The following is a 57,671-nucleotide window of genomic DNA, read 5'->3' as shown; positions in this document are numbered from 1 at the left end:
TTCCGAGCGAACCCATCGAGGTGCGCACAGCGAATGACGGTATCGTCCTGTCCGGTACGATTTCCAGCTCGGCCAAACTGGCGCGCGCCTTGGAACTGGCTGAACGTTACGCGCCCGAGCGTGTATCGAACCTGATGTCGGTCGGTGGGGTTCAGCAGGTCATGCTGAAAGTCCGCTTTGCCGAAATGAATCGGTCGGTCGCTAAAAGCCTGACCGCATCGCTCGGCTTCGGTGGCAGCGATGTGACGGGTGGTATCAACACCTTGAACAACGCCGGTGCGTTGGCCAACGCGCTGAACAACAACATCCCGTTCCAACAGACAAATACGGGTGCTATCCTATTTGGCTTTGGCGCCGGTTCAACACAGGTACGCTTGCTGTTGGAAGCGCTTGAAACTAAAGGGCTTGCCCGTACGCTTGCAGAGCCCAACCTGTCGGCCTTGTCGGGGCAGGAAGCTGAATTCCTGGCGGGCGGCCAAGTTCCGATCCCGGTTCCCGGCGATGACGGCCAGATTGCAATCGAGTATCGGGATTTCGGTGTTCAGGTCCTCTTTACGCCCCGCGTCGTAGACGGTGATCTGATCAACCTGGAACTGGGAACATCGGTGTCCAGCATCGATCCGAACTCTGAATTCACAATCGCCGGCAACAACGTGCCAACGTTCATCACGCGTTCGACAAAAACGACGATTGAGATGCGCGATGGCGAGAGCTTTGCCATTGCCGGGTTGATCCGAGACGATTTCACTGACCAGAACAGCCAATTGCCATGGATTGGTGATGTCCCCGTACTGGGCGCACTGTTCCGCAGCGCAGAATACCAGCGCCAGCAGTCGGAACTGGTGGTTATCGTTACGGCACATCTGGTCTCGCCAACACGTGGTGAAGCCCTGGCTCTGCCGACCGATCGGGTTCAGCCCCCCAGCGAATTCGATCTGTTCATCAACGGCAGAACCGCCCGTACAACGCGTCCGGGTTCCGGCGCGGCCTCAGAAGTGGCCAAGCAGGACTTTGGAAGCTCCTACGGCTACGTTCTGGATTGATAGGAGGATAGGACCAATGCAGAAGTGGATACTCACACTGGGTCTTTCGGTCGCTGTCGCCGCATGTACGCGTGAGGCCGGGTATGAAGTGGACCAGGGTGCTTTTGGCAATGCGACGCTTAACAACACCCAGGTTATGAATGGCGAGCTATCATTCGCTCAGATCCTTGGGCAGCGATTCGCAGCAGAAGTACCAACCCAGATCAACTTTGCCTTCGACAGTGCACAGCTGGACGAAACGGCGCGTCGGATTCTGCTGCGGCAGGCCGACTGGATCAAACAATTCCCAGAGGCGCGGTTCCGTGTATACGGCCACACCGATGCGGTTGGATCGACGTCGTACAACCAGCGGCTCGGTCAACGACGCGCAAATGCAGCCGTTGCGTTCCTGACGCAGCAGGGAATTTCGCGGTCTCGACTGGAGGCGGTGGTTTCTTTCGGTAAAACACGCCCGCTGATCGATACAAATGAACGGGACCGCAGAAACCGCCGTACAGTGACCGAAGTCTCTGGTCTTGCTGGCGGCAAAGGTCAGCTGCTGGACGGCAAGTACGCCGAAGTCATATACCGCGAATATGTCGAAAGCGCTGAGCGTGTGAGCTACATCCAGCGCGATCAAGTCAACGCCGGCGGTGATGAATAATCCCTAAGAATTGGGCGGCATCGTCGCCCAATTCCCTACAATTGGTTCTTTTGCGCCTAAATCTTGCCTAAGTTCCAAGCCACCTTTTCAACAATTGGGTGAAGTGCGGCCTGCATTGGTCGCGAACGGGCAACAGAAAACTGAGTCGAGCCAAATGAGTTCGGACAGTCAATGGGCCCTGACGACGAGGATTGTGTTAATGACAAGCGCCACGACGCAAGATGATGGGACCGCTATTCTGGCTTGCACGATCAGTCGCGACGTCCAGAATTTTGATCTGTTGATCGAAGACATGGAAGCCATTCTGGGCGAACGCTGGGGGGACCTTGGGTTTGCAGAAGCACTGGCATTCTTCGGCCAACCCGAAGCTGAAACCCTTGAATTCGTTGCGCTTGCCATCGACGGAGACGATGAAGACAACCTGTCTTTGATGGGTGAGATCATCACGCAGGCCAAGGAAAAAAAGATCAAGGTCGTGCTGATCGCCGAGGACGTCACCCCGGCGTCTTTGCACCAGTTGCTGCGCAAGGGCGCGGACGAATTTGTCCCCTACCCGCTTCCTGAAGGTGAGCTGAAGGAAGCCATCGACCGTATGAACAAACCTGAACCGGTTGCTGCGACTCAGGTCGCCTCTGTTCCGGCGGTTCAGGGCGAATCAAAAGAAGCTGCGTTGTTTGTTGTCCACGGTCTGGCTGGTGGCGTCGGATCAACGACCCTGGCTGTAAACTTGGCTTGGGAACTTGCAACCGCGTCCGACAAGGATGCGCCAACGGTCTGTGTCATCGATCTGGATCTGCAATACGGCAGCGTTTCGACCTATTTGGACCTGCCCCGCCGAGAAACCGTATTCGAGATGCTGTCGGATACGGCATCGATGGACGACGACGTATTCTCGCAAGCCCTTCAGACTTATGAGGAAAAGCTGAGCGTCCTGACCGCACCCTCCGATATGGTGCCATTGGACCTGATCACTCCGGAAGATATTGAAAAGGTTATCAATACTGCCCGCCGACAGTTCGACTATGTGATCATCGACATGCCCAAGACCCTGGTCTTGTGGTCAGAAACGGTGCTGCAGGCCGCGCATGTGTACTTTGCAATGATCGAACTGGATATGCGCTCGGCACAAAATGCGCTGCGGTTGAAACGTGCGCTGCAGGCAGAAGAGCTGCCGTTCAACAAACTTCGCTTTGCGCTGAACCGGGCTCCGAAATTCACTGACCTGAACGGCAAAAGCCGGGTCAAGCGCATGGGCGAAAGCCTGGGTATTTCGATCGACCTTCAACTGCCAGAGGGCGGCAAACAGGTCATGCAAAGCGGCGATCATGGTTTGCCACTGGCGAAATCCGCAGCCAAGAATCCGCTGCGCCGCGAAATCGCGAAACTCGCAAAATCGCTTCATAGTTTGGGCAGCAGCGGTGCTGAGGCCGCGTAACAATTATTCAGAGGGGTAGTCGCCGTGTTTTCCAGATACAAAAAGCAGCCTGCTGCGCAACCGGTTGAAACCGCAGCTGCGCCACAGGCAGCAGCGCCAGCGCCTACTAAAGAAAAAACCTCTGCAGCCAACGCAGTCGCGCGCCGCCCTGTTCAAAAGAAAGCCGCCGAGGTCGCGGTCTCGGACAAGGATCGCAAACGCAAAGAGCGACTGGGCGAAATCAAAGTCGAACTACACCGCGAGCTGCTCGAGAACCTGAACCTCGCAGCGCTGGAAAACGCCGGTGAATCCGAATTGCGAACGGAAATCAGCTCGATCGCGAGTGAAATCCTTGAGAGTCGCAACATCGTTCTGAACCGCGAGGACCGGACGCAGCTTAACAAAGAATTGTACGACGAAGTCACTGGTCTGGGTCCGCTTGAGACATTGCTGCAAGACGACAGCGTCAACGATATTCTGGTGAACGGACCCCAGCAGATCTTTATCGAGCGCCACGGCAAGCTCGAACTCAGCGAGATCACGTTCAAGGATGAAAAGCACCTGATGCGGATCATCGACAAGATCGTGTCCGCTGTGGGTCGTCGCGTTGATGAATCCAACCCTTACGTTGACGCCCGTCTGGCCGACGGTTCGCGTTTCAACGCGATGGTGCCCCCGATTGCCGTCGACGGCTCGCTGGTTTCCATTCGTAAGTTCAAGAAAGACAAGCTTGGCATTGATGATCTGGTCAATTTCGGTGCGTTCACTGAAGAAATGGCCGCGTATTTGCAAGCGGCGGTTTCCACGCGCCTGAACATCATCGTTTCGGGTGGTACAGGTTCTGGTAAAACAACCACGCTGAACGCCCTGTCCAGCTTTATCGACGATGCCGAGCGTATCCTGACAATTGAGGATACGGCGGAACTTCAGCTGCAACAGACCCATGTAGGCCGGATGGAAAGCCGCCCGCCAAACGTTGAGGGCAAAGGTGAGGTCAGCCCCCGGGATTGTTTGAAAAACGCCCTGCGTATGCGTCCCGACCGCATCATCGTCGGCGAAACGCGTGGCGCTGAGGTTATCGACATGCTGCAGGCCATGAACACCGGCCACGACGGTTCGATGACAACGATCCACGCCAACTCGGCCCGTGACGGGATCTCGCGTCTGGAAAACATGATCGCGATGGCTGGTATCGAAATGCCGATCAAAGCTGTCCGCAGCCAGATCTCAAGCGCTGTGAACCTGATCGTTCAGGCCAGCCGTCTGCAAGACGGTTCGCGCCGCATGACATCCATCACCGAGATCACCGGGATGGAGGGCGACGTGATTTCGATGCAGGAAATCTTTAAATTTCAGCGCGTTGGCCTGACACCTGATAACAAGATCATCGGTCACTTCACTGCGACGGGCGTTCGCAGCCACTATTCCGAACGCTTCCGCCTGTGGGGCTTTGACTTGCCTCCGTCCATCTACGAACCAACCACCGTTTAAGGAGGTCCGGCCATGCAATTGCCCATAGAGGCCCTTATCTATGTCGTGATCTTTGTCGCGGTGCTTCTTCTAGTCGAAGGCATCTATCTTGTCGCCTTTGGCAAATCCATCAGTTTGAACAGCCGTGTAAACCGACGTCTGGACATGCTGGACAAGGGCGTCGGACGCGAGCAGGTTCTGGAACAGCTGCGCAAGGAAATGCAGCAGCATATGAAGTCGCAAAGCATCCCGCTCTACTCGCTTTTGGCCGACAAGGCGCAAAAAGCGGCGATTGCCTTTTCACCTAAGCAACTGATCATGATCATGGTGCTGGTGTCCGGGTTTGCTTATGTCGGGCTCAGCATTGGCACGGCAACAGAAACAATACTTCGAATCGCGCTGTCGGTGGCGATTGGCGTGGGCGGTGTTTATGCCTGGGTGAACCACAAAGCCAAAAAACGCATGAACATGATGGAAGAGCAATTGCCCGACGCCGTTGAATTGATGGTACGTTCGCTTCGCGTCGGTAACCCGTTTGTTTCCACCATCCAGATTGTGGCCAACGAAGTTCAAGACCCTCTGGGAACCGAGTTCGGGGTCATCGCCGACGAATGTGCCTATGGCCGCGACGTCGGCGAATCCCTCAAAGACCTTGCCGAACGTCTGGATATGCAGGATCTGCGGTTTCTTTCGGTCGCCGTCGGCATTCAGCAGCAATCCGGTGGTAACCTCGCCGAAATTTTGGCCGGCTTGGCACAGGTTATCCGCGCACGTTTCCGTCTGTTCCGCCGTGTGAATGCCATCACCGCCGAAGCGAAGTGGTCCGGCAAATTTCTGTCTGGCTTCCCCATCTTCTGCCTTTTGTTCATCCTGGTGAACGACCCCGGCTACTATGACGAAGTTCTTGACCACCCGTGGTTCATTCCGGCCTGTTTCTTCGTGGGCATCATGCTGACGCTGAACCTAATCGTCATGCGCATTCTAACGAACATCAAGGTTTGAGGGTTTGATTATGGAATTTCTGGACCAAATCAACACGTTCCTGACCGAAAACCTGGGCCCCTTCGGACCGCTTATTGTTGTGGGTGTACTTGGACTGTTCATGGTCTTGGTGGCTTTGCCACTTATGCTGAACCAGCCGGAAGACCCACTCAAAAAGCTCCAGCGCTCGAACGCGGCGCCCAAAGCAAGCAAGAAAGACAAGAAGGATGCGTTGCGCCAGGCAAGCCGCAATGAACAACTTCAAAAGTTTGCGACCTTTCTGGAACCCCAAAACGAAGACGAGCTATCTGCGATGGAGCTCAAACTTCGTCAGGCGGGTTACCATTCAAAGGACTCGGTGCGGTTCTTTCACTTTGCTCAGTTCGCACTGGGAATTGTCGGCATTTTGATTGGTGTTTCGCTGGTGACCATCTTCGCCGGAGATCAGGAATTCACGCCAGCACAAATGATCATTCGCGTTCTTGTCCCTGCCTGCGGATTGTATTTTCTGCCACGCTATTGGATCACGCGACGTGTTACAGAACGGCAAGAAGCCATTATTGCCGGGTTCCCGGATACATTGGATTTGATGCTGGTTTGCGTCGAAGCGGGTCAGTCGCTTGACCAGGCGATCGTGCGCGTGGCGGCCGAAATGAAAGTCTCGTACCCGGACATCGCGCAAGAGTTCGAGGTTGTCGCCTATGAGCTCAAGGCCGGCAAGGACCGGGACTCGGTTCTGCGCGACTTTGGTACGCGCTGCGGCGTTCAGGACGTCAGCTCATTTGTTACCGTGATGATCCAGTCCGCCACTTTTGGTACATCAATCGCCGAAGCTCTGCGGGTTTACGCAGGCGAAATGCGAGATAAACGTGTGATGCGCGCCGAAGAGGCCGCGAACAAGTTGCCAACCAAAATGACACTTGCCACAATGATGCTGACGGTGCCTCCGTTGCTGGTCATTCTGGTCGGTCCCTCGGCAAAAGGCATTGCAGATTTTGCAGGTGGCGGGGGATAAATTCCCGATGAAATCAAAATTCGGGTGCATCCATTCTGGGATACGCCGTGCGTTGCAGGCCACCATGGTTATCGCCGTGGTGGCCTCTTGCACGGAAACCGGCGCGTCAAACGATCTCGAGCCTCCAGGCGTCGATCCCAGGGGGCAAAGTGTGGATCCGCTTACTGTAGGGAACCGATTGATGGTCTCAGGCGAGTATGAACTTGCACTGACGGCCTTTACCCGCGCCGCGCTGGATCAGGGAATGACCACCCAGATCCTTACGTCGATGGGAACCGCCAATCTCGGCCTCAGACGCCTGGGTCAGGCCGAAGAGCTTTTGCGCCGGGCGGTAGCGGACGACCCCGATTGGCCTGTTGCTTGGAACAACCTTGGCGTTTTGCTGATGGAAAAAGGCGAATACCCCGAGGCGTCGCAAATGTTTCGACGGGCCTTTGCGCTGGATAATGGCGAAAGTGACGCAATCCTGGACAATCTGCGCTTAGCTCTCGCAAAAATGGAAAATCCTGTTAATACTACCCCAGAAAAACAAGAATATACACTGGAGCAGCAAGGCGACGGGCAATTTAAGCTGCGCAAGCTCCCGTAACATTGGCAAGAGCAGTAAGGGACGCAAAAAATGCGCCAACAATTCTTGATTCCGACGATGGTCATCTGCGGGCTGGTATTGTCCGCTTGTGAAAAAGAAACCGAAGAGGAAAAAGTCGAACGCACCTATCAAGAGGTGAACGTGATCGACGAAACAAACCTGAACGAGGTTCTGCTGACCGCCGCAGACCCGAATGAAGCCGTTACCTATTTCCAGGGCGCTGCCGCCAAAAACCCCGGCCGGATTGACCTGCAGCGCGGTCTTGCGATTTCCTTGGGTCGCGCGAAACGCACAACCGAGGCGGCGTCGGCTTGGAAAAAAGTGACGACCATGAAGGGCGCCACAAACGTGGACAAGGTCGAGTACGCGGGCGCTTTGGTCAAATCCGGCGACTGGGCCAAGGCCAAAGCCACGTTGGATTCCGTGCCGCCCACATTTGAGACTTTTCAACGGTACCGCCTCGAGGCGGTGGTCGCGGATTCCAGACAAGACTGGAAACGCGCGGACCACTTCTATGAAACAGCGGTTGGCCTGACGACGCGCCCCGGCAGCGTGATGAACAACTGGGGCTATTCCAAACTGGCACGCGGTGATTTCACCGCTGCGGAACGTCTGTTCTCTGATGCGATCCGCCAGGACAGTTCCCTTTTCACTGCGAAGAATAACCTTGTTCTGGCAAGAACGGCTCAGGGCAACTATAGCATGCCGGTTATTCCCCTGACGCAGGTCGAACGGGCGATGCTGCTGAATACTATGGGCATATCTGCGGTCAAACAGGGTGATGTCGCCACTGCGAAGAACCTGTTCCGCGAAGCCATCGCCACCCACCCGCAGCACTATGGGGAAGCTGTTCGTTCGCTTCGCGCGCTCGAGGAAGCCTGATCCATGGATATCCCAGCGACGGCAGCCGCGTGGTTTTTGCCATTTGTGCTGCCGATCTGCTTTTACGTGGCCTTTACCGATCTGCGCAGCATGCTGATCAAGAACCACGCGGTCTTGGCTTTGACTGCGGTTTTTGTCGTCGTCGGCTTTTTTGTGCTGCCGCCATGGGCGACCGAATGGACATCCTTTGGTATCGGTCCGATTGTGCTGACACTGCCACCCTATCTTTGGCAATTGCTGCACATCGTTGTTGTGCTGTTTCTGGGCATTCTCTTCAACGCGGCTGGCGCTATGGGCGCAGGCGATGCAAAGTTTTTGGCCGCGGCCTCAGCCTTTGTCTGGGTCGGGGATATTATCCTAGTGTCCGTCATAATGGCTTGCGCGATACTTGGCGCTTACATAACCCACAGGCTGGCAAGGTACACGCGGCTGAGAACCATTGCCCCGGATTGGGAAAGCTGGGACCGGGGCAAAAAGTTCCCGATGGGGTTCCCATTCGGGGCCAGCTTGGCGATCTATCTGATATTGGGTACTGTTTCCGGTTCCTAAACTATCATCAGTCCGCCTTTTCCGTGCCTTGGTACTGACACAAATCAGGTTAAGACTTTCTCCAAGCAGCCCTGGATTGGGGCTATTGGCGTGATTACTGGATAGACGGGCAACGCTCATGAATATGCAGACGACCTCGGTTATGGCCCCTCCTGCCCCCAAGGGCTTGGGCGAAATGAAACTGCCCATCGTTATGATGCGGGACATTCTACTTAAGACAATGTTCCGCAAAAACGTGGACACGGTCAGTCAGGTCGCTGACGCGGTTTGTCTGCCGGGGTCGGTTACGCAGGAACTGATCGACATCGCGCGCGAACAGAAACTGCTTGAGGCGACCGGTACGCTGAATGCCAACAGCGGGAACGAAATGGGCTATCAGCTTACAGATGCCGGGAAGGCCCGTGCGCTGGACGCTTTGAGCCAGTCCGAATACTTCGGCGCGATGCCGGTTCCGCTGGATGTTTATCGCGAACAGGTCAAGCGCCAGTCGATCCGGAACATTCAGGTCACTCGGGACCAGTTGACCGGAGCCATGGGCCATCTGGTACTGCCCGACAGCCTGCTGGACCACCTTGGCCCCGCGGTCAGCGCGGGCCGGTCCATCCTGATGTATGGCCCACCGGGCAATGGTAAATCCTCGATCTCGAACGGTATTCGCGATGCGCTTGGCGACAACGTCTACGTCCCGCGGGCAATTGAGTATGCTGGTCAGGTGATCACCGTTTACGACCCGATCGTGCACACCGCGATCGAACAAGAAGCCGACGATCCCAACAGCCTGCGCCGTCGCAAGCGGTTCGATACGCGTTACGTCCAATGTGAGCGCCCGACCGTTGTGACGGGCGGTGAACTGTCGCTCAGCATGCTGGATCTGGTCTACAACCCGACTGCGCGCACCTATCAGGCCCCGCTGCAGTTGAAATCGACCGGCGGCATCTTCATCGTGGACGACCTTGGCCGTCAGCAGGAACCGCCGCAGGCGCTGATCAACCGTTGGATTGTTCCGCTGGAAGAAAACAAGGATATTCTGGGCCTGCAGTCCGGTGAAAAATTCGAAGTTCCGTTCGATACGCTGGTCATCTTCTCGACCAACTTCCACCCGAACGAGATCTTCGACCAGGCGGCCCTGCGCCGGATCTTCTTTAAGATCAAAATTGGTGGCCCGAACCAAGAGGACTTCCTTAAAATCTTCGCCATGGTCGCCCGCAAGCGCGGCATGCCACTGGACGAGGCTGCTCTGGTGCATCTGCTGAAGGTCAAGTACCCGACCATCAACAACGTTTACGCCAACTACCAGCCGATCTTCCTGATCGACCAGATGATCTCGATCTGCGAGTTCGAGGGCATCCCTTACCAGATGAGCCCCGACCTGATTGACCGGGCCTGGGCAAACATGTTCGTCAAAGACGAAACCATCGTCAAATAACGCCGTGCCATTTCCGGAAAAGGCCGGGTAGTCTGCGTCCATGACGCAGATTCCCGCCCGGATCACGGATTGGTTTGCCGCTAAAGGCTGGTCTATCCATCCGCACCAACAGGATATGTTCGACCGGGCGGCTGACCCGGCGACTTTGCTGATCGCTCCGACCGGGGGTGGTAAGACGATGGCAGGCTTTCTGCCGACACTGGCCGAACTGGCCGCCGATTCTCGACCTGGCCTGCATACGATCTATGTCTCGCCGCTCAAGGCGTTGGCCGCTGATATACGACGCAACCTGCGCGGCCCTGCAGATGAGATCGGGCTGCCCATTCGCATCGAGGATCGCACGGGCGACACTTCGGCCACGCAGAAAAAACGACAGCGGGTGGACCCTCCGCATATCCTTCTGACGACGCCGGAAAGCCTGGCGCTGTTGACGTCGTATGAGGATGCCGGGCGCATGTTTGCGGATGTGCAACGCGTCATCGTTGATGAGATTCACGCCTTGGCGGAAAGCAAGCGGGGCGACCAGTTGATGCTGGCGCTGGCGCGCCTTCAAAGCCTTTGCCCCACTCTGCGCCGCGTCGGCTTGTCTGCCACGGTCGAAGACCCTCAGGCCGTTGCGCGATTCCTGGCTCGTAACCCCGACCCCTGCCATATCATTCAAGCCGACCCCGGCCCGGATCCCGACATTCGCATGCTGGAAACGCAGGAGATGCCGCCTTGGTCCGGTGGCGGCGCGGCCTATTCCATCGCTGCAGTGCTGGAACAAATCAAACAGCACAAAACCACGCTGATCTTTCACAACACCCGTGCCCAGGCCGAGATATTCTTTCACAACCTGTGGCTTGCCAATGACGAAGCGCTGCCCATCGGCATCCACCACGGCAGTCTGGACCGGCAACAGCGAGAGCGGGTCGAAGCCGCGATGGTTCGCGGGGATCTGCGCGCGATTGTCTGTACCGGTTCTCTGGATCTGGGCATCGACTGGGGGGATGTGGATCTGGTGATTCAGATCGGCGCGCCTAAGAATGTCAAACGATTGGTGCAAAGGATCGGCCGCGCAAACCACCGCTATAACGCACCGTCCAAAGCCTTGTTGGTTCCGGCCAATCGTTTCGAGGTTGTGGAATGCGTCGCCGCGCTTGAGGCCGCCAAGGCCCATGATCTGGATGGAGAGCCCCGAGGTGCCGGCCCTCGGGACGTGTTGTGTCAGCACATCCTAATCGCCGCAGCCGCGGGTCCGTTCGACGCAGACGCTTTGTTTGCCGAGATGACAACAGCAGGACCCTTCGCAGATCTCAGCCGCGCCGAGTTCGATGCATGTTTGGATTTTTGCGCGACCGGTGGCTACGCCCTACGCGCTTATGACCGTTGGCAGCGACTGCAACAGCGGCCGGACGGCAGATGGCAACTCCGCGACCCTCGGGCAGCTACGCGCATTCGGATGAACCTGGGCACGATACAGGACACCGACACGCTCAAGGTCCGCCTGAAGCGTAATCGCGGGGGCAAACCTCTTGGCGAGGTCGAAGAAGCCTTTGCCGCCTCTCTCACGCCCGGAGACACCTTCCTGATCGGCGGTCAGATCGTCCGGTATGAGGGCCTGCGCGAAATGGTGGTCGAGGTCAGCCGTCGCGCTGACAAAAAGCCCAAGATCGCCACCTTCATGGGCACCAAATTCGCCACGTCCACGCAGTTGAGCGATCGCATCCTGCGTGTGTTCGCTCAATCTGACTGGCCACAACTGCCCACACATACGGCTGATTGGCTGGCGCTTCAGCGGGACATGTCCCGCCTGCCACAACGCGACCGGCTATTGATCGAGAGCTTTCCAGACAACGGGCGCGAACACCTGTGTGTTTACGGGTTTGCCGGGCGCAACGCACAACAGACGCTGGGCTTGTTGCTGACCAAACGAATGGAGGAAACCGGGCTGGCCCCGCTTGGCTTCGTCGCGACCGACTATGCCACGCTGATCTGGGGCCTGGACGCTGTGACCGACCCGCGCCCCCTGTTCCAGCGCGATGCTTTGCGCAGCGGGCTTGAGACATGGCTGGCGGGCAATGCGGTGATGAAACGAACCTTTCGCGCCTCGGCCACCATTGCCGGTCTGATCGAACGCAACACAGGTGATCAGCGCAAAAGTGGGCGGCAAGCGACGTTTTCCTCGGACATCTTGTACGACACGCTGCTGAAATACGACCCGGATCACCTGTTGATGCAGATCACGCGCGAAGAAGCCATGCGCGGCCTGGTGGATTTCGGACGTCTTGAGGCGATGATTGACCGGATCGATGACCGGATTGACCTGGTGCGACTTAACCGGGTTTCGCCCTTGGCCGCACCTTTATTTCTTGAGGTCGGAAAGGTTCCGGTCAAAGGCGCAGCCGAAGAACGTTTGTTGGCAGAAGAGAGCGCGCGGCTGTTGCAGACGGCGGGCTTGGACAACGGGTAATTCCGCTTGCGCGACGGTGAAAAAAAGGCAAAGAACGGAACATGAACGAACTGCCGTTTACCTTCGCAGGGCAAGATTTGCGTGCGCTCGGCTCCGGTGCCTTATGGTGGCCCGACCGGGCATTGCTCTGTGTCAGCGATCTGCATCTTGGCAAATCGGAACGCATGGCACGGCGCGGCGGCCCCGCCCTGCCGCCCTACGACAGCCGGGATACCCTCACCCGGCTGTCCGCCGACATCGACAGAACCGGCGCACAAACCATCATCTGCCTGGGCGACAGCTTTGATGATCTGGACGCTTTGGCGGCCCTCGGCACATCGGAAAAGCAGACGCTGACCACTCTGCAAGCCGGGCGTAGATGGGTTTGGATCGAAGGCAACCACGATCCGGGGCCAATCGATCTTGGCGGCACGCACCTGTCCGAATATACGGCAGGGCCGATGGTGTTCAGGCACATCGCCTTACCCGGTGCAGCAGGCGAGGTTTCGGGGCATTACCATCCCAAAACCCGCCTGAAAGCCCGCGGACGGGTGATCACCCGCCCCGCATTCCTTCTGGACGACGCAAGGTTGATTCTACCGGCTTATGGCACCTATACCGGCGGTTTGCTGACCTCGGATAATACTCTGACCCAACTCATGAATGACGGGGCGATGGCCATCCTGACCGGCCCGCATCCGCATATCATCCCAATGCCACGCTAGGATCAAATCACCCCGTCTTTTTCAAGCTGCGGCTTGTACTTCCGGCTAATGGGAACAAGGTCCCCATTGACGAGTTTTAGGTATGATCTGTCTGCCACCTTTTCAGTCCCTGTAACGGCGTCTTTAGCAACCCAATGGGATCGATGCGCACAATGCCCGACCAGAGGTTCCATCTCGGCGATAGCATCGGTCAGGCGGGATCGGATCGTGAACGTGCCTTCGGACGTGACCACGTCCACATAATGGTTGCGCGATGTCAGGCGGTAAATCTGTCCCTGAAATGAAGCTGGCAACCGGCGCGCAAGGCGCGGGACCGGTCGTGCAGGCGGTTCTTGGCTTTTTCGCGGCTCAACACGGCAGGTCAATATCAGACCAGCGGTGAACAGTGCACTGTAGCCCAAAACACGAGCGACATCCGGCCCGGAATGCCCGCCAACAAAGAACAGGACATGCGCCAAGACCCAAAGCGATGGTACGAACAGCAGCAGAACGAACAAAGCGTACAGCAGATCTCGGATCGGTAGGTTAACGAAGGCCGTGCTGCCATGGATGAGTTTGCGAGCCAACCACGTCGCACTTAACGCGATACACATCACCCCCACCCAGAAAACGAAGGACAGTACGAACGGTAAATCCGCCATAAGAAAGGGCGGGAAGGCGTAGGCCAACATTGGAAGGAAAACGAAACCGGCCACCACACGCTGGGGCATCAGTGGAATGCAAATCTGTCTTAGCTTTGACGGCATACTGAACTGAACGACACACTCAGGGGCCCAGCCAAACACCCAATTCAACCTACGGATACGCACTGTAACCGGCTGGGAAACAAGCGCTATCACGCAGCATGCAGACATTCAAACGTTAACAGAGGGGAAAATTCCGGTGCGTGCGTCAAGCTCGCGCGCACATGTGCCCCGGGGGCACGAAAGTGGTTGGGGCACATTTTCGCGCCCCAACCCATTAACTCAGGCAGTCAGCCCTTCGGGTTCGGGCAGACCGTTTGCCCGGCAACATGCGGTCAGCGTATTCGCCAGCAGGCAAGCGATGGTCATCGGACCCACACCGCCCGGAACTGGCGTAATCGCGCCCGCGCGTTCCGCCGCTCTGGCGTAATCCACGTCGCCGACCAGCTTATTCTTGCCATCGCGTTCGATGCGGTTGATGCCTACGTCGATCACGGTGGCACCTTCCTTGATCCAGTCGCCCGGTACCATCTCGGGGCGACCAACAGCGGCCACGACGATGTCTGCGCGGCGGACCACGTCGGGCAGGTCTTTGGTGCGGCTGTGGGCGATGGTCACGGTGCAGCTGTCCCCCAGCAGCAGTTGCGCCATCGGCTTGCCCACAATGTTCGAACGGCCGATCACGACAGCATCCATTCCCGACAACGAGCCGTGATAGTCGCGCAGCATCATCAGACAACCCAGCGGAGTACAGGGCACCATCGATTTCTGACCAGTGCCCAACAGGCCCACATTCGAAATATGGAAACCGTCCACATCCTTGGCCGGATCAATCGAGTTGATCACCAGATCTTCGTTCAGGTGCTTGGGCAGCGGCAGCTGGACCAGAATGCCATGCACAGCCGGGTCTTTGTTCAGCTTGTCGATCAGCGCCAGCAGGTCCTCTTCGGACGTGTCAACATCCAGCTTATGCTCGTACGAGTTCATGCCGACCTCGACGGTCTGCTTCCCCTTCGAGCGCACATAGACCTGGCTGGCAGGGTCTTCGCCGACCAGAACCACCGCCAGACCGGGAGTGATGCCGTTTTCCTCTTTCAGCTTTGCAACCTGATCGGCCACTTGTGCACGGACTTTTGCCGCGAAAGCCTTGCCGTCGATAACCTGGGCTACCATCCTTTGATCCCTTCTTTCAAAAAACGGATCGGGCGCTTGCGCACCCGGTCGTTTAGTCTGGGCCAAGCACACGCTCTTCGCGGGCGATCGACCAGTCTATCAAGATGCGCCAGAGTTTCTCGGCAAGATCAGGGTCCATGCCCAACTCGTCAGAACTCTTGCGCACGCGCTGCACCACGTCTTCGACACGATCCGGGATGCGGGCGGGCAGCCCCTCGCCGGGTTTCAGCTGCGACGCGCGGTCAATGTAGCTTGCGCGCGTTACCAACAGTTCGATCAGTTGGCGGTCCAGCTTGTCGATCTGAGGCCGCAATTCCTGCATTGATTGGCAGTCTTGCGGCGGTATCAGAGTGGGCATTTTCTTCTCCTCACGGCCCGGGGATATCCCCGGACCACGAGATGTATCATTCGGGCGCTTAGAACAAGCCCTCGATCTCACCTGCGTCATTGAGGCAGATGGTTTCAGCCGCCGGTTTGCGTGGCAGACCGGGCATGGTCATGATCTCACCGCAGACAACCACGATGAAACCGGCACCGGCGGACAGGCGAACTTCACGCACCGGCACCGAGTGGCCGGTCGGCGCACCGCGCAGGGACGGATCGGTCGAGAACGAGTACTGCGTTTTCGCCATGCACACAGGCAGGTTGCCGTATCCAGCCTCTTCCCACTCACGCAGTTGGTTGCGGATCTTGTTGTCGGCCAGCACCTCGTCTGCGCGATAGATACGCTTGGCGATAGTTTCGATCTTCTCGAACAGCGGCATGTCGTCAGGGTAGATGGGCGAGAAGTTAGCCGCACCGTTTTCGACGATTTCCACAACTTTCTCGGCCAGAGGCGCAGAGCCGTCCGAACCCAGTTCCCAGTGACGCGACAGGATCGCCTCAACGCCGTGCTCGGCACAGTAGTCTTTGACCGCCTGAACTTCGTCATCGGTGTCGGTGACAAAGTGGTTGATGGCAACGACAACGGGAACACCGAAGGATTTCACGTTCTCGATGTGACGGCCCAGGTTGGCACAGCCCGACTGAACTGCATCAACGTTTTCCGCGCCCAGATCGGCCTTGGCAACGCCGCCATTCATCTTCATCGCGCGCACGGTGGCAACCAGAACTACTGCCGACGGAGCGATACCCGCTTTGCGGCACTTGATGTTCATGAACTTCTCAGCACCCAAATCGGCACCAAAGCCCGCTTCGGTCACGACATAGTCGGCCACTTTCAGAGCAGTCTTGGTCGCGATGACCGAGTTACAGCCGTGTGCGATGTTCGCGAACGGGCCGCCGTGGACAAATGCCGGGTTGTTTTCCAGCGTCTGCACCAGGTTCGGCTGCATGGCGTCCTTCAGCAGAACGGTCATCGCGCCTTCGGCCTTGATGTCGCGGCAGTAGACCGGGGTCTTGTCGCGGCGGTAGGCCACGATGATGTCACCCAGACGCTTTTCCAGGTCTTTCAGGTCGTTGGCCAGACACAGGATCGCCATAACTTCCGAGGCCACGGTGATGTCAAAACCTGCCTCACGCGGGAAGCCGTTGGACACGCCACCCAGCGAAGCTGTGATCTGACGCAGGGCGCGGTCGTTCATGTCGACCACACGACGCCATGCGACGCGGCGCGTGTCGATTTCCTGCTCGTTGCCCCAGTAGATGTGGTTGTCGATCATAGCTGACAACAGCGAGTGGGCTGAGGTGATGGCGTGGAAGTCGCCGGTGAAGTGCAGGTTCATTTCCTCCATCGGAACAACCTGCGCGTAACCGCCACCTGCAGCGCCACCCTTCATGCCGAAGTTCGGGCCAAGCGAAGCTTCGCGGATACAGATCATCGCGTTCTTGCCGATGCGGTTCAGACCGTCACCCAGACCAACGGTGGTCGTGGTTTTTCCTTCACCCGCCGGGGTTGGGTTGATCGCGGTGACGAGGATCAGTTTGCCGTCTTCGCGGTCCTGAACCGAGTTGATGAAGTCCTGGCTGACCTTCGCCTTATCGTGGCCGTAGGGCAGCAGATCATCGCTGGAGATACCAAGCTTGGCGCCGATCTCCTGAATCGGCTTCTTGTTCGCTTCACGCGCGATTTCGATGTCGGATTTATAGCTCATTGGGCAAGATCCCTGGTTGAATTCCTTGCAAATCGGCACAGCTAGGCCGGTGCTGGTCAATCCATACCGTTGTGCACAATCGCGATGGATAGAGATTCCGACATAATCATGCCGTGAAACGGCGTAGCGTCATTTCACCAGTTTCAAATCGGAAACACTTGACATTTATGGGGCCCATGCTCGTTGATCCGGCACGAACAGAGTCATCCGGTCGCCCAATCGCAATTGTCCGGGGCGTTCCACCCACGCCGTTACACCCCTGCGTCCTTGCGCGGCGGGCTTGAACGCGGCTCCATACCCCGGTTGGTCTGCCTCGATCTCGCGGCCGGGAAGGACGCAAGGCCGGTTCTCCATATCCACTGTGATCGTGACGCCGTCACGAACCTGAAGGCGCGAGGACGGAGGAAGATGCGTGAAATCCGGGATGCCGCGCAGCAGGATGCTGACCCCCAGAAACGACGGGTCCAAGTGTTCCAGACCCATGTCTTTGGCTGTGGCGTCCATCTCTTCGACGGATAGGACCGACAATTGGCGCACGTTGCGGATTTCGGTGCCTTCCGGGTACAGGTTTCGGACCCTGACACAAGAGGCCCGGTTGAGCCCCTCGTGCCGCTCGCCCTTGTCCCCTGAAAAATCCAGATCCAGAGTATCGACCGCCCGGGCCCGGATCGTGTCGCCCGCGGGCACATGGCCCAGCCAAACAACTTCGCCCGTGAATTCCGTTTCTTGCAATACCGGCATTTGAAATCCCTTTCGACCGCGGCCCGTCAAAACCGTACTAAAAGTCAGACCCGCCAAAATGAAAAGCACAAAAGAAAAGACCCGGGACTGAGCCCGGGTCTGATTTGACTATGCCGAGGGTTCCGGCTCCATCCCGCCTTCCGGCGGGGTTTTCTTGACCTTGGTCTTGGGAATGGCCGTGACGCTGGGCGCGCTGCCCTCGTCGGGCTTGTCGCCTTCATCGTCGCCTTCGCTGGGCGATTCACCATTCATGACGCGCTTGATCTCATCTCCGGTCAGAGTTTCATATTCCAACAGGCCTTGGGCCAAACGCTCCCATTCCTCGTTCTTGTCGGTCAGGATTTTGTGTGCGCGCTCATAGCCTTGCTGGATTAGGCGCTTCACCTCTTCCTCGATCAGCTCTTTGGTGTGAGCTGAAACCGAGAAACCGGCGGTGTTGCCCTGATAGCCCTCATGAGCTTCGGCGTAGTCGATGTTACCGACCTTGTCCGACATGCCCCAGCGCATCACCATGGCGCGCGCCAGTTGGCTGGCTTGCATGATATCCCCTGCAGGGCCGTTCGAGACGTGGTCTTCACCGTATTTGATGACCTCAGCCGCTTTACCGGCCATGGTCATGGCCAGCTTCTGCTCGCACTCATCACGGTGATAGTTCAGGCGGTCCATTTCCGGCAGTGACACAACCATCCCCAGCGCACCGCCACGCGGAATGATCGTCGCCTTGTAGACCGGATCGCATAGCGGCAGTTCCAAACCGACTACAGCGTGGCCAGCTTCGTGATAGGCGGTCTTTTCCTTCTGATCCTGAGTCAGCACCATAGAGCGGCGCTCGGCCCCCATCATCACCTTGTCTTTGGCGTTCTCGAAATCTTCCATCGTGACAAAGCGACGACCCACACGGGCAGCCATCAACGCGGCCTCGTTCACAAGGTTCGCCAGGTCGGCACCCGAGAAGCCCGGCGTACCGCGCGCAATGATGCGCAGATCGACATCGGGGCCCAGAGGCGTCTTGCGCGCGTGTACGCCCAGAATCTTCTCACGCCCTTTGATGTCGGGGTTGCCGACGGTCACGTTCCGGTCAAAGCGACCCGGACGCAGCAGCGCGGGGTCCAGAACATCCTTACGGTTGGTAGCCGCCAGAATGATGACACCTTCGTTCGCCTCGAACCCGTCCATCTCGACCAGCAACTGGTTGAGCGTCTGTTCGCGTTCGTCGTTACCGCCGCCATAACCAGCGCCACGATGGCGACCCACGGCGTCGATCTCGTCGATGAACACAATACAAGGCGCGTTCTTCTTGGCCTGTTCGAACATGTCGCGCACACGGGATGCACCGACACCCACGAACATCTCAACGAAGTCGGAACCCGAGATGGTGAAGAATGGCACGCCCGCCTCACCCGCAATCGCGCGGGCCAGCAGTGTTTTACCAGTACCCGGAGGGCCAACCAGCAGAGCGCCTTTTGGGATTTTGCCGCCGAGGCGCGAGAATTTCTGCGGGTTGCGCAGGAATTCCACGATCTCTTCCAGCTCTTCCTTGGCTTCGTCGATTCCCGCCACGTCATCAAAGGTCACGCGGCCATGCTTTTCGGTCAGCATCTTGGCCTTGGACTTGCCGAAGCCCATCGCGCCGCCTTTGCCGCCGCCCTGCATCCGGTTCATGAAGTAGACCCAAACGCCGATCAGCAGCAGGAAGGGCAGAAGCGTGATCAGGAACGACTGAAAACCCGACTGCTGCTGTTTCTCGGCGCGAACAGGAATATTCTCGTCAATCAGCAGTTTGGTGACTTCTGCGTCGCCGGGTTTGATGGTGACATAGCTGGCACCACTTTGCGTGGTATAGCGAATTTGTTCGCCATCCAGCGTCACATTCTTGACTTCGCCGCCTTCAACAGCGGTGACAAAATCGGAATAGGTTCTTTCATTGCTCTGAAGCGTTCCGCCTGGTCCGCTGAACAAATTGAACAGTGCAAGGATCAGCAGAAACAGAACGACCCAGAAGGCGATGTTACGAGCGTTGCCCAAGGAAATTCTCCCAAAAGATTTCGGCAGATGGGGGTCTGCCGGGTTGCTCTTTAAAATAGAGAGGATTCAAGCAGGTTCAATGCGATAAAAAAGAAGAGTGGAACTGAGGCCAGTCTGGGGCCAATTCTGCCCGCCATCCGTTGGAAAAACCGGCATTTGGGGCCGCAATCAGCGTTTCACCAACCCAAACAGCAGGTGAGGCCAGCAAAACCTGACGTGGTTGACCCAGATTTCGCCAGTCTGGCACCTGCGGCAAACCCTCTTCGCCAAGTGGTCGGACTTGTGCATCAGCGACCAACGGCCCGGTCACGATCCAACGTTCGTCCCACAACTGACCCGCGCGCGCGATTTTGCCTTGGACGGCGTTTAGCTCTCTGCAAATCCACATCTTATTGCCGTGAGGCACCAGCAGACAGCCACCGATTGAGGTTGCCGTCCCCTCATCCACAGACCGCAAGGCGCGCTCGATCGCGCTCTGACGGGGCGGATACCCCTGCCCTGCGATCCACGCGATGCTGCCGACCAACAGCCTGCGCTTGATTTCCTGAGGCAGTATTTGAAAGGCGGCACGATCCAAGCAGACGTTTCCAGCAACAGTTTTTGCCATCTTGCGGGCGGATTCCTGCGCAAAGACCTCCAAAGCTTCGCGCGCTTGGGTCAGGTTTTCTGCTACACGTGCCAATGAACTTGCCGTGATCCCAAGGTCCTGAAGGCCCGAAAGCGCCTCACGTGCCTTGATCCGGTCGAACCGAATATCGTGATTCGAGGGGTCTTCGATCCACTCTACCCCCCGTTCCGTCAAATACGCGCGCAAGTCTTGTCGGGTCAGGCCAAGCATGGGTCTAAGAAGTACCACCCCGCCCTTTAATCGTTTCGTCGGCATACCGGATAGCCCCGTAACGCCAGCGGCGCGGCCCAGCCGCATCAGAAACGTTTCGGCCTGATCATCGGCAGTGTGGCCAAGCGCAACCGCAGTGATCCCATGGCCGTGGGCCCAATCCGTCAACAAACGATACCGCGCCTGCCGCGCCTGGTCCTGAAGGTTGCCCCCGCCATCCCAACCCGTCCAAACCAGCGTGTCGTGCGGAATGCCCATACGCTGGGCAAATGTACGAACGTGTTCCGCTTCGTCTGCTGCTTCGGGACGCAGACCATGATCGACCGTTGCGGCGAACAGGGTAACCTGTTCGTTGGCGGTGATCTCGTTCAGCAGCAATAGCAACGCGACTGAGTCACCGCCGCCTGAGATGGCGACGCCCAATCGCGCCGGTAGGGTTTTGGGTAAGCACGCCCGAATCTTGGCGCGCAGTCTTTCCGCCTGTTCGGTCAAGAACAGCCCAGGCTTGCCATTTCCTGCGTGGCATTTGTCGCCGAAGCCGAACCCGGGAACCGCACACCAACCTCGCTTAGAGTGATACAGGCCTGATCGGTTTGTCCCAGACGGCCGAGGGCCGAGCCCAATTCGAACAGTGCCTCGGGCGCAAATGTGCCTTCAGAATCGCCGGTAAAGCTGGCGAGGAACGCCCGCGCAGCCTCACGCGTATCACCCAGCCCCACCAGCGCCTGCCCGCGTTTGAGGTTGGCTTCCGGGGCCAGCGGGCTGCCGGGATAAGAAGTTTCGAACGTTGCGAACTGTTCGGCCGCGGCCTGAAAATTGCCATCCGCCAAGGCCTGCGACGCGGTGTCAAAATCGGCTCTTTCACCGACGGCCAGTTCACCTTGTTCGATCTGCGCAGGTTCTGCCGGTGCAATCGTCGCTGGCGCAGCCGCCGCGATGTCGCTGTCGCCGCCAAGGGTCGAAGTTTCGCCCAAAGTGCTGAGATCGCCACCCTCCAACTCGACCAGCCGGAACTCAAGGTCGCCGATGCGATTGGTCCCGTCGGTGACGATGTTCTGCACCCGTTGGTTCAACTGTTCGGTCTGACGGGTCAGGCGCTGCAGCTCGGCTTCGATGGCGTCGACACGCTCCAGGACGGAACTGCCCGCCAGATTGGGGGCTGGCGAACCGGTGGTCGAAAACTCACGCTTGAGACGTTGAATCTCAACGTGCAGAACCGTCAGTTCCTGACGAATATCCGCCAGCGTTTGCTGATCCTGTGCATTTGCTACGCCAGCGGTCGCCACGACCGCTGCCAGAATCCATCCTGCAACGCGCATCATATTACCCCAAAGTTGAACCGGTCAGCACCGTCACCGCGCGACGGTTTTTGGAATAGCATTCCTCGGTGCTGCAAATCTCGATCGGGCGTTCCTTACCATAGCTGACGGTGGTCAGTCGGTTGCCCGCAACACCACGCGAAATCAGAAACTCCCGCGCTGCATTCGCCCGCTTGGCCCCAAGGCCGAGGTTGTATTCGCGGGTGCCCTGCTCGTCGGCGTGGCCTTCGATGGTTGCCACGAAATCCGGGTTGGCCAGCAGCCAATCCGCCTGTCCCTGCAGAACCGTCTGAGCTTGCGGGCTGAGGGTCGACTGATCCACCGCAAACAACACGCGGTCACCGACGGTTTGCTGGAAATACGCGGGCGATCGCGGATCGCTGGGCGAACCCGGCACGATCGAGCCGTTTCCGCCCGCGCCGCCGCCCAGCGCCGACGGATCATTGTTGGTGCAGGCGGCCATTACGCCCAGCGCGCCCAATGCTATGACTTTGCCCAATACATTCATTTCAGGTGCCTCGTGGTTTTATCGCTTTATTGCCGTCTTCGTTATCACAGTGCAGGAAAATTGTGAACTTTTCCAACCCCCTGCCCCGATCAATTCTGCAGCGGCCCCCAGGATGGGTCACTGCCGCCGTCCGGCGTCCGCACCGGGCGTAGGTTACGACCCGAGATATCAACCGAATACAGTGTTGCCCGACCGCTTGCCCCCTGCGTTTCGCGGGTGAACATGATAACGCGCCCGTTGGGTGACCAGGTCGGCCCTTCATCCAGGAAGGACGAGGTCAGCAGGCGTTCCTCGCTGCCATCGGTGCGCATAACGCCGATATGGAACCGGCCTTTGTTCTGCTTGGTGAACGCGATCAGATCGCCGCGCGGGGACCAGACCGGTGTGCCATAGCGGCCTGCGCCAAAGCTGATCCGCGTCGCCTCACCCCCGTTCGCGGGCATGATATACAGCTGCGGCGTGCCCGAGCGGTCACTTTCGAACACGATCTGCGAACCGTCCGGCGAATAGCTGGGGGCGGTTTCGATCGCGGGTGTGTTTGTAAGGCGTACGCTTTGACCTGAGGCCAGATCCATCTTCCACAGGTCTGTATTGCCGCCTTCAATCAACGAATAGACGATTGATCGACCATCCGGCGAAAAGCGCGGCGAAAAGCTCATGGTGCCGCCCTGCGTATTCAATTCGGTCCGCCGCACGCGGTCGACGTCCAGAACATAGATCCGCGGCTGGCCGGTCTCGTAACTGGTATAAAGCAAGCGATCACCGGTCGGCGAAAAACGCGGAGCCAGAACAATGGCCGAGCTGTCGGTCAGGTACTGAACATTCGCGCCGTCATAATCCATGATCGCCAGACGTTTCTGACGCTGATCCTTGGGACCGCTTTCCGAAACGAATGCAACGCGGCTGTCGAAATACCCGCCTTCGCCCGTCACCCGGCTATAGACCTGATCGGCCACTTTATGCGCCATGCGCCGCCAACCTTCGGTCGTGCCGGAAAACTGCAGACCATTGCCCAGCTCCTGCCCTGAGAATACGTCCCAGACCCGAAACTGAACAGTCAGCCGCTTGCCAGAAACGCTCACGGCCCCGGTCACCAGAGCCTCGGCATTGATGGCTTTCCAGTCTGCAAACTGCACAGGAGCGTCAAAGCTGCTGACCCGGCTGATAAATGCATCCGACGAGATTTCGCGGAACAATCCGGTGCCGGTCAGATCCGCTGCGATTACGCGTGAGATGTCATTGGCGTATTGCGTTGCTGCCTGACCGTTGGGCACGAAGTTCGGCACCGCAAACGGCAAGGGCTCGATGATCCCCTGATCCAGTTCCAGACGCAACGGTCCGTTTTGGGCGTGCACCGGCGCTGCCAGTAGGGTCAGGCCAAGCAACAGGCTGGTCAGAAGTCTCATCATTTGATCCGCATCCTCTCGGGATTGAATGTAATCTCAATATCCCGCCATTGATCGTATTTGTCAGTAGGCAGGGTGTATCCTTTGGCCCCACAGCGCAAAATCGCTCGCCGTGCGGCCTCATAGGCCTGGTTGGCCGACGTTGCAGTCCCACCGGAACTGTCGAGCATACGCAGGCTGCCGCCAATTACTTTGCCGTCGGGGGTCAGCGAGAAGCCAACCACCACAACCGTTTGCAAGGCGTCAGTGGACAATGATCCGACGTTCCAGCACTTGGACACGGCCAGCCGCATGGCGTCCTTTTCGCCTGCGGTCAGAGGTGGGCCGGACGGCTCATTGCCCTGCGCCAGAGCTTCGGTCAGCGCATCTTCAATAGCAGCCTCATTGTTGGATTCGGGCTGCGTCGGCGTCGGCTCTTCCACCTCGGCCACTTCGGGCTCTGCTGGTGGTGTCGGTCGGCTCGGGCGCACTGGCGGGCGAGGAGAACTGCGCGGTGCGTATTCCTTGGTCTCTTCCGCCTCGGTCACGATTTCATCGGTGGCCTCTTCCGGCGCGGTCTGGTCCTGCTGCTCTTGTTGGGTCTCGGCCCCCTCATCCAGCGATACGGCCGGAGTTTCGATGTCGTCCGGTGCAGCCTCTGGCGGTGGCGGCGCGACAGGTTCAGGCGCGACCTTATCTGCAGGGCGCGGCTGCGCCTCGGGACCTGGCGGCACGGGCAGGAGGGTGGCTTCGGGTTCAGGCGCCTCTAATTCAGGGGGCTGTTCGATCTCAATCGGTTCAGGCGGCGGGGCCAACGGCTCAGGCTGAAGCTCTGGCTCTGGCTCGGTTGGTTCAGAAATCTCGGGGGTCGGTTGCTCGTCCTCGACCGGATCGGGCGCAGGGACGTCTTCGGCAGGCGCTTCAGGTTGCTGCAGGGCTGCAGGCGTCGGCACTTCGGGGGCTTCACGCCGTGCGGTCATTGCCGCAAACTGCTCGGCCGAAATGACCGAGACATCCTGAACAGGCATAGGCAAGGGTTCGGACCGGAAGGTTCCGCCAAACAGAGCCCAGGAAATCAAACTGACATGGGCTATTGCTGAGATCTTGGTGCCGGTATCCACCGCGCGGCCTCACTCTCCACCTTCGTCCAGCGCGGGGCCGCCGGTATCGGTCACAAGCCCCACATTGGAAAACCCACCCGCATTCAGCGCGCCCATAACCTGCATCACCTGCGCGTAGGGGATCGCACCATCGGCCCGCAGGAACACGCGGTCACTACTCCGCTCTGACGCAATGGCACGCAATTTACCAATCAACTCTTCGCGCGCCACGTCCGTCGTCTGGATTTGAACCCGTCCATCCGCGGTCATTGTCACTGTCAGTGGCTCTTCGTTATCGCCTGGCAACGCACTTGCAGCGGTCTTGGGCAGATCCACCGGCACACCAACAGTCAGCAACGGCGCAGCCACCATAAAGATGATCAGCAACACCAGCATAACATCCACAAACGGCGTCACGTTGATTTCGGCCATGGGCTGCGCCCGACCGCGGCGACGCCCGCGCCTGCGTCCGTTTCCGCCTCCATTCTGCTGAACCGCCGCGCCCATTTTAGCCGTCCAACTGGCGTGACAGGATGGTGGCGAATTCGTCGGCAAAAGCCTCATAGCCGCCAACGATCCGGTCACTGTCCGCGCTGAGCTTATTGTAGAAAATCACCGCCGGGATCGCGGCCAACAGGCCCAGACCCGTGGCCAGCAGAGCTTCGGCAATACCGGGTGCCACAACAGCCAGGTTGGTGTTCTGCTGCTCGGCAATCTCTATAAAGGCGTTCATGATACCCCAGACGGTACCGAACAACCCGATAAACGGCGCGGTCGAGCCGACAGTGGCCAGAATAGACAGACCTTTTTGCAGCCCCTCAGCCTCTTTCGCGATTGCCACATCCATCGAGCGGTCAATCCGCGCTGTCGCCCCAGCGATCAGCCCACCATCTGTGCGATGAGAGCGGCGCCACTCGATCATACCGGCCGCAAAGATCTTTTCCGAACTGCCATCAGGTTGAGCGCCCATTTGTTCGAACAGCTCATCCAGCGGGTTGCCGGACCAGAAAGACTCATCAAACACCTGTGCCTCGCGGCGGGCGGCGCGGTAATTGATCAGCTTCTGAATGATAATCGCCCAGGACCAGATGGATGCGCCAATCAGCATCAACATCACCAGTTTGACGATAAAGGTCGCGCGGGCATACAGCCCCCACATGGAGAAATCGATCTCCTGCGCCAGCGCCAGCGTTTCAGCTTCCATGAACCTGCTCTTTGTTTTTTGCCTGAGGGCCGTTTATTTGGCCTTGTTTTGCCAAACGCTAACGCAGTTGGTCACGAAAAGCCAACATAACCACCCCAGACCCACAAATTGTTACATCAATGCGCGAATCTCTGCCGGAAGGCGCACCGGTCTGCCCTCTTGGTTCATGCAGACGGCGGTCACCGAAGCACGGAAAACCTCGGTCTCTCCACGTTTGACCAGCTGCCCCATTGTCAGCCGCACGCCCGAAATGGACGACACCCAGGATTCAACGATCAGCTCGTCATCGAATTTTGCTGGCGTCAGATACTCGGCCTCAATCCTTCGGATGACCCAAACGATCCCACCATCGCGCATGGCATTCTGATCATTGCCCAGACCGCGCACATAGTCGGACCGCGCGCGTTCGATGTATTTCAGGTAGTTCGCGTGATAGACCACCCCACCCATATCCGTGTCTTCGTAATAGACCCGGATCGGAAAGATGTGCTTGTGGGGCGCGTCCGCGGTGCTGGCCATTGTCTCGGGTCCGGTCTTTCATTTGAGCGCCTTCAGATCCGGCGCTTGGCAAGTCCTTCTGACAAACAGATGCCTTGTTGGCGTCGGTCCTGCAATCCCTTCGCGGGGGCATTTTGCATGACCCCGGCTGTTAAGTGTCGAATTTCAACGATTTGCCGTCTAGTCTTTCCGACAACCCGCGTGAATCCGACAGGAGTTTCAATGGCTAAGCCACAAAAGGAAGAAAGGAAGCGCCCGTTTCCGCTCCTTCAAGGCGTTCTGCCATTCAACCGAGCGGTTTTTCCCGCCGAGGTTCTGGCGGGTCTTACCTTTGCCTGCCTCGCGATCCCCGAAGTCATGGGATACACGAAGATCGCAGGTACGCCGGTTGTGACGGGCCTGTACACGATCCTGATCCCCATGGCCCTGTTCGCCCTGTTCGGATCGTCCCGGCATCTGGTGGTGGGTGCGGATTCCGCCACAGCGGCGATCACCGCTTCGGCCCTCGCTGGGATGGCGGTGTCGGGATCGTCCGAGTATCTGGCGCTGGCATCCCTGTTGGCGCTGATGGCAGCGGTCCTGCTGCTTGCTGCGCGGGTCATCGGGCTTGGGTTTCTGGCAGATTTCCTGTCGCGGACCGTACTAGTGGGGTTTCTGACAGGTGTCGGAATTCAGGTCGCGACCGGAGAAATCCCCGGCCTGCTCGGCATCCAAAGCGATGGGCACGGAACAATTGCCAAGCTGCAGGCAACACTTCAAAACATCGGCCAGACCAGTTGGCCTACGCTGGGCGTGTCACTGGCGGTCCTTTTGGTGGTGGTCGGGTGCAGAAGGCTATCACCAAAACTCCCAGGCCCCCTGTTTGCCATACTGGGTGTTATCCTGTGCAGCTGGGCCTTTGCGTTCAGCGCGTCCGGCATCGCGGTTCTGGGCCCAGTTCCCAGCGGCTTGCCCGCCCTGTCGATCCCCGATGTTGATTGGAGTTGGAATTTATTCAAACAATTGCTGCCAACAGCGTTATCGATCTTTGTCGTGATCCTGGCCCAAAGCGCTGCAACCTCGCGCGCATACGCAGCCCGATATGATGAGAAGTTCAGCGAGAATACCGACCTCGTTGGGTTGGGTCTGGCCAATCTTGGCGCTGCATTCTCTGGCACCTTTGTTGTCAATGGCAGCCCGACAAAAACCGAGATGGTGGCCAGCGCAGGCGGGCGCAGCCAGATCGCCCAGCTGACAACCGTCGCGATTGTACTGGTGGTCATTCTGTTCCTGACAGGTCCCTTAGCCTATCTGCCAAACGCGGCCTTGTCGGCGGTCGTCTTCCTGATCGGTCTGAAGCTGATCGACCTGAAGGGCCTGACCGCCATCTACAAACAGGCGCGGTCCGAATTCTGGATCGCTGTGGCCACGGCAGCTGTTGTCGTTTTTGTCGGCGTCGAACAAGGCATCATCTTTGCCATGGTCCTGTCCCTGATCGACCACACGCGCCGTGGATACCGCCCAAAAAACGCAGTGATCGTCAAAACTGCAGATGGCGGTTGGCGCTCCAAGCCAGTTCCAAGCCCGAACCAGTTCGAACCCGGCCTTGTGATCTATCGCTTTTCACACAGCCTGTACTACGCCAACACGCAGCGACTTTCGGATGAGATCGCAGAACTTACGAAAGACCAAGAGACCCCGGTTCAGTGGTTCTGCATCGAGGCAACGGCCATTGATGATGTCGATTTCACCGCCGGTTATACGCTGCGCAACGTTCTGAAAATGCTGCAGGACAAGAACATCAAGCTGGTCTTCCTAATGGTCGAGCCGCATGTGCGGTCAGAGCTGGACAGGTACGGGGTGACTGGCTTGGTCGGCCCAGACGCCTTCTTCCACACCGGCGAAGACTTGCTGGACGCATACAAACGCAGCACCTCGTCCAGATCGTGAACGTACCTGGATCACTGCGTCTGCTGCAGGCGGGCAAACAAGCGCAGCGCATGCGCCGGATCCTGCGCAGAGCCCGGCAATACCGGATCATAGGCGGCACGGATCAGCCCGGCAATGTCCGGACGCAGTATGGTCGAGTCTCCCGCAACCGCCAACGGCGACTGCGTACGAAACGCCGTGTCTGACCACAACAGAATGGTCTGCACGACCTGACTAAGCGCCAGCGTCTCGGCCGGGACCTTCGACAGCTCTTTGTCCATCCGCAGGAACACAAAGGCCGCCCGGATCGCGCCATCCTCTTCGAACCGGAATACGCGGTACTGATTGGCATCCGCAGCGATTAGCCGATCAACCAGCGGACCAAGATCGGGGATGAGCCGGTCCAGATCGGGGACCTCAAGCAGTTCTTTCCAATCCCTGAAGAAAAACACCATGCAGTTCGCACCCAGTTCCGGGTCCGTTTCCGCCATCTTGTGATCTGCCAAGCTTACAACAGCCTCGAATGCACCTTTGACGGTCGCAAGCGTCTCATCTTTGACGCCAAAGACGATCGGCACGATTGGCCGCCCCCAACGGGCAAACAGGAACTCACCGCTGTCGCGGGTGAACAGGGCCTGAATCTCGTCCGGTGTCACGCGCAGTCCTTCATCTTTTTCCAAATACTCTCGCCGAAGGCGTAAAATCTTCGGCGCGCGTCTTCAACCAAACAGATCGCTTTGCCCCTTTGGCGCGGCGATACCCAAATGCGTCCACGCCTTTTGCGCCAGCATCCGACCGCGCGGAGTACGCTGAATCAGACCTTGCTGCAGCAAATAGGGCTCGATCACTTCTTCCAGCGAGTCGCGGCTTTCCGACAAGGCCGCCGACAACGTTTCGATCCCGACCGGACCACCGGCATAGTTTTCGGCAATCAGCTTCAAATACCGACGGTCGGCACCATCAAGGCCCAGATTGTCGACACCCAGCCGGGTCAACGCCCCATCCGCCAATTCGCGCGTGATCCGCCCGTCGCCTTCGACGATTGCAAAATCCACTACCCGGCGCAGCAACCGGCCCGCGATCCGCGGCGTCCCTCGGGACCGACGCGCGATTTCGCGCGCGCCTTCGTCATCCGCGGGCGCGCCCAATTTGCGGGCGTTGCGGGTGACGATCTCATGCAGCTCGTCCACCGTATAGAACTGCAGCCGGGTCGGAATGCCGAACCGGTCGCGCAACGGCGTCGTCAGCAGGCCCATCCGGGTCGTGGCCCCGACCAGCGTAAACGGCTGCAGTTCAATCCGCACCGTCCGCGCCGCCGGACCTTCGCCAATCACGAGGTCCAGCTCAAAATCCTCCATCGCCGGATACAGCACTTCTTCCACGGCAGGATTCAACCGATGAATTTCGTCGATGAACAACACGTCGCGCGATTCCAGATTGGTCAGGATCGCGGCCAGATCGCCAGCCTTGGCCAATACCGGTCCCGAGGTCATACGGAAGTTGACACCCAGCTCGCGCGCCATGATCTGTGCCAGCGTCGTCTTCCCCAACCCCGGAGGGCCGTGGAACAGCGTATGGTCCATCGCCTCGCCGCGCTGGCGCGCGGACTGGATAAAGATGCGCAGATTGGCCCGCGCTTCGGCCTGACCAATGAACTCGTCCAGACCCTGCGGGCGCAAAGCGCGATCATTGTCCTCGGGCATGGGTTCGGGGCGCAGGGTGGGATCAGCGTCGACCATTCATCTACCCTTTCGGAGCCAGCAGCTTGAGCGCGGCTCGGATCAGTTCCGCCTCACCCGCATCCGGCAGGCTGGCGGCCGCTTCAGCCACGGCCGAGGCCGCCTCGGACGGGCCATATCCCAAATTGCCCAAGGCCGACAATGCCCCAGCCGAGGCCGCAGCAGAGCCAGAGGCAGGTTTGACCACGCGTTTGGGTGCAGGCGCAGGTTCAGTCAACTCTACAACTTCCAGCTCAGGGCCGTCTGTCGCTTCGGTCACGGTGCCACCCATGGCCATGACCCCCGGCGCTTTGTCCTTGAGGTCCAGCACGATCCGCTGTGCGGTCTTTGGACCGACGCCTTTGGCAGCTTTGACCGCGCCCCAGTCCCCCAAAGCAATCGCGCGGCTGACCCCATCCGGTCCCAGCGCCGACAAAATGGCCAGAGAAACCTTGGCCCCTACCCCTTGAACCGAACACAGCAAACGGTGCCATTCCTTCTCGACCAGCGAAAGAAACCCGTAGAGCTGCATCAGATCTTCGCGCACGACCATGTCGGTGTAGATCGAGACCCCCTCACCCACGCCCGGCAATGCAGCCATGGTCCGGTCCGAGCAGTAAACGATGTAGCCAACCCCGCGCACGTCGATCAGTACGTGATCCGCCGCGCGATAATCCAACCGTCCGGTAAGTTTCCCAATCATGCCCGCACCTCTTTCATGCGAGCTTGTGGTGCCGCACCGTAATAAGAATGGCAGATGGCAATTGCCAATGCATCTGCCGCATCTGCTCCCTTGGGCTGGCAGCCCGGCAGTTGCAGTTTGACCATATGAAGAACCTGCTCTTTCTCGGCATGCCCAACACCCACCACCGTCTTTTTGACGCGGTTGGGTGCGTACTCTCCCACCGGCAGCCCTGCCTGCGCCAATGTCAGCAACGCCACGCCGCGCGCCTGGCCCAACTTCAACGTTCCTGCGCCGTCCTTGTTCACAAAGGTCTGTTCGATGGCGGCCTGATCGGGCTGATGTTCGGCAATGACCTCGACAATCTGGTTATGAAGCGACAGCAAACGTTCGCCCAAATCATCACCATCAGACTTGCATAACCCGTTGGCAACGTGGCTCAGGCGGCTGCCATGCGATTCGATGACGCCCCACCCCAGGGTCCTAAGCCCCGGATCAATGCCCAAAATCCGCATAATTTGCCTCGGCCTGCTCGGGTTTTTGTGATCTTTATTTCGGATTAGCACGAAGCGTGAACATTTTCCAAGCGAATTGCGGCACAGCCCAAAAACGACAGACCTGTTTCAGGGGCGACAGATCGGCCTGTTTGCGACAGCGAAAAGTCTGAAATCGACACCTTTCATGGAGCGAAAATGGTCAATAAATTAAGGGACTTTCATGATTTTCGAGCTCTGCAAAAATTGCATAGGACAGTTGCAATTTCCGCTCTTGCATAGCCGATTTGGCAGCACTAGATGCCGCTCAGATCAGACGATCAAACGTAACTTAAACCAGAAGGAAACAGGATATGGCTGCACTGGACACTACCCGCACCACCACTGGCTCATTCGGCCTCGTTGGCCGTATCGGCGCAACATTCGCATCGGCCGTCAACGCCGCAATCGAGTGGAATGACGCCCGCGTCACGCGCAACGCGCTGAGCGGTCTGACAGACCGCGAACTGGAAGACATCGGAATGTGCCGTGGCGATATTGACGTCGTGGCCGAAGGTCGTCGCTAAGGTTTAGCACACCCCACCACTCATATGCCCCTTATCTCCCTCGGGGGGCGAAACAGAACGCCGCGCAAGTTTCATGCGCGGCGTTTCTGATTCATTAGGCTAGTTGTCAGGGAAGAAGCTTGCTCAGTTGCTCGGAAAGCAGCTGCGACACCGGGTCAATCTGCATGACCCAGGCACCAGCCTTTTCAACCGATGTGCCTTCGGCCAGAGCGTCAACCCGGTACTGATAGCCGGATGGGCCCAGGCTGGTCAGCAGGAACGTCTTGAACGCAAACAAGCCAAGCAGGCACATCACCAGCACTTTGGCGGGCAAGGCAGATTTCACCCGCTGCGGTTTCATCACCACCAAACCGTCCCTGCGCATGGTCGCGCGGTATCCACGGCTTAGCTTGGCGTGCTTTTTGTTCAGACGATGAACGCGCTGATCAAATTCTAATTGTTTTCCCGTCATGGCAGCCTCCACAAACCGCCCCCGATTCCACGTTAAGACGGTAAAAACAGAATGCGACAAAAACGAGGCAAAATGCCAGAAAGCTCCTGCAAATGGCCCAGATTTAGCCCTGTTTGCTTAATATTAGCGTCGTCCATTCACCAATTTGGTTGGTTTCATCAAGATTGAACCCGTTTTGCAAATAAACGGAAACCACGTCATCGGCCTGTTCGTTAAGGATTCCCGACAGAATGGCGTACCCACCGACTCGCAGATTCGCGGCGATTTCCGGGGACAAAGCAACCAGCGGACCTTTGAGGATGTTGGCAAAAATCAGGTCATAGGGCGCAGCGGCCGCAAGTTCGGGATGGTCAAATCCTGCCGCCTCAACACATCGGACCTGGCCGGCCATTCCGTTGGCCTTCAGGTTGGCTTCGGCCACATCAACTGCCACTTGGTCGATATCGCTGGCGATGATTTCGCCGTCCCAGACCCGCGCGGCTGCCATGGCCAGAACAGCCGTCCCACAGCCGATATCGGCCACTTTGCTGGCTGTGAATCCCTGGTTCAGCAGATGATCCAACGCCTTCAGGCAACCCAATGTGGTGCCATGGTGGCCGGTACCAAAGGCCATCGCAGCCTCGATCAGCAGCGGAATGCGCCCTTCAGGCAGCTTGTCGGCATCGTGGCTGCCGTAGACAAAGAACCGTCCGGCCTCGACGGGGGCCAATTCGCGGCGCACATGGGCAACCCAATCAGTTTCGGGCAGCTCCGAGACCACAAACGGTTTCGCCTCGAACGCGGCGGCCAAAACGGCCAGCGCGGTCTCGTCCGGGGTTTCCGTGAAATAGCCGCCGACCTCCCACAGGCCCGAGCCATCTTCGACTTCAAACACACCAACCCCTGTGGGTTCCGGCTCAAGACGCTCCATCGCTTCGCCCAGCCCTTCGGCGGCTTTCTTACCGGTCAGAGTGGTCAGCGCGGTGAATGTGGGCATGGGGGCCTCCTGTATCAGTTGACACAGCGCCTATGGCGATGGCCCGCCAAGGTCAAGTATCGGCGCTTATTCGGCGGGCGCAGGCGCGTACTTGGTCAGGATGGTCTCATTCCCGGGCTCGGGATGCCGCGGGATCAACAGCGACAGCAGCAACGAAACCATCGCCATTGCAGCGGCCAAGGCAAAGACCGCACCGGGCGAGACGACCCAAAGCAGGCCAAGAAGAGCGGGCAAGAACACAGCGGCAATGTGGTTGATGGTGAAAGCGACCGCCGCAGTTGGTGCAATGTCAGCCGGGTCCGCGATTTTTTGGAAGTATGTCTTCAGCGCCAACGCCAAAGCGAACAGAACATGGTCGATCACATACAGGATCGCAGCCAGGACCACGCCCCAACCAAACCAATAAATCCCGCCATAGGCTGCAAAGACAATCGCCAGACCGGCATATTCGAAGATCAGGGTCCGACGCTCTCCGAACACGGCCACCGCTTTGCCCAACATTGGGGCCGCGGCCATGTTTATCACGAGGTTGATCAAATAGAGACTTGTCAGCTCATGTACTTCAAAGCCGAATTTCTCGACCATCATGAAGCCCGCGAAAACGACGAAGATCTGCCTGCGTGCCCCAGCCATGAACTGCAGCGCGTAATACAGCCAGTAGCGTTTGCGCAGCACCAGCTTTTTGGTTTGCGGCGTTGGTGCGTCAAATTGCGGGTAAGCCAGCAGGCAAAACAGCGCCAACAGCGCCGTTACGCCGCCCGCGGCCATGAAAACAGTGTTGTAGGACAGATCGAACCGGTCCCATGTCAGAACGATCAGGCCATAGACCACTGCCGTCGCAGCCGAGCCCATGGCCACCAGCCATCCCAAAACTTGGGGCGCGCGATCCTTGGGCAACCATTGCAATTGAAGCGACTGGTTCACCGTTTCGTAGTAGTGGAACCCGATCGAGCTGAAGAGCGTAACGAAAAGCAATCCGCCAAGACTGGGAAACCATGCGGTCACTGCCGTTGCGACCCCCAGCATCATCAGCGAAATCATCGCCAGCACCTGTTCGCGCACGAATATGATCACTGCGATCACACCGATGGCCAGGAAACCGGGAATTTCCCGTACCGTATGTAGTAGGCCAATGTCGGCCCCGTCGAAATTCGCCACCTCAATGACAAAGTTGTTCAGCAATGCACTCCAACCGTTGAACGCAATGGGCATGGTCAGCGCCATCATGAACAAGAGGGTCACAGGGCGGCGCCAGAACGGAAGGCTCTGCGCCTCGGATAGGGGCATTGGTTTCAGCATGGGTCTCCCTCTACGCCCATTTTCTGATTTTGGCGAGAGGGAAGAAGCGGGCGCACAGTCAACCTGCGTTGATGCAGAGGTCAGTAAAAGCTCTGTGGGTCGATATCCACAGTCAGACGCAAATCACCCTTTAAGCGCAGCGGTGCGATCCAGCGCGCAATTGCGTCTTGAATCGGTGCTCCTTTCGGGGCTTTGACCAGCAGTCGCACGCGGTGCCTACCCCGAATACGCGCGATGGGGGCAGGGGCTGGCCCGAAGACCTGCGCGCCGACCTCGCGCAGGGGCGCATCGTTGCGGGCCATGGCGTTGCCGAGGTCGAAAACAGGCCCAACCTCAGGCCCGGACAGGACGATCCCCGCCATACGCCCATAAGGCGGAACACCTGCGGCCTGCCGTCCGGCGGCTTCGGCCTTCCAGAAACCCTCTTCATCGCCCGACAGGATCGCGCGGATCACCGGATGTTCTGGCTGAAAGGTCTGCAACAGTGCCTGCCCCGGTTTGTCCGCCCGCCCCGCACGGCCTGCCACCTGCCGCATCAGTTGGAACGTCCGCTCGGCCGCGCGCAGATCGGCCCCATGCAGGCTCAGGTCAGCGTCGATTACCCCAACCAGAGTCAGTTTGGGAAAGTTGTGCCCTTTGGCGACCAGTTGCGTTCCGATGATGATGTCGGCATCGCCTTCGGCGATCTCTTCGATCTTGGCCTTGAGCGCCCGCGCCGAGCCGAACAAGTCTGAGCTGAGCATCGCGATCTTGGCCTCAGGGAAAGTCGCCTCAGCCTCTTCAGCCAACCGTTCGATCCCCGGGCCAACCGGGGCCAACTTGCCCTCGACACCGCAGGATGGGCAGGCCTCGGGCATCGGTTTGGTTTCCCCGCATTGATGGCACATCAGGCGTTTCAGAAACCGATGTTCGACCATCCGCGCGTCGCAATGGTCACAGGCGATCTGTTCCCCGCAGGCCCGGCACAAGGTCACCGGCGCATAGCCGCGGCGGTTGATGAACAGCAGTGACTGCTCGCCCCTCTCAATCCGTTGCCAAACCGCTTGCCGCAGGGACGGCGAAATCCAGGTTCCCGGTTGCATCTGTTCAGCGCGCATGTCGATCGGCTTCATGTCCGGCAGCACTGCCGTGCCAAAGCGCGAGGTCAGATCAACCCGCTCGTACTTGCCAGCCTCGGCATTGGCCCAACTTTCCAAAGACGGCGTTGCACTGGCCAGAATCACCCGTGCGCCACAAATGGCCGAGCGCAAAACCGCCATGTCGCGCGCGCTGTAATGCACCCCGTCTTCCTGTTTGTAAGAGGTGTCGTGTTCTTCATCGACCACCACCAGGCCGAGATCGCGAAACGGCAAGAAGAGCGCTGACCGCGCGCCAACCACCAACTGCGCATCCCCCTGCCCGACCATCCGCCAGACCCGACGGCGTTCGGTCATGGTCGCACCCGAGTGCCACTCGGCCGGGCGCGCGCCAAACCGCGCCTCGACCCGAGTCAGGAATTCAGCGGTCAGAGCAATCTCGGGCAGCAGAACCAAAGCCTGACGCCCCATGCGCAGGGCTTCGGCCACAGCCTCAAGATAAACCTCTGTCTTACCCGAACCGGTCACACCCTTCAGCAGCGTCGTACCATAGTCACCGGTACGCTGCCCTGCCTGCAGTCGCGCCACGGCGGCAGCCTGATCCTCGGTCAGGTCTTTTCCCGGCAGGTCAGGGTCAAGATGCGGATAGGGCAGATCGCGTGGGCTGTCTTCCTCGCGCACTGCGCCCTGCTTGACCAAGCCTTTAACAACGGACGAGGTTACGCCAGCCTGCTCGGCCAGTTCCTTCAGCGTGAACGCCAATCCACCGTAGTCGCGCAAAACTTCCAGCACGCGGGTTCGCGCATCGGTCATCCGTTCTGGCTGCGCCTCACCCAGACGATAAATCTTGCGCATGGACGGCGGATCACCCAAACCCGGCGCGCGGGTCGCCAAGCGCAACATCGCGGGCATCGGCGTCAGCGTATAATCAGCCACCTTCCCCAGAAACACGCGCATCTCTTCGCGCATGGGCGCGACCTCCAGCACCCGGATCACCGACCGAGCCTTACTCAGATCGAACCCGCCTTGCCCCGGCCCCCAAACCACGCCCAAAACCTTGCGCGGTCCCAGCGGCACCTCGACAAACGCGCCCAGAAAGCACCCACCCTCGGGCGCTTTGTAGTCCAGCGTCCGGTCCAGCGGCTGCGTTGTCAGCACCGCTACCAGCTCGCCTTGGTCAAAAAATCCGTTAGCGCTCACGGCATATCCTTCGCGGGGGGTTCCAGCATGGGTCTCTTTGAGGTAAAGCCATCCGCGACCAAGGCCAACCCATCAAAGGACTGCCCTCATGAAATTCTTCGTAGACACAGCCGAGATCGACGCCATCGCCGAACTGAACGATCTGGGCATGGTGGACGGCGTAACCACCAACCCCTCGCTGATCCTGAAATCGGGTCGTGACATTCTGGAAGTGACCAAGGAAATCTGTGATCTGGTCGACGGTCCCGTTTCAGCCGAGGTTGTCGCCACCGAGGCCGACGACATGATCGCCGAAGGCCGCAAGCTGGCCAAGATCGCGCCGAACATCGCCGTCAAAGTTCCGCTGACCTGGGCCGGTTTGAAAACCTGCAAAACCCTCAGCGACGAAGGCCAGATGGTCAATGTCACGCTTTGCTTCTCGACCAATCAGGCCATTCTGGCCGCCAAAGCGGGCGCGACTTTCATCTCGCCCTTCATCGGTCGCCTGGACGACATCAACCTCGACGGTATGGATCTCATCGCCGACATCCGTCAGGTCTATGACAACTACGGGTTCGAAACGGAAATTCTGGCCGCCTCCATCCGTTCGGTGAACCACGTCACCGACAGCGCCCGCATTGGTGCAGACGTGATCACCGCACCGCCCGCCGTGATCAAAAAACTGGCCGACCACCCTCTGACCGACAAGGGCCTGGAAACGTTCCTGGCCGACTGGGCCAAGACCGGTCAGAAAATCCTCTGATGCAATCCGCAGCCGCGCGGCACCGATAGGTGCCGCGCCCGGCCCAACCGCCAAGCCCTGATCTGTGATCAGGGTTTTGCAGGCGGGAGCCGCTGGCCACACCCCGAATGAAATCCAGCTTTTGTGCATTTTTTCCAAGGAAAAGACTGCAACTCGTGTTATAAGCCCCTCAACAAAAAAAGACCGGACGGGACATGAGCAGCAACACCAAACTCAAGGACAATTTGCGCGCCGCGATTCTGGCCGAACCGGACGCTGTGCTGGACGACAAGGATCTGATGCAAGCCCTTGTTACGGCGAATGAACAGGCGCGTGGGGACAATGTAATCGACCTGCGCGGCATCGCCATGCAGCGGCTCGAGCAACGGCTGGACAGACTGGAAGACACACACAGGTCGGTCATCGCAGCAGCCTACGAAAACCTTGCAGGTACCAATCAGGTGCATCGCGCCATCATCCGACTATTGGAGCCAGCCGATTTCGAGGAATTCCTGCGCACGCTCGGTACGGACGTGGCCGAGGTCCTGCGCGTGGATCAAATCACTCTGGTGCTGGAATCCACCGCAACGCAAGAAGACCCGCCGATCGACACGCTGGATGGCGTCCTGTCCGTGGTCGAGCCCGGCTTTGTGGACAACTACCTGACATTCGATCGCAGCGGTCCGGCGCGCGACGTCGTATTGCGCGAGATATTGCACCCGACGCACCGCATCTTTGGCCCGAACGCCGAACACCTGCGGTCCGAGGCCTGCCTGAGACTGGATCTGGGCGATGGTCGACTGCCCGGTATGATCGTGATGAGCGCCAAAGACCGCAATCATTTTTCACCGCAACTGGGTACAGATCTTCTGTCCTTCTTTGCCGGGGTCTTCGAACGCTCGATGCGCCACTGGTTGTCGTGAGCCTGATCTCACCCGCCTGCCGCGACGCGTTACAGCATTGGCTGGACAGTCTGAGCGCGCTAGCGGGCCGATCGGAAAACACGCAGACCGCCTATCGCGGCGATGTCACCGAGTTTTTGTCATTCATGACGCTGCACCACAGCGAACGGCAGGGCCTGGCCGCTCTGGCGCGCATTTCTGTGTCCGACATGCGTGCCTGGATGGCAGACCAACGCAGTTCAGGTGTCGGTGCGCGGTCGCTGGCGCGCAAGCTGTCGGCGGTCAAAAGCTTCTACCGCTGGCTGGCCGAGCGTGAAGGGTTCGAGCCTACCGCCGTTCTGTCCACACGGGCACCGAAGTTTACCAAGAAACTGCCCCGTCCACTGGCCGAAGACGCCGCGCGCGCCGTGATCGACACTGTCGAACTGCAGTCAGCCAATGACTGGGTCGCGGCGCGCGACGTTGCCGTCGTCACGCTTTTGTATGGCTGCGGTTTGCGCATCTCTGAGGCGTTGTCTTTGACCGGGGCAGACGTCCCAATGCCTGAAAGTCTGCGCATTGTCGGCAAGGGTGGAAAAGAACGGATCGTCCCGGTGCTTCCGGCTGCGCGTGCTGCCGTGGATCGATACTTGCAGCTTTGTCCGCATCCGAAGGCGCACGATATGGCATTGTTCCGTGGTGTGCGTGGCGGTGCCCTCAACCCACGTGCGATCCAAGGCGTGATGGCCAAGGCACGCATGCAGCTGGGTCTGCCCGCAACCGCAACTCCGCATGCCATGCGGCACAGCTTTGCCACCCATCTTCTGTCCGCTGGCGGCGACCTTCGCGCCATTCAGGAACTGTTAGGCCATGCCTCGCTGTCCACAACGCAAGCCTACACGGCCGTTGATACGGCCCGATTGATGGAAGTCTACAACCGCGCCCACCCCAAAGCCTGACCCCGAACCACACAGTTACGTCAGGGTTTTTCGCTCACCGGGCTTTTAGTTTGCATCTGCAGCGCGCATCGTCCAAGAGACACCAATGACACTTAGACTCAAAGCCCTTTCCGTACATCTGTTTACTGCCACCGGTGCCGTTTTCGCGATGTTGGCCATGCTGGCCGCCGTCGAAGAGAAGTGGAGCCTGATGTATCTGTGGCTTGTGATCTCGTTCATCGTGGATGGTATCGATGGCCCCCTTGCGCGCCACTATCACGTAAAAAAGAACGCGCCGGAATTCGACGGCGTATTGCTGGACCTGATCATTGACTATCTGACCTATGTGTTCATCCCGGCCTTTGCCCTGTTCAAATCAGGTTTGATGGACGGCTGGACCGGGTGGTTTGCCATCATCGTGATCACCTTCGCCAGCGCCATGTACTTTGCCGACACGCGGATGAAGACCAAGGACAACTCATTCTCGGGCTTTCCGGGCTGCTGGAATATGTTTGTCATCGTCGTCTTCGCGCTCGAACTGAACTTCTGGGTGATCCTGATGCTGGTTTCGCTGCTTTCGCTGGCGATGTTCCTGCCGCTCAAGTTCATTCACCCGGTTCGCACGGAACGCTGGCGCAGCGTCTCGCTGCCCATGGCATTCGCCTGGACCTTCTTTGCCGGTTGGGCTGCCTGGGTCGACTTCCACCCCGAAAGCTGGGCGCATTGGGGACTGGTTGTTACCAGCTTGTATCTGGCACTGGCCGGAATTGCACAGCAGATTGTACCGCCGCGCAAAGGCTGAGACTTACAGGATTTCCTGCACCTCAAACTCGGTGCCGTTGTGTGTGAACACATCTCCTTCCTGCAGGCCCGCCATGGCCAGGTAGATCGGGCTTTGGGTCGAGATACCCATAAAGGTCTTGCCATCAACCTCGAACCGGGTCGTGGAAACGCACACGACGAAACGGCGGTTATTGAACTTGACCACAGCGCCCGGCTGCACCCGGTCTGTCAAACCGAAATCGGTGTTTTCGATCACGTCGATCTTTGCGTGATGGGCGTGAACCGGCGCGTCAAAAGCCGCCGCCAGATCGGCGTTCTCGCGCGAGGCGGCGATATCGTCCTTGTCATGGCCTTCGCGGTCATCCAGCTGCGAGTCCTTCAGAAATGCATCGTAATGCGCCTGCGCAGTCGCCAGTTCCTGTTCTTCCAGCGACATCAGACGGTCAATGATGGCCTTTTTGCGGGCGGCCGGGTCAGTGTTGGCAGTCATGCAATGCGGTCCTTCAAATTCAGTAACTGATATAGGTTGGGCCTCAATCAGCGGGATTGCAACCGGTTTTCGAGGTTCAGATCAGCAGCCCAGCCGCGCGTTCATGGCGCAACAGGGCCACTTTGGTCTCGACCCCACCCTCGCCCGAGAACCCGCCAAGCCCATTGGCGGACAGCACCCGATGGCAGGGAATGATCACGGGAATGGGGTTCGCGCCGCAGGCCTGCCCCACCGGCTGCGGAGGCTGACCCAGCTCTTTTGCGATGTCTCCATACGTTCGGGTTTCGCCCAACGGAATGGCGTACATCAGGTCACAGACCTGTCTCTGAAATTCTGAGCCGTCAACTTGGTAAGGCAGGTCGAACGCATCCAACCGCCCCTGATCATAGGCGGTCAACTGGGCGGCAGCCTCTTGCAACAGCGGCGTGGTTGGGCCTTCGTTACGGCCATTCCAGACAAGGCGCGTGATGGCCCCGTCGGTTTCTTCAACCCCAAGGCGGCCAAACTGAGTTTCAACGGCAATCATCGACATGAAAGCAGCGTTTCAGATCGACGACCGGCACGCAAGCTTGGAACGAAAAACCCCCGACCAATCTGGCCGGGGGCTGTTTGTTTATCCCAACGCGTCGTTACAGCGACCGCAAACACCCGGATGGGCGTGCAGCCCGACGTCGGGCAGGATTTTCCAGCAGCGCTGGCATTTCTTACCGTCGGCCTTTTCAAAGACCACCGCGACGCCTTCAATCTCGGGCACGCGGAACGCCTCGGCCGGGGCCGGATCGCCGGTGACGGTCAGGCCCGACGTGATGCACATATCATCCACGTCGAAGGTCGCCAGCAGGTCGCGCGTCTCGGCATCGTCGACATGCACGATCGGTGCGGCCTCAAGGCTCGAGCCGATGACCTTATCCTGACGCTGCACCTCAAGCGCGGCCGTGACGGCGCGGCGGACGCGGCGGACCTTGGCCATATTGGTTTCCAGTTCGGCATCCCGCCAATCCGCAGGCGTGGCGGGGAAATCGACCAGATGGACCGAGCTGTCATCACTCGGGAACCGCTCAAGCCAGACCTCTTCCATGGTGAACACCAGAACCGGGGCCAGCCATGTGGTCAGGCGGTGGAACAGGATGTCCAACACGGTGCGGGCCGAGCGGCGGCGCAGGTTGTCTCCGTCGCAGTACAGCGCGTCCTTGCGGACGTCAAAATAGAAGGACGACAGGTCGACCGTGGCAAAGTTGAACACAGCGCTGAACACGCCCTGGAAGTCGAATGCGGCATAGCCATTGCGCACCTGCTCATCCAATTCGGCCAGTCGGCTAAGGACCCAGCGTTCCAGACGCGGCATATCCTCGGGCGCGACGCGATCCGCTTCGGTGAAGTCCGCCAGTGAACCCAACATGAACCGCATGGTGTTGCGCAGGCGGCGATAGCTGTCGGCGGTGCCCTTCAGGATCTCGGGCCCGATCCGTTGGTCGGCGGTATAGTCGGTCTGAGCCACCCAAAGGCGCAGGATATCGGCGCCGTATTGCTTGACGACCTCTTCCGGTACGATGGTATTGCCCAGCGATTTGGACATCTTGTTGCCCTTGGCGTCCAGCGTGAAGCCATGGGTCACCACGTTGCGATACGGCGCACGACCCTTGGTCCCGCAGGCCTGCAGCATCGACGAGTGGAACCACCCGCGGTGCTGGTCGGTGCCTTCCATGTAGACGTCGGCGATGCCGTCCTCGGTACCGTCTTCACGGTCGCGCAGAACGAAAGCGTGGGTCGAACCGGAATCGAACCACACATCCAGCACGTCGAACACCTGATCATACTCCTCCGGGTTGGCGATGCCGTCGAGGATCTTTTCTTTGAAGCCGTCAGTGTACCAAACGTCTGCGCCGTCTTTCTCGAACGCCGTCTTGATGCGGGCGTTGAGGTCTTCGTTGCGCAGCAAGTAATCCGCATCAGTTGGCAGAGCACCCTTTTTGGTAAAGCACGTGAGCGGCACGCCCCAGGCGCGCTGGCGCGACAGAACCCAGTCCGGGCGGGCTTCGATCATCGAATACAGGCGGTTTCGGCCGGTCTGCGGCGTCCACTTCACCAACTCGTCGATGGACCGCAGGGCGCGTTCCCGGATGGTATCCCCCATCTCGCCCATGCCATCGTCCAGCTTGCGGTCGACCGAGGCGAACCACTGAGGCGTGTTGCGATAGATGATGGGCGCTTTCGAGCGCCATGAATGCGGATAGCTGTGCTTGATCTTGCCACGCGCCAGCAGCCCGCCAACCTCAACCAGCTTGTCAATGACCGCCTTGTTCGCGTCACCCTCGCCACCTTTGCGGGACAGGATGAATTTACCACCAAAGAACGGCAGATCAGCGCGGAATGAGCCATCGTCCATCACGTTATAAGTGATGACCTGCTCCAGCATCCCCAGATCGCGATAGAGTTCGAATTCTTCCATCCCGTGCGACGGCGCGCAGTGAACAAAACCGGTGCCTTCAGTATCGGTCACAAACTCAGCGGCGCGGAAGTCGCGAATGTCGTCCCATTCACCGTTGCCGCCCTCGGCACCGGCCAGCGGGTGGGTCAGTTGCACGCCTGCCAGCTCATCGGCGGTCACGTCACGAACACGGGTCCACTGATCGTCGCTCAGACGCGCACGGCCCAGAACGTCGGCGGCCAGATTGTCGGCCAGCAGGAATTTGTCACCCACATTGGCCCAGCATTCCTCCGGAGCGCCAGTAACTTCGTACAGGCCGTACGAGATATCCTTGCCATACACAACGGCCTTGTTCGACGGCATGGTCCAAGGGGTCGTGGTCCAGATCACGACAAATGCGTCATCCAGATCGCCTGCGTTCACGACTTTGAACTTCACCCAGATAGTGAAGCTTTCCTTGTCGTGATACTCGACCTCGGCCTCGGCCAGAGCGGTCTTTTCGATGGGCGACCACATCACGGGTTTTGACCCCTGATAGAGCGTGCCGTTCATCAGGAACTTCATGAACTCGTCGGCGATCACGGCCTCGGCGTGATAGTCCATCGTGATGTAGGGATCGGGCCAGTTGCCGGTGATGCCCAGGCGCTTGAACTCTTCGCGCTGGACGTCGATCCAGCCTTCGGCGAACTTGCGGCATTCCTGACGGAAGTCGACGATGTTCACCTCGTCCTTGTTCTTACCCTTCTTGCGGTACTGTTCCTCGATCTTCCATTCGATGGGCAGGCCGTGGCAATCCCAACCGGGCACGTATCGCGCGTCGAAGCCCATCATCTGGTGTGACCGTACGATCATGTCCTTGATGGTCTTGTTCAGCGCGTGGCCGATATGCAGGTGGCCGTTGGCGTAGGGGGGGCCATCGTGCAAGGTAAAGGGCGTGCGGCCCTCTTTCTCGCGCAGGCGGTCGTAGACGCCGATTGTCTCCCACCGTTCCAGCCATGCAGGCTCGCGCTTGGGCAGGCCGGCGCGCATGGGAAAGTCGGTTTTGGGCAGGTTCAGCGTGTCTTTGTAGTCAGGTGTCTGGATCGTGTCGGCGCACATTGGGGGCGTCCTTTGGATGATCTGGTCGTACTAGGATCGAAGCGGTCGGTGCGAAGTCTCAAACACCTTTGCCCGGCGTCTCAGGTGGTCAGAGCGCCGGGGATATAATTCGAATAATGATGGCCGTCCGGTCATACATGGCCGCGCTTATAGGATGCCCACGCCTAATGGTCCAGAGGTTCTGCCTGCTGCGGCGAATGGCGCAGCTTGGCCCAGCGGTTCAGCCAGGCCAGACCGGCCAGCGCGAGGCCAAGCGCAAGCAGCGAGAACACCCGGATCAGACCGCCCAGACCCGAGATATCGACGAGAAACACCTTGGCCACAGCCAGCCCGATGACGACCAACCCCGCTTTGCGCATCAGGTCGGAGCGGCGGGCGAGCGATTGGTAGAACAACGCTGCGCCGATAACCAGCAACGCCATGGTATAGGTGTAAAGCTCGGGCTGAGAGACGCCGTTACCCTCGTACATTCCGCCCGCGCCCTGCCAGATATGGCGGATGGTCAGGCCCAACCAGACGGCACCCACCGCCGCTGCCAAACCAAAACCGGCCTGACGCAACCGGGGATGCAGTGCAGGCAACCACGCCGCTGACACGGCCAGTAAGGCCGCAGGCAACAGGTAGGCAACAGCAAGTGTGTTGAGGACCGGCGCCCCAAGCACCGGGTCCGCTTGGGCGTTCAGCAAGGGGTTCGCCTCGGTCAGTGCCTGACCCAGGCGCACCAGCCCATGCGCGGCAAAGAACAAGGCCAAGCCATACCGCGCATAGTTCAGCTTGCCGCCCAATTCGAACCGCCTTACTTGCGCACAGGCCAGCAGCAACCAGATCACAGACAACAGGCCAAGGCCCCAATGGCTGTCATGCGCCCCACCCTCGCCAACGCCTTCGAGCCAGCGCAACAACAGCAAGGTCAACAGGATACCAAAGGTCGCCCAAGCCGCGCTTTCCAGCAGCAGGGCGGCGACCGGACGATCCAGCGGGCGCAGGATGACCCACGCAGCCAAAAATCCTATGGCAGCCGCCGCATAGACCAGCGTCATCTCTGCTATGGGGGCTTCCGTAGCCCAGTCCAGTCCGGGATTCAGCACAAGGCGGACGGTCACCGTGAACACTCCGACCCAAATGAACCAGCTCATCGGAGGAAGTGTGAAACGCCTGTCCAAAGCGGCGGCGGCGACGACCAGAACAACAAACGCAATGGTCAGGGCGGCCGAACTTAGAACGATGACGCAAGCAAAAGCGAGGCTGGACAGCGCGGACACAGTCACCAAGGCCGCCCGCAAGCGGTTTTCGCCATCGACCTGAGCAAACCGCCCGGCCAGAACGACCATCAGCACCGCCAAGGCAATCGCGTGTAGAGCCCACGGGTAAGCTCCGATAACTTCGGCAGGGTGCCACCCGAGGTCCAGCGCAATGGCAAGACCCGGTGCAAAAATCGCAGCGCCCGCGGCCCAGAGCGCCCAGTGGTCGGTCGCTCGCAAGGATCGCCAGGCCGCAAGCGCCGAGATCACGGCACCCAAAGCCACCAACAGAGTAACGGACCACGGGAAATCTGCCTCGACGGTCTCGGCATAGGTCTCGGCAAACTCACGTGCGACAGCCCCATTGTCCAAACCGTGCACCAAAACGAACCAGATCAGACCGGCAGCGGGCAACAGGGTCGCGTCCTGCAAGGCCCGCGCCTGATTGGCCCAGACGATCATCGCCACAGTCAGCCCGGACAACAGGACAACCCCCAACCAGAACTCGGCCGCCGAATCTGCCCAGTGAACTGATAAAATGACCGAGGTGACCGCCACCGCAGCAAAGGCCAGGCGGGTCGGAAACTCGGGCCATTGCACCCCCTTTTTGATTGCGATGACCTCAGTCATCATCCGCCCGCCATGATCCGGCCAAAGCCTGCGCGCCGGAATCGCGATCGCAATCAACGCCAGCGCAGTTACACAGACCAGATAAGCTGGCTCGGTTCGGGGCGCGGACAGCACCAGCAACAGGCTTGCGGTGTAAGCCCCGACAAGTGTCAAAACCGATATCCACGCCCAGCGGCGCACGGTGTCGATGCCCAAGCCAAGCACAGCAATCACAAAGAAATAACCATACACCCAGCCGGGATCTTTCGAGGCCCCGCCCACCACAAACGGGGCGGCAAATGCGCCGATTAAACCGACTGCGGCCAGCAAAGGCCCATGAAACCAGCCCAGAACAAGCCCAATAAGCGCCACAGCGATCATCGCGCCAAGCGCCGTTTCCGGGCCAATCAGATCGTAAAGCTGCCGTGCGGCCAACAACCCGCCGAACAGGGCCACCAGCCCGGCCCCGGAAAAAACCGATGGCAAATAGGCGGTGGCCGAAGATTCATCGTCTCCGTACCTGCGCCGGATCACCTCTCCTGCACCAATCAGCGCCGCCCCAAAAACCAAGGCTGCAATGACGCGCATTGCGGGCGAAAGCACACCGCTTTCGACCCCGTATTGCACCAGGAAGATACCGGCCAGCGCCAATGACAGTGCCGAGACCGCATAGAACCAGTTTTCACGCAGCCACCCACCGAACACAGAAAGGCGGTCAGATTTCGGAACTGCCAGAGAAGGCGCGTCTTTGTTCGCTGGAACCTCGGGCGCTTTGACGGACGGCCACGGAGAGGGTTTTTCTGCGGGCGGTGTCGGAGCCTCGGGTGTAACCTCTTCCACCGGGGTATCGCCGCCCAAGCCCAAAACCCGCAGCTCCAATTGTTCGACCCGGCGGCGCAGGCGGAGGTGCATTACCAATAGCACGACAATGCCCACCGGAATGGCGAGAACAATCAATCCAACAAGTACAAACAGGGATTCCAAATGAAGACTCCGCAAAGGTGTTCGGTCAGGCTAACCGGGTGCCGATCTGCATAACAGTCCGAAAAGTCATGAAGTTGCGTGAGTCCAAGATCTAGTTGGGTTTGGCAAAATGCAGCGATCAGCAAATGGATTGCGCCTCCAAAGGACACCCTTCATTGCGTCGGAACGCATCTGACCCCTAGGGATGAAACAATGAGCCGACGAAATAGGCCATCAGCGCCGCAGCACCGCCGATCACAAAGGTCTCAAACCCGGAACGCCACCAGGGCGACAGCGACCAGCGGCTTTTGAGCGCTCCAATAGCGAAAAAGACCGCCATGGTCATGACAGCCGAAGTCTCAAAAGCCCGGTCCATCGACAACAGGAACGGCAACAATGGCACCATGCCTGCCACAAGAAAGGCCAGAAACGTCGCCATCGCCGCTTTGATAGGGTGTGGATCGACACTGCCCAGACCGTATTCGCCTTCTATCATCAGGTTGATCCAGTTGTCGCGATTGGCGGTGATGGCATCTGTGGCGTCTTCCAGCACCTGCCCGGCCAGACCCTTTTGCGACAGAATCTCGCGCACCTCGGCCCGTTCGCCCTTGGGGTACAGACGGATATGGCGTTCCTCGACCGCGCGAATGCGCCGGATATTGTCCAGTTCGGCTTTGGTGCCAGAGTAGTTTCCAGCCGCCATGGAAAACCCATCCGCCAGCACGTTGGCAAGCCCCAGCGCGACGATGATGAATGGGGAAAGTCCCGCCCCGGCAACTCCGGCCACGATCGCAAAAGTGGTGACCGACCCGTCGATCCCGCCATACACAACATCCCGCAGCACCCCACGCCCGGGAGGGGCGTTGATGCGGTCGGCAATCTCTTGCTGGCTGTGTCCGTGATCGGTCATGGCTGGCTCGGGCATCACTATGCGTGCCGCCGGACCGCAAGACTTTGCGTCAGGTCAAGTTTTCGAAAACAACCCGGCCAAGGCCCGCTTGATGATGCGCCGGGTCGACGGTTTGTGCCGGTCCGAAAAAGGCAGCGGACGGCAGACCTCCATCGCGGCGACGCCGACGCGGGCGCTGAGCGCACCGTTCACAAGCCCTTCGCCAAAGCGGCGGGACAGTTTGCTCAGGACCGATCCGCCCAGCACGGGTTCCAACAGATCGTCCCCGACGGCCACGGCCCCTGTTGCCACCAGATGCACGAAAACAGCCCGTGTCAGCCGCCAGCTGCCCAGAAACCCGGCGCGCCCGCCATAGATTTCGGCGATGCGCCGGATCATACGCAAAGACGCCGCAAGCGCCGTCGTCACATCCGCCAATGCCAGAGGCACAAGGGCCGTAACGGTCGCAACTTGCCGCGCGGCGGCCTCGACCTCGCCGCTAGCGGCGACGTCCAGCGGGGCCAGCAGCTCATCCTCGGCCAGCGTTAACAACCCCGAGGCATCAAACTGCTCGCCCATCCGCTCGGACAGGCGGTCGCGACCCCATTTGGTCTCTTCGCGCCCTTTGTAGAACGCCAGCAAACGGGTCGTGACCGCGCGGGCCTGAGCCAGATCTTCTTCGGCCAGGGCCGTATCTGCCGCGTGACGCATCCCGTCCACGCGGGACAGGCGCCCGATGGCGGCCAGCTCTCGCACTGCGATGATCAATGCAACCAATACCAGTGCTGCGAACAGCCCTGTTACGATCCATCCCAGGATCGGTGCGCGCAACAGCAACGAATTGACAAAGTCCCACGCCGCCACAGACACCACAGCGCCGATTGCCGCCAGCGCCAGTCCCCAGAACCAGCGCGACAGGGCCGAGGGTTTGCGAGCGGCAAGGCGCGCCGCGCCCTGCATCGCCTGCCCTTGTGGCTTTGCGATATCCGGGACCGGAGGGGCCTGTGCCACATCGGCGGCGGGCTCATCCCCGTCCAGATCTATCAGAACCGGGCCCTTAGCCATCGGCTGCTCCTTTTCTGGTCCAGACAAATTTGATGTCCGGAAGATTCTCGTCGTTATCAGCTCCATCGCTGCGCGCCACTTCGACGAAGCCATTACGTTCATAAAACCGGCATGCGCCATAGTTGGCCTGAAAGGCAAACAGGGACAATTCGGACCGGCGCGATTTGGCATAATCCAGCAAGCGCTGACCAACCCCCTGCCCCCTCGCGTTGGGCGCAAGATAGAGTGAGTGCACTTCATCCCCGTTGAGCGACAGAAACCCCACCACGCCCAGATCCGTTTCGGCCACAGTCATCCAGTCAAGCTCGATCATCCGACCACAGAACGCGATGATTTCCGCCCGAGTATGAAGTTCGGGCATCCAATCGTGTTCGCGGGTGAACCCGTGCAGAATTTCGCCGGTCGCACCGGCATCCGTGCTGCGGGCGGGACGGAGATTGACCGTCACAACCGGTCACCGATCAGAAACTGGGCTGCCCGGTCCAGCCGGATATGCGGCGGGCCGTCGCCTGGGCGCAAAGTCAGATGCGCGGGGGCAAAGGCCATGAACCCATAATCCTCACCCAGCCAACTGTCGGACCCGTTGCGCGCCGGGCCCAGCAAATGGGATGGGTCTTCGGGCAGGTCGCCGGGGTAGAAGGCCGCCTGTTTACCGCTGTCCAAAAGCGTACCGCGAACGCAGGGCAATTCAGTGCCGTTGTGGTCGCGGATCTCTTCGGTCGTGGCCCGCAGCGAGGCCAGCGACAAAGCCGCCGTTTCGGCCCCGGCAAAGCTGGCGCGGTCGCGCGCCTCGCGGGTCAGCGCCTCCATGAAATTGGTCAGGCGGGGATGTTGCGTGTGATGCAGATGGTCGGCCTTGGTCGCTGCAAACAGAATGCGTTCGACCCTTTTTCCCAGCAGCAACTGGCTAAGCCACGCATTCCGCCCCGGCCGGAACGCTGCCAGAATATCCGCCATCGCACGCCGCATGTCTTCAACCGCCTGCGGGCCGTTGTGGATCGCGCCCAGCGCGTCGACCAACACCACCTGCCGGTCAATGCGGGCAAAGTGGTCACGAAAAAAGGGTTTCACGACCTGGGACTTATAGGCCTTAAAGCGCCGCTCCATCTCGCGATGCAGGCTGCGCCGCGGACCGTGGCCGTCGACCGGCAACGGCGCAAAGGTCAGAACCGGCGAACCGGCCAGATCACCTGGCAAGAGGAAACGCCCCGGCGTGCAGTCATAAAAACCTGCATTTCGCGCAGCACCCAGATACGCCGCAAACGCCTTGGCCAGAGATTGCGCTTTGGGCTCGTCATGCTTTTCAGCTGGATCAATACCTTGCGCCAAAGACAGAAAACCCGTGGCCTCGGTCCGGTTTGTAATGCGCTCCAGCGTTTCTTTCGACCAGAGCTCATAAGACTTATCCAGCAAGGCCAAGTCCAAAAGCCATTCGCCCGGATAATCCACAATATCCAGATGGATGGTTCGCGGCCCCTGCAACCCGGACAGCAAACCTGAGGGGCGCGCCTTAAACGACAGGCGCAGTTCCGACACGGCGCGGGTGCTGTCCGGCCAATGGGGATCGGCACCGGTCAGCGCGGCGAGGTGGTTTTCATAGTCGAAACGGGGAACCGTGTCGTCCGGTTGCGGCTGCAGGTAAGCGGCGTTGATCCGCCCCTCCTGTTGCGCCACGAGGCCCGGCATCCGCCCACGGTCCAACAGGTTCGCCACCAGCGAGGTGATGAAAACCGTCTTTCCCGAGCGCGCCAAGCCGGTGACGCCAAGACGGATCACCGGCTCAAAAAACGTCTCGGACACGCTGTCGCCGATGGATTCGACCCCGCGCACAAGACTGTCTGCCAAAGATGAGATGACCAAACCGTCGCCCCGCTTTTTTCGTTTGGTCCAAGATAAGTAGCGGTTGTCGGACATACCAGTGGTTTCCCACCCTTGCCCCCTCATGCGCGGCGCGCTACCAGCAGCCCATGCCCAGATACGCGCTCAAAGTCGAATACCAAGGGGAACCGTTTGCCGGATGGCAGCGGCAGAAAGATCAGCCGTCTGTTCAAGGCACAATCGAACAGGCCCTGTCGCGCATTCAACCCGGCGAGCATACCATCGCCGCAGCCGGGCGGACGGATGCGGGCGTTCATGCGCTGGGTCAGGTGGCTCATTGCGATCTGGACAAAGACTGGGATCCCTTTCGCCTGTCTGAGGCGCTGAACTACCACCTCAAGCCGCAGCCGGTGGCCATTGTCAAAGCCGCACAGGTAGACGACGACTGGCACGCGCGGTTTTCAGCGTTGGAACGGCAGTATCTGTTCCGCATCCTGATGCGGCGCGCCCCCGCTACCCACGACGCAGGGCAGGTCTGGCAGATCAATCATCAGCTGGACGTCGATGCTATGCAGTCAGGCGCGGATATGCTGATCGGACGGCATGACTTTACGACCTTCCGGTCCTCAATCTGTCAGGCCGCCAGCCCGGTCAAAACTCTGGATGAGCTGCGGGTTGAACAGGTTCAGGGGTTTTCAGGGCCCGAAATCCACTTTCACGTCCGCGCGCGGTCTTTTCTGCACAATCAGGTTCGCAGCTTTGTCGGGACACTCGAACGCGTCGGCGCGGGTGCGTGGTCACCAGAAGATGTGCGGGATGCATTGGAGGCCACCGACCGCGCCGCCTGCGGGCCGGTCTGCCCGCCGCAAGGGTTGTATCTGGCCCGTGTCGGCTATCCTGCGCCAGTTTTCGACTAAAGCGCGCGCAGCAGCAGCCCCCCGGCCACAACTGCAATCACCAGCCCTGCGACCAGTTCGATCGTCGGAGCCAGAACCCCGGCAAAGCGGGTTGCTGAGGCGGAGGCAAGCAGCCCTCCACGCAACCCGAATGAGGTCCATCCGACCAGCGTTGTAACGCTTGCAGTGCCCAGCGCCATCGCAAAGACGCCAGCAATGCCCACCATGGCGATCCCCATCTGCCAAGTCAGGATCAGAACAAACAAGGCACCCGTACAAGGACGCGCGGCAATTCCCGCGATCAAAACCGCAGCCTCGCGCAGACTTCCGACCTGCGCCACTTCTTCGGCAGTGGGGCCGTGGCGGTGCCCGCAATCCGCGCAGGCTCCTTGATCATGGTGATGGTCGTGATTGTGGTGGCCGTGGTCGTGGTGATGGTCATGATCGTGCTGATGCGCGTTTTCGGTGCGATATCGACGCGCAAAACTGCGCACAGCGCGAAAGATCAGCCACACACCGATTGCGGCAATCGCTCCATAGCTGATCGGGGCCATGACTTGTTCGGTTGTCCCAACAAGGCTGTCGCGGGACATCTGAAATACCAGCACCCCAGCATAAACCAGCACGATCGCGGTCACCGCCTGCCCCAAACTGGACAACACGCTGATCGCCGACAGGCGCAGGAAGGCCACGTTGCGACCCAAGCCGTAGCCACCGATCAGGACCTTACCGTGGCCTGGACCAACGGCATGAAAAAACCCATAGGCGAAACAGACGGTAAGCAGCGTCGCTACGGCTTCGGGCTGTTCCGCGCGGGCGGCCCGCAGAGATCGGGCAATCTGGTTCTGGAACTCGCGCTGCTCGCCCGCGGCCCAGGCGGCCAGTTGGTCAAACCCGCCGCTGCCCCAAAACCACAGCAACAGTCCGATAGCGATGGCGACTGGGACAATCAGGTATTTGGACATGAAACGAAAATCTCGGTCGCAAAGCTTTCCCCGACAAGCGGGATATCATTTTCTTCAAGGTCGTAGTCGGCATCCAAGGTGCGCAAAAAGGCCTGCATCTGCGCCAACTGCCCATCAATATCCGGGTCGATCCTGCTGATCTGGCATATCGCAGGCCCGGAAACGGTCACCGGGCGCGTCACCTCGTAGGCGGTGTAGTATGTCTCATCAAAGGCTTTCGCCGTAACGGCGTTGGCAGGCACTCCGCCCCCGGCGACTTCGCGCAGATGGGTGGTGACGATGCGGCCATCTTCGGTCGTGGCTTGCGCCTCCATTGGGCCGGAAAGCGGCACCGGCGCGCCGTCCGCGAATACCACAAGATCGCCATTATACCCTTCGATCCATTCGGCATCGAAACCTGACAGGAACTTCTTTTCGCTTTCCGTCAGAACGCCGTCATAATCCTGATCCAGCTTCATTTCCTCAAGCTGGAACAGCGAATACAACTCGTCATAGGCCCACGTTACGCGGACGTGGGTCAGTTGCCCGGTATCATCCACAACAAATTCCAGCCCGGTGTCTATAAAGACATGCGGGTGGGCAATCGCCGGGATCGGCAGACAGCAGGACATTATGGTAACGAGCCAACGCATAGGCGAAAGATAGGCGTTTGCCGGGTGCCCGGCAATGCGTTTCAGGACCACCGCGCAAGAACCGGCCAAGCGCATCACGCGGGCGGGAACAACACCAGAGTCTGCAGGGCCGTTCCGACCGGTCCTTCGGTATCAAACAGAACCGATTGCGACATCCCTATTCCCGACGGCTGCCAATGCGACACAGATTGCGAGGCCAGCCAGTCCGATACCGGCTCACGGTGAATTTGGACCGTCAGATCGGTGTTCATGAACCCCATCTCGGACGTTGGTGCATTCCACGAGATGCCGTTGCCGCAATCTGCAAGCGGGCACAGCGACTGGATCGGAGATTGCATCTCGCCTTCCAGCAAGGGTGGTGTCCGCATCCAGACCGTCTTTGGCCCGGCCTTCTGATTGCCCCCCTTGGGGTAGAGGATATCCGAATGGTTCGCAAAACCCGGCAAACCATGGCGCACCTCGCCAATCGGGAAGGGTCCGGTCACCGCGTCCTCCAGCGAAGGGGCTGGAAGCGTCACATTTGGCACCGGCCCCAGATCGCGGCGCGCCATATGCATGGTCGTGGCCGTGGCGCACAACGTATCGTCCAGATCGTGCACCGTGACACGTGTCGTCGCCAGCGTCTTGGTATGGCGCGTGGTCTCAGCCGCAACCCGCAGTCCGCTAAGCGGAAGCGGCCGCAGCAGGTCCACCGTCAGCCGGGTCAGCATCTTTTCTGGCCCGACCTCGGTTTCTGCTGCACGAACGATCAAGCCGCTGACCGGCCCGGCATGACAGTGATCCGCAGACCACGGCCCCCGCGCGGGATCATTGCCGACAAAGGCCCCGTCCGCCCGGATGTGGAAATAGGTCTGTTCGCTTGGGTCCGGTTTCAACACGGTCCTATCCCTCAGACTTTTTCCTGAGTGTGTTTCTTCAACTCGGCCCGGGCCACCTGACGGCGGTGCACCGCGTCCGGCCCATCAGCCAACCGCAACGTCCGCACATGGGTCCAAGCCGTGGCCAGCGGAGTATCCTGACTGACCCCCTGCCCGCCGAACATCTGTACGGCCTCATCGATGACCTTCAACGCAACGCGCGGGGCGACGACCTTGATCTGACTTATCCAAGGGGCCGCTGCACGGGCATCCCCCTGGTCCATGTACCAGGCGGCTTTCAGGCATAGCAGGCGGGCCATCTCGATCTCCATCCGACACTCGGCGATGATATCGTAATTCGCACCCAATTGTGCCAGCTTCTTTCCGAACGCCTCGCGCTGCATTGCGCGTTTACACATCTGTTCCAGGGCCGATTCCGCCTGACCAATTGCGCGCATGCAGTGATGGATACGACCCGGCCCGAGGCGACCCTGAGCAATCTCGAACCCACGCCCTTCGCCCAAAAGAATGCTGTCGGCCGGCACGCGGACGTTGGTAAAGCGGATATGCATGTGGCCGTGCGGTGCGTCATCATGGCCGTAAACCTGCATGGGGCGCAGAATTTCGATACCCGGTGCATCAGCTGGGACCACGATCATCGATTGGCGCTTGTGCTTGGGCTGTTCGTCACCTGCCGTCTTGACCATGACAATATAGACCTTGCAGCGCGGATCGCCCGCACCGGACGACCACCACTTTTCACCGTTCAGAACATAGTCATCCCCATCCCGCACGCAGGACATCGATACGTTCGTGGCATCCGATGATGCCACATCCGGCTCTGTCATCAGGTATGCCGACCGGATTTCACCATTAAGAAGTGGTTTCAGCCACTGTTCTTTCATTTTGTCCGAGCCGTACCGCTCGAACACTTCCATATTGCCGGTGTCGGGGGCCGAGCAGTTGAAAACCTCGGCGCCGAGGGGTGTCTTGCCCATCTCTTCGGCGAAATAGGCATATTCCACGGTGCTCAGGCCAAAGCCCTTGTCGCTGTCCGTCAGCCAGAAATTCCACAAACCAGCAGCTTTGGCCTTGGCTTTCAACCCTTCCAGAATCTCTGCCTGACGCTGGGTGTATTGCCAGCGATCTCCCTTGTCGATTTCGGCCTGATATTCCTCTTCCAGCGGCATGATCTCGTCCCGGATCATATCTGCAACGCGTTGTAGCAGAGCGCGGTTTTCTTCGCGCAGGCCGAATGACATGTTCATGAATTTCCCTCCTCAGGCCCAAAGACCGGGCTTTACCTTTGAGCAGAGAATGACTTAGCTGCGGACGTGATGTCTAGCTGTGTGACGGGACGTCAACTCAATGAATCGAAAGTACGGGGGTGAATTATGGCGCTGTTGATCGAAACCGGGATGACCGACTGGATCAGTGATGATGACATCGCCAATAAAATCCGGAAAATGCACCCCGAAGCGGATGTACGCACGCCCGACACGATCGGAGACGTAAGCGAGATCACGATGGTTGCGGTTGTCGGGCTGCGGAATGACCACCCGAAACGGTTGCCGAACCTGAAACTGGTGCAAAAACTGGGTGCCGGGGTCGAAACAATCGTCAGCAACCCGAACCTGCCCGATCACGTCCGCATCGCCCGCCTCAAGCCCGATGCACCGGCGCAGGGTATTGCCGAGTGGTTCGTGGCCTACATCCTGCATCGTCAGCGCAATATGGCGTTTCACGAAGCCGCCCAGCGCAAGTCGGAATGGCTGCCCAAAGCCCCGGGATTCTCACCTGACACCGTGGTTGGCGTGCTGGGTTTGGGCCATATCGGTGCCCGCAGCGCGCGGATGCTGCGCGCCGTCGGATTTCAGGTCGTCGGCTGGAGCCGGTCCCCAAAAGAAATCGAAGGCGTCACCTGCCTGCACGGGGACGGCGCGCTGCCAGAAGTCCTGGGGCAATGCGACCATGTCTGCGCCATTCTGCCATCCACCCCACAAACCATTGGTCTGTTCAATGCTGACATGCTGGCGGCCATGAAACCCGGCAGCCAATTGCTGAACGCAGGACGCGGGGATCTGATCGACGAATCTGCGTTGATCGAGGCTTTGGACCGCGGAACACCCGGTCACGCTGTTCTGGACGTGACCAACAAAGAGCCGCTGCCCTCGGACAGCCCGCTATGGACCCATCCCGGCGTCACGATCACGCCTCATGTCTCGGGCTGGCATCTGGGCGAGGCTTTGGCTGACGTGGGCGAGAATTTCCACCGTTTGTCCACTGATGCGCCACTGCTGCACGAGGTCGACCGCGCACGCGGCTACTGAAGATCGATCAAGGTGCCAGAACCCAGTTGCCGCTTGCATCGCGGCAGTTGCGGGTTCTGACCTCGCGCGATTGCTCGGCCCCTGCGGGTTGGATTAAATGCTGAAAATGCACGCAATTGTCGCGAACCTCGCGCACGCGCACTGTACCCTGTGAACCGGTATCTGCGTTTGACCATTTCCGCTCGGTCCCGACCTGGGGAATTCCGCCGGCGAGTATTTCGGTGGTCGTCGCGCTCACGACACTGAAGTCCTCGGGGGTCAGGCCCATCTCGGCAATGATTCTCGAAATTGGCTTGGCCTGCGCCAGTGAACCTGCGCCAACCAGAATGGCGGCGGCAAACAGGGGTGAAATCCAGGCTTTCATGATCTTCTCGCCTTGCTGAAATAAGTTTGGCCCCAAGACTATACCGCGGGCGAACTGCGGCCAAGCCCTGCCGCCTGACCTTCAAATAATACCGAACAAACCTATCGCGACTCGGCCGCTAGGAGCGCCGGATCAATCCCCGCATAGTGCCACAAACACGAAACAGAGGCATGAAATGGCACAGCCGACCTACTATGCGCCGACAGGCGGACATCCAGGACAAGACCAACTGCTGACCGACCGCGCCATGTTCACCGACGCCTATGCGGTGATCCCCAAAGGCACGATGCGCGACATCGTCACCAGTTTCCTGCCATTTTGGGAGGACACCCGGCTCTGGGTCTTGTCCCGCCCCCTCAGCGGGTTCGCCGAGACGTTTTCGCAATACATCATGGAGGTTCAGCCCGGCGGCGGCAGCGACCGCCCAGAGACAGCCCCCCAAGCGCAGTGCGTTCTGTTCGTGGTCGAGGGCGAGGTGACCCTGACGTTGAACGGTCAGGTGCACGTTCTGGATACCGGCGGATACGCCTATATCCCGCCGGAGTCGGACTGGACCCTGCACAACCGAGCCGAAAAAACTGCGCGCTTTCATTGGGTT

At 59.3% G+C, this 57,671-nt stretch carries 56 protein-coding genes (2 of these 56 only partly in view); 21 read left to right on the top strand and 35 right to left on the bottom strand.

The genetic code is table 11. The features are described from left to right. From J7416_RS00815 to pdeM, 12 genes are all read left to right on the top strand, one after another. A protein-coding gene (locus J7416_RS00815) for a type II and III secretion system protein family protein (protein ID WP_209222195.1) crosses the window boundary here: on the top strand, positions 1–1,043 show its 3' portion. 364 nt of this gene lie to the left of the window's left edge; only the last 1,043 of its 1,407 coding nucleotides appear in the window; its start codon lies beyond the left edge, outside the window; the stop codon is at positions 1,041–1,043. Between the two features lie 16 nt (positions 1,044–1,059). Then, on the top strand, positions 1,060–1,686 hold the full coding sequence (locus J7416_RS00810) for an OmpA family protein (RefSeq protein ID WP_209222193.1): 627 nt from the start codon (positions 1,060–1,062) through the stop codon (positions 1,684–1,686). A gap of 199 nt (positions 1,687–1,885) precedes the next feature. Then, complete coding sequence (locus tag J7416_RS00805; RefSeq protein WP_209222191.1) at positions 1,886–3,121, top strand: AAA family ATPase; 1,236 nt, start codon at positions 1,886–1,888, stop codon at positions 3,119–3,121. A gap of 24 nt (positions 3,122–3,145) precedes the next feature. After that, complete coding sequence (locus tag J7416_RS00800; RefSeq protein ID WP_209222188.1) at positions 3,146–4,591, top strand: CpaF family protein; 1,446 nt, start codon at positions 3,146–3,148, stop codon at positions 4,589–4,591. Between the two features lie 12 nt (positions 4,592–4,603). Further along, a complete protein-coding gene (locus J7416_RS00795) occupies positions 4,604–5,572 on the top strand; it encodes a type II secretion system F family protein (RefSeq protein WP_209222186.1) in 969 nt (322 codons plus the stop codon). A 10-nt stretch (positions 5,573–5,582) separates the two neighbouring features. Then, the gene (locus J7416_RS00790; RefSeq protein WP_209222184.1) at positions 5,583–6,566 is read left to right on the top strand and encodes a type II secretion system F family protein; all 984 of its coding nucleotides are present in this window, start codon (positions 5,583–5,585) and stop codon (positions 6,564–6,566) included. Between the two features lie 64 nt (positions 6,567–6,630). After that, a complete protein-coding gene (locus J7416_RS00785) occupies positions 6,631–7,155 on the top strand; it encodes a tetratricopeptide repeat protein (RefSeq protein ID WP_209223794.1) in 525 nt (174 codons plus the stop codon). A gap of 30 nt (positions 7,156–7,185) precedes the next feature. Continuing rightward, a complete protein-coding gene (locus J7416_RS00780) occupies positions 7,186–8,037 on the top strand; it encodes a tetratricopeptide repeat protein (protein ID WP_209222182.1) in 852 nt (283 codons plus the stop codon). A gap of 3 nt (positions 8,038–8,040) precedes the next feature. Continuing rightward, the gene (locus J7416_RS00775) at positions 8,041–8,586 is read left to right on the top strand and encodes a prepilin peptidase (protein WP_209222180.1); all 546 of its coding nucleotides are present in this window, start codon (positions 8,041–8,043) and stop codon (positions 8,584–8,586) included. A 118-nt stretch (positions 8,587–8,704) separates the two neighbouring features. Beyond that, a complete protein-coding gene (locus tag J7416_RS00770) occupies positions 8,705–10,012 on the top strand; it encodes an ATPase (RefSeq protein ID WP_209222178.1) in 1,308 nt (435 codons plus the stop codon). A gap of 40 nt (positions 10,013–10,052) precedes the next feature. Further along, positions 10,053–12,464, top strand: coding sequence for a ligase-associated DNA damage response DEXH box helicase (locus tag J7416_RS00765; protein ID WP_209222176.1), 2,412 nt, complete (start codon positions 10,053–10,055; stop codon positions 12,462–12,464). A gap of 41 nt (positions 12,465–12,505) precedes the next feature. After that, positions 12,506–13,168: a ligase-associated DNA damage response endonuclease PdeM gene (pdeM, locus tag J7416_RS00760; RefSeq protein WP_209222174.1), complete on the top strand. Its 663-nt coding sequence runs from the start codon at positions 12,506–12,508 to the stop codon at positions 13,166–13,168. Positions 13,169–13,170: 2 nt separating this feature from the next. Here the strand turns inward: pdeM and J7416_RS00755 are convergent, their stop codons facing one another. The 14 genes from J7416_RS00755 to ybgC all read right to left on the bottom strand — a co-directional run bounded on the left by J7416_RS00755 (position 13,171) and on the right by ybgC (position 26,756). Further along, positions 13,171–13,878: a LytTR family DNA-binding domain-containing protein gene (locus J7416_RS00755; protein ID WP_247744069.1), complete on the bottom strand. Its 708-nt coding sequence runs from the start codon at positions 13,876–13,878 to the stop codon at positions 13,171–13,173. Between the two features lie 255 nt (positions 13,879–14,133). Next, the gene (gene folD / locus J7416_RS00750) at positions 14,134–15,024 is read right to left on the bottom strand and encodes a bifunctional methylenetetrahydrofolate dehydrogenase/methenyltetrahydrofolate cyclohydrolase FolD (protein WP_209222172.1); all 891 of its coding nucleotides are present in this window, start codon (positions 15,022–15,024) and stop codon (positions 14,134–14,136) included. 52 nt (positions 15,025–15,076) lie between these two features. After that, positions 15,077–15,382: a chorismate mutase gene (locus J7416_RS00745; RefSeq protein WP_209222170.1), complete on the bottom strand. Its 306-nt coding sequence runs from the start codon at positions 15,380–15,382 to the stop codon at positions 15,077–15,079. A 58-nt stretch (positions 15,383–15,440) separates the two neighbouring features. Further along, positions 15,441–17,117, bottom strand: a complete 1,677-nt coding sequence (locus J7416_RS00740) for a formate--tetrahydrofolate ligase (RefSeq protein WP_209222168.1) — start codon at positions 17,115–17,117, stop codon at positions 15,441–15,443. Between the two features lie 165 nt (positions 17,118–17,282). Then, on the bottom strand, positions 17,283–17,858 hold the full coding sequence (locus J7416_RS00735; RefSeq protein ID WP_209222166.1) for a sulfurase: 576 nt from the start codon (positions 17,856–17,858) through the stop codon (positions 17,283–17,285). Between the two features lie 108 nt (positions 17,859–17,966). Then, on the bottom strand, positions 17,967–19,883 hold the full coding sequence (gene ftsH, locus J7416_RS00730) for an ATP-dependent zinc metalloprotease FtsH (protein ID WP_209222163.1): 1,917 nt from the start codon (positions 19,881–19,883) through the stop codon (positions 17,967–17,969). Positions 19,884–19,959: 76 nt separating this feature from the next. Further along, the gene (gene tilS, locus J7416_RS00725; protein ID WP_209222160.1) at positions 19,960–21,213 is read right to left on the bottom strand and encodes a tRNA lysidine(34) synthetase TilS; all 1,254 of its coding nucleotides are present in this window, start codon (positions 21,211–21,213) and stop codon (positions 19,960–19,962) included. Next, positions 21,210–22,040, bottom strand: a complete 831-nt coding sequence (gene ybgF, locus J7416_RS00720; protein WP_209222158.1) for a tol-pal system protein YbgF — start codon at positions 22,038–22,040, stop codon at positions 21,210–21,212. The genes tilS and ybgF overlap by 4 nt, the downstream gene beginning before the upstream one ends. A gap of 4 nt (positions 22,041–22,044) precedes the next feature. Beyond that, complete coding sequence (pal, locus tag J7416_RS00715) at positions 22,045–22,548, bottom strand: peptidoglycan-associated lipoprotein Pal (protein WP_209222155.1); 504 nt, start codon at positions 22,546–22,548, stop codon at positions 22,045–22,047. Positions 22,549–22,637: 89 nt separating this feature from the next. Continuing rightward, positions 22,638–23,957, bottom strand: coding sequence for a Tol-Pal system beta propeller repeat protein TolB (gene tolB, locus J7416_RS00710; protein ID WP_209222153.1), 1,320 nt, complete (start codon positions 23,955–23,957; stop codon positions 22,638–22,640). Then, positions 23,954–25,054 carry an energy transducer TonB gene (locus J7416_RS00705; protein ID WP_209222152.1) on the bottom strand — a complete coding sequence of 367 codons (1,101 nt, stop codon included), beginning with the start codon at positions 25,052–25,054 and terminating at the stop codon, positions 23,954–23,956. The genes tolB and J7416_RS00705 overlap by 4 nt, the downstream gene beginning before the upstream one ends. Positions 25,055–25,063: 9 nt before the next feature. Further along, on the bottom strand, positions 25,064–25,540 hold the full coding sequence (gene tolR, locus J7416_RS00700; protein ID WP_209222151.1) for a protein TolR: 477 nt from the start codon (positions 25,538–25,540) through the stop codon (positions 25,064–25,066). A gap of 1 nt (position 25,541) precedes the next feature. After that, positions 25,542–26,237 (bottom strand): protein TolQ, encoded by a 696-nt coding sequence (tolQ, locus tag J7416_RS00695; RefSeq protein WP_209222150.1) that lies wholly within the window; start codon positions 26,235–26,237, stop codon positions 25,542–25,544. Between the two features lie 111 nt (positions 26,238–26,348). Beyond that, positions 26,349–26,756: a tol-pal system-associated acyl-CoA thioesterase gene (gene ybgC, locus J7416_RS00690; RefSeq protein WP_209222149.1), complete on the bottom strand. Its 408-nt coding sequence runs from the start codon at positions 26,754–26,756 to the stop codon at positions 26,349–26,351. Positions 26,757–26,957: 201 nt separating this feature from the next. Between ybgC and J7416_RS00685 the strand changes: the two genes are divergently transcribed. Then, positions 26,958–28,664 (top strand): SulP family inorganic anion transporter, encoded by a 1,707-nt coding sequence (locus tag J7416_RS00685; RefSeq protein ID WP_209222148.1) that lies wholly within the window; start codon positions 26,958–26,960, stop codon positions 28,662–28,664. An 11-nt stretch (positions 28,665–28,675) separates the two neighbouring features. Here the strand turns inward: J7416_RS00685 and J7416_RS00680 are convergent, their stop codons facing one another. From J7416_RS00680 to ruvC, 4 genes are all read right to left on the bottom strand, one after another. Continuing rightward, a complete protein-coding gene (locus J7416_RS00680) occupies positions 28,676–29,299 on the bottom strand; it encodes a hypothetical protein (protein WP_209223792.1) in 624 nt (207 codons plus the stop codon). Positions 29,300–29,362: 63 nt separating this feature from the next. Further along, positions 29,363–30,382, bottom strand: a complete 1,020-nt coding sequence (gene ruvB / locus J7416_RS00675) for a Holliday junction branch migration DNA helicase RuvB (protein ID WP_209222147.1) — start codon at positions 30,380–30,382, stop codon at positions 29,363–29,365. A 4-nt stretch (positions 30,383–30,386) separates the two neighbouring features. After that, a complete protein-coding gene (ruvA, locus tag J7416_RS00670) occupies positions 30,387–31,064 on the bottom strand; it encodes a Holliday junction branch migration protein RuvA (protein WP_209222146.1) in 678 nt (225 codons plus the stop codon). After that, the gene (gene ruvC, locus J7416_RS00665) at positions 31,061–31,558 is read right to left on the bottom strand and encodes a crossover junction endodeoxyribonuclease RuvC (protein WP_170326920.1); all 498 of its coding nucleotides are present in this window, start codon (positions 31,556–31,558) and stop codon (positions 31,061–31,063) included. The genes ruvA and ruvC overlap by 4 nt, the downstream gene beginning before the upstream one ends. A 332-nt stretch (positions 31,559–31,890) precedes the next feature. On the opposite strand from ruvC, the gene J7416_RS00660 reads away from it, so the two are divergent. Beyond that, positions 31,891–32,103: a DUF1127 domain-containing protein gene (locus J7416_RS00660; RefSeq protein WP_209222144.1), complete on the top strand. Its 213-nt coding sequence runs from the start codon at positions 31,891–31,893 to the stop codon at positions 32,101–32,103. Between the two features lie 106 nt (positions 32,104–32,209). On the opposite strand, the gene J7416_RS00655 is transcribed toward J7416_RS00660, so the two are convergent. From J7416_RS00655 to J7416_RS00640, 4 genes are all read right to left on the bottom strand, one after another. Next, positions 32,210–32,554, bottom strand: coding sequence for a hypothetical protein (locus J7416_RS00655; protein WP_209222142.1), 345 nt, complete (start codon positions 32,552–32,554; stop codon positions 32,210–32,212). Between the two features lie 103 nt (positions 32,555–32,657). After that, complete coding sequence (locus J7416_RS00650; RefSeq protein ID WP_209222140.1) at positions 32,658–33,530, bottom strand: 50S ribosomal protein L11 methyltransferase; 873 nt, start codon at positions 33,528–33,530, stop codon at positions 32,658–32,660. Positions 33,531–33,596: 66 nt separating this feature from the next. Beyond that, positions 33,597–34,829, bottom strand: coding sequence for an MFS transporter (locus tag J7416_RS00645; protein WP_209222138.1), 1,233 nt, complete (start codon positions 34,827–34,829; stop codon positions 33,597–33,599). Positions 34,830–34,909: 80 nt separating this feature from the next. Next, positions 34,910–37,105: a primosomal protein N' gene (locus J7416_RS00640; protein WP_209222136.1), complete on the bottom strand. Its 2,196-nt coding sequence runs from the start codon at positions 37,103–37,105 to the stop codon at positions 34,910–34,912. Positions 37,106–37,193: 88 nt separating this feature from the next. Between J7416_RS00640 and fsa the strand changes: the two genes are divergently transcribed. The 4 genes from fsa to J7416_RS00620 all read left to right on the top strand — a co-directional run bounded on the left by fsa (position 37,194) and on the right by J7416_RS00620 (position 40,447). Then, positions 37,194–37,847: a fructose-6-phosphate aldolase gene (fsa, locus tag J7416_RS00635; RefSeq protein WP_170404077.1), complete on the top strand. Its 654-nt coding sequence runs from the start codon at positions 37,194–37,196 to the stop codon at positions 37,845–37,847. 194 nt (positions 37,848–38,041) lie between these two features. Further along, positions 38,042–38,749 (top strand): DUF484 family protein, encoded by a 708-nt coding sequence (locus J7416_RS00630; protein ID WP_209222134.1) that lies wholly within the window; start codon positions 38,042–38,044, stop codon positions 38,747–38,749. Then, the gene (locus J7416_RS00625) at positions 38,746–39,666 is read left to right on the top strand and encodes a tyrosine recombinase XerC (RefSeq protein WP_209222131.1); all 921 of its coding nucleotides are present in this window, start codon (positions 38,746–38,748) and stop codon (positions 39,664–39,666) included. The genes J7416_RS00630 and J7416_RS00625 overlap by 4 nt, the downstream gene beginning before the upstream one ends. Before the next feature lie 85 nt (positions 39,667–39,751). Then, positions 39,752–40,447, top strand: a complete 696-nt coding sequence (locus J7416_RS00620) for a CDP-alcohol phosphatidyltransferase family protein (protein WP_209222129.1) — start codon at positions 39,752–39,754, stop codon at positions 40,445–40,447. 3 nt (positions 40,448–40,450) lie between these two features. Here the strand turns inward: J7416_RS00620 and J7416_RS00615 are convergent, their stop codons facing one another. The 8 genes from J7416_RS00615 to J7416_RS00580 form a co-directional block, all read right to left on the bottom strand. After that, the gene (locus tag J7416_RS00615) at positions 40,451–40,918 is read right to left on the bottom strand and encodes a hypothetical protein (protein ID WP_209222127.1); all 468 of its coding nucleotides are present in this window, start codon (positions 40,916–40,918) and stop codon (positions 40,451–40,453) included. Positions 40,919–40,994: 76 nt separating this feature from the next. Next, entirely contained in the window at positions 40,995–41,450 is a 456-nt protein-coding gene (locus tag J7416_RS00610; RefSeq protein WP_209222125.1) for a methylated-DNA--[protein]-cysteine S-methyltransferase, read from the bottom strand. Positions 41,451–41,531: 81 nt separating this feature from the next. After that, positions 41,532–44,444 carry an isoleucine--tRNA ligase gene (gene ileS / locus J7416_RS00605; RefSeq protein WP_209222123.1) on the bottom strand — a complete coding sequence of 971 codons (2,913 nt, stop codon included), beginning with the start codon at positions 44,442–44,444 and terminating at the stop codon, positions 41,532–41,534. Between the two features lie 164 nt (positions 44,445–44,608). Further along, positions 44,609–47,278 (bottom strand): DUF2339 domain-containing protein, encoded by a 2,670-nt coding sequence (locus J7416_RS00600; RefSeq protein WP_209222121.1) that lies wholly within the window; start codon positions 47,276–47,278, stop codon positions 44,609–44,611. A gap of 178 nt (positions 47,279–47,456) precedes the next feature. Further along, positions 47,457–48,167 (bottom strand): VIT1/CCC1 transporter family protein, encoded by a 711-nt coding sequence (locus J7416_RS00595; protein ID WP_209222119.1) that lies wholly within the window; start codon positions 48,165–48,167, stop codon positions 47,457–47,459. Between the two features lie 54 nt (positions 48,168–48,221). Beyond that, positions 48,222–49,211, bottom strand: a complete 990-nt coding sequence (locus tag J7416_RS00590; RefSeq protein WP_209222117.1) for a TIGR01620 family protein — start codon at positions 49,209–49,211, stop codon at positions 48,222–48,224. Beyond that, a complete protein-coding gene (locus J7416_RS00585; RefSeq protein ID WP_209222115.1) occupies positions 49,204–49,659 on the bottom strand; it encodes a GNAT family N-acetyltransferase in 456 nt (151 codons plus the stop codon). The genes J7416_RS00590 and J7416_RS00585 overlap by 8 nt, the downstream gene beginning before the upstream one ends. Next, positions 49,656–51,071, bottom strand: coding sequence for a YcjX family protein (locus J7416_RS00580; protein WP_209223791.1), 1,416 nt, complete (start codon positions 51,069–51,071; stop codon positions 49,656–49,658). Before J7416_RS00580 ends, J7416_RS00585 begins: the two co-directional genes overlap by 4 nt. A gap of 107 nt (positions 51,072–51,178) precedes the next feature. On the opposite strand from J7416_RS00580, the gene truA reads away from it, so the two are divergent. Next, positions 51,179–51,946 carry a tRNA pseudouridine(38-40) synthase TruA gene (truA, locus tag J7416_RS00575; protein WP_209222113.1) on the top strand — a complete coding sequence of 256 codons (768 nt, stop codon included), beginning with the start codon at positions 51,179–51,181 and terminating at the stop codon, positions 51,944–51,946. Here truA and J7416_RS00570 read toward each other — a convergent pair. From J7416_RS00570 to J7416_RS00555, 4 genes are read right to left on the bottom strand one after another with little or no spacing between them, the layout of a single operon-like run. Further along, on the bottom strand, positions 51,943–52,890 hold the full coding sequence (locus tag J7416_RS00570) for a hypothetical protein (RefSeq protein ID WP_209222111.1): 948 nt from the start codon (positions 52,888–52,890) through the stop codon (positions 51,943–51,945). The genes truA and J7416_RS00570 overlap by 4 nt on opposite strands. Further along, positions 52,875–53,573: a DUF1007 family protein gene (locus tag J7416_RS00565; RefSeq protein WP_348540239.1), complete on the bottom strand. Its 699-nt coding sequence runs from the start codon at positions 53,571–53,573 to the stop codon at positions 52,875–52,877. The genes J7416_RS00570 and J7416_RS00565 overlap by 16 nt, the downstream gene beginning before the upstream one ends. Positions 53,574–53,596: 23 nt before the next feature. Next, positions 53,597–54,400: a thioesterase family protein gene (locus tag J7416_RS00560; RefSeq protein WP_348540238.1), complete on the bottom strand. Its 804-nt coding sequence runs from the start codon at positions 54,398–54,400 to the stop codon at positions 53,597–53,599. An 11-nt stretch (positions 54,401–54,411) separates the two neighbouring features. Next, on the bottom strand, positions 54,412–55,647 hold the full coding sequence (locus J7416_RS00555) for an acyl-CoA dehydrogenase family protein (protein WP_209222109.1): 1,236 nt from the start codon (positions 55,645–55,647) through the stop codon (positions 54,412–54,414). A gap of 126 nt (positions 55,648–55,773) precedes the next feature. Here J7416_RS00555 and J7416_RS00550 point away from each other — a divergent pair, with 126 nt between their 5' ends. Further along, positions 55,774–56,709: a glyoxylate/hydroxypyruvate reductase A gene (locus J7416_RS00550; protein ID WP_209222107.1), complete on the top strand. Its 936-nt coding sequence runs from the start codon at positions 55,774–55,776 to the stop codon at positions 56,707–56,709. A 7-nt stretch (positions 56,710–56,716) separates the two neighbouring features. Here the strand turns inward: J7416_RS00550 and J7416_RS00545 are convergent, their stop codons facing one another. Next, complete coding sequence (locus J7416_RS00545; RefSeq protein ID WP_209222105.1) at positions 56,717–57,073, bottom strand: hypothetical protein; 357 nt, start codon at positions 57,071–57,073, stop codon at positions 56,717–56,719. A 175-nt stretch (positions 57,074–57,248) separates the two neighbouring features. Here J7416_RS00545 and J7416_RS00540 point away from each other — a divergent pair, with 175 nt between their 5' ends. After that, a protein-coding gene (locus J7416_RS00540) for a bifunctional allantoicase/(S)-ureidoglycine aminohydrolase (protein ID WP_209222103.1) crosses the window boundary here: on the top strand, positions 57,249–57,671 show its 5' portion. 411 nt of this gene lie beyond the right edge of the window; only the first 423 of its 834 coding nucleotides appear in the window; its start codon is at positions 57,249–57,251; its stop codon lies beyond the right edge, outside the window.

The organism is Ruegeria sp. R14_0 (assembly GCF_017743975.1).
GTDB lineage: Bacteria > Pseudomonadota > Alphaproteobacteria > Rhodobacterales > Rhodobacteraceae > Ruegeria.
Note: the sequence above shows the minus strand (reverse complement) of the source record. Positions and strands in the feature narration are given on the sequence as shown.

What these genes read in the sequence shown, in the direction of transcription:
- J7416_RS00740 (WP_209222168.1), bottom strand. Translation starts at nt 17,117, where the DNA reads ATGAGCTATAAATCCGACATCGAAATCGCGCGTGAAGCGAACAAGAAG.
- ybgC (WP_209222149.1), bottom strand. Translation starts at nt 26,756, where the DNA reads ATGGCCAGCACCGCGGACGCGCCCCACAAGCACATCTTTCCGATCCGG.
- fsa (WP_170404077.1), top strand. Translation starts at nt 37,194, where the DNA reads ATGAAATTCTTCGTAGACACAGCCGAGATCGACGCCATCGCCGAACTG.
- tolR (WP_209222151.1), bottom strand. Translation starts at nt 25,540, where the DNA reads ATGGGCGCGGCGGTTCAGCAGAATGGAGGCGGAAACGGACGCAGGCGC.
- J7416_RS00775 (WP_209222180.1), top strand. Translation starts at nt 8,041, where the DNA reads ATGGATATCCCAGCGACGGCAGCCGCGTGGTTTTTGCCATTTGTGCTG.
- tolB (WP_209222153.1), bottom strand. Translation starts at nt 23,957, where the DNA reads ATGATGAGACTTCTGACCAGCCTGTTGCTTGGCCTGACCCTACTGGCA.
- pal (WP_209222155.1), bottom strand. Translation starts at nt 22,548, where the DNA reads ATGAATGTATTGGGCAAAGTCATAGCATTGGGCGCGCTGGGCGTAATG.
- J7416_RS00770 (WP_209222178.1), top strand. Translation starts at nt 8,705, where the DNA reads ATGAATATGCAGACGACCTCGGTTATGGCCCCTCCTGCCCCCAAGGGC.
- J7416_RS00735 (WP_209222166.1), bottom strand. Translation starts at nt 17,858, where the DNA reads ATGCCGGTATTGCAAGAAACGGAATTCACGGGCGAAGTTGTTTGGCTG.
- J7416_RS00765 (WP_209222176.1), top strand. Translation starts at nt 10,053, where the DNA reads ATGACGCAGATTCCCGCCCGGATCACGGATTGGTTTGCCGCTAAAGGC.
- tolQ (WP_209222150.1), bottom strand. Translation starts at nt 26,237, where the DNA reads ATGGAAGCTGAAACGCTGGCGCTGGCGCAGGAGATCGATTTCTCCATG.
- J7416_RS00590 (WP_209222117.1), bottom strand. Translation starts at nt 49,211, where the DNA reads ATGGCTAAGGGCCCGGTTCTGATAGATCTGGACGGGGATGAGCCCGCC.
- truA (WP_209222113.1), top strand. Translation starts at nt 51,179, where the DNA reads ATGCCCAGATACGCGCTCAAAGTCGAATACCAAGGGGAACCGTTTGCC.
- J7416_RS00660 (WP_209222144.1), top strand. Translation starts at nt 31,891, where the DNA reads ATGGCTGCACTGGACACTACCCGCACCACCACTGGCTCATTCGGCCTC.
- J7416_RS00655 (WP_209222142.1), bottom strand. Translation starts at nt 32,554, where the DNA reads ATGACGGGAAAACAATTAGAATTTGATCAGCGCGTTCATCGTCTGAAC.
- J7416_RS00615 (WP_209222127.1), bottom strand. Translation starts at nt 40,918, where the DNA reads ATGACTGCCAACACTGACCCGGCCGCCCGCAAAAAGGCCATCATTGAC.
- J7416_RS00745 (WP_209222170.1), bottom strand. Translation starts at nt 15,382, where the DNA reads ATGCCCACTCTGATACCGCCGCAAGACTGCCAATCAATGCAGGAATTG.
- J7416_RS00790 (WP_209222184.1), top strand. Translation starts at nt 5,583, where the DNA reads ATGGAATTTCTGGACCAAATCAACACGTTCCTGACCGAAAACCTGGGC.
- J7416_RS00545 (WP_209222105.1), bottom strand. Translation starts at nt 57,073, where the DNA reads ATGAAAGCCTGGATTTCACCCCTGTTTGCCGCCGCCATTCTGGTTGGC.
- ybgF (WP_209222158.1), bottom strand. Translation starts at nt 22,040, where the DNA reads ATGCGCGTTGCAGGATGGATTCTGGCAGCGGTCGTGGCGACCGCTGGC.
- J7416_RS00570 (WP_209222111.1), bottom strand. Translation starts at nt 52,890, where the DNA reads ATGTCCAAATACCTGATTGTCCCAGTCGCCATCGCTATCGGACTGTTG.
- J7416_RS00780 (WP_209222182.1), top strand. Translation starts at nt 7,186, where the DNA reads ATGCGCCAACAATTCTTGATTCCGACGATGGTCATCTGCGGGCTGGTA.
- J7416_RS00785 (WP_209223794.1), top strand. Translation starts at nt 6,631, where the DNA reads ATGGTTATCGCCGTGGTGGCCTCTTGCACGGAAACCGGCGCGTCAAAC.
- J7416_RS00650 (WP_209222140.1), bottom strand. Translation starts at nt 33,530, where the DNA reads ATGCCCACATTCACCGCGCTGACCACTCTGACCGGTAAGAAAGCCGCC.
- J7416_RS00755 (WP_247744069.1), bottom strand. Translation starts at nt 13,878, where the DNA reads ATGCCCCAGCGTGTGGTGGCCGGTTTCGTTTTCCTTCCAATGTTGGCC.
- J7416_RS00620 (WP_209222129.1), top strand. Translation starts at nt 39,752, where the DNA reads ATGACACTTAGACTCAAAGCCCTTTCCGTACATCTGTTTACTGCCACC.
- ruvB (WP_209222147.1), bottom strand. Translation starts at nt 30,382, where the DNA reads ATGGTCGACGCTGATCCCACCCTGCGCCCCGAACCCATGCCCGAGGAC.
- J7416_RS00645 (WP_209222138.1), bottom strand. Translation starts at nt 34,829, where the DNA reads ATGCTGAAACCAATGCCCCTATCCGAGGCGCAGAGCCTTCCGTTCTGG.
- ruvA (WP_209222146.1), bottom strand. Translation starts at nt 31,064, where the DNA reads ATGATTGGGAAACTTACCGGACGGTTGGATTATCGCGCGGCGGATCAC.
- pdeM (WP_209222174.1), top strand. Translation starts at nt 12,506, where the DNA reads ATGAACGAACTGCCGTTTACCTTCGCAGGGCAAGATTTGCGTGCGCTC.
- J7416_RS00630 (WP_209222134.1), top strand. Translation starts at nt 38,042, where the DNA reads ATGAGCAGCAACACCAAACTCAAGGACAATTTGCGCGCCGCGATTCTG.
- J7416_RS00805 (WP_209222191.1), top strand. Translation starts at nt 1,886, where the DNA reads ATGACAAGCGCCACGACGCAAGATGATGGGACCGCTATTCTGGCTTGC.
- J7416_RS00685 (WP_209222148.1), top strand. Translation starts at nt 26,958, where the DNA reads ATGGCTAAGCCACAAAAGGAAGAAAGGAAGCGCCCGTTTCCGCTCCTT.
- J7416_RS00610 (WP_209222125.1), bottom strand. Translation starts at nt 41,450, where the DNA reads ATGTCGATGATTGCCGTTGAAACTCAGTTTGGCCGCCTTGGGGTTGAA.
- J7416_RS00810 (WP_209222193.1), top strand. Translation starts at nt 1,060, where the DNA reads ATGCAGAAGTGGATACTCACACTGGGTCTTTCGGTCGCTGTCGCCGCA.
- J7416_RS00555 (WP_209222109.1), bottom strand. Translation starts at nt 55,647, where the DNA reads ATGAACATGTCATTCGGCCTGCGCGAAGAAAACCGCGCTCTGCTACAA.
- J7416_RS00550 (WP_209222107.1), top strand. Translation starts at nt 55,774, where the DNA reads ATGGCGCTGTTGATCGAAACCGGGATGACCGACTGGATCAGTGATGAT.
- J7416_RS00595 (WP_209222119.1), bottom strand. Translation starts at nt 48,167, where the DNA reads ATGACCGATCACGGACACAGCCAGCAAGAGATTGCCGACCGCATCAAC.
- ruvC (WP_170326920.1), bottom strand. Translation starts at nt 31,558, where the DNA reads ATGCGGATTTTGGGCATTGATCCGGGGCTTAGGACCCTGGGGTGGGGC.
- folD (WP_209222172.1), bottom strand. Translation starts at nt 15,024, where the DNA reads ATGGTAGCCCAGGTTATCGACGGCAAGGCTTTCGCGGCAAAAGTCCGT.
- J7416_RS00795 (WP_209222186.1), top strand. Translation starts at nt 4,604, where the DNA reads ATGCAATTGCCCATAGAGGCCCTTATCTATGTCGTGATCTTTGTCGCG.
- ileS (WP_209222123.1), bottom strand. Translation starts at nt 44,444, where the DNA reads ATGTGCGCCGACACGATCCAGACACCTGACTACAAAGACACGCTGAAC.